This window comes from Streptomyces sp. NPDC006259, assembly GCF_042870975.1.
In the GTDB taxonomy this organism is placed as follows: Bacteria; Actinomycetota; Actinomycetes; order Streptomycetales; family Streptomycetaceae; genus Streptomyces.
In genome coordinates this window covers 57,672-113,091 of sequence record NZ_JBIAHY010000012.1, presented here as the reverse complement: position 1 = coordinate 113,091, position 55,420 = coordinate 57,672, and the positions used below count along the sequence as shown (strand labels likewise).

The window sequence follows — 55,420 nt, the reverse complement described above, 5'->3', positions numbered from 1 at the left end:
CCGTGGAGTTCGGCGAGATCGGTGGGGTGGCCTTCGTAGGGGCGGGCCATGAGGAAGCCGGGCGGGGCGGCGTCCGCGTAGTCACCGAGGAGCTTCATCAGGACATCGAGGAGGACGGATTTGCCGTTCTTGCCGGAGCCGAAGAGGAAGGGCAGGACCTGGCCGCCGACGTCGCCGGTGACGGAGTAGCCCAGCAGCAGCTGCAGGTAGGTGATCATCTGTTGGTCTTCGGGGTCGGCGCCGAAGGTGTCAGTCAGGAAGCGCTGCCAGCGCGGGGTGGGCAAGGGCTGCGGTCCGACGGTGGTGGAGCGGGAGTGAAAGTCCTTGTTCGGGTCGGGGGTTTTGACCAGTCCGGTGCGCAGGTCGACGATGCCGTCTGGGGTGCATAGCGCGTAGGGGTCGGCGTCCAGGAGGGCGGCGTTAAGGACCATGCCGGGGGCTGACTTGGCCTGGGCGAGCATGGCGTTGATGCCGGTGGTGGACAGGGCGCGGCGGCGGTGGGATTGCAGGGCCTGGGTGGTGAACAGTCCGCGGGGGTCGTGGGCGGCGATGGCTTCGGCGAGGTCGCCGGCCGCCCATAGGACGGTGTCGTCCTCGTCGATCTGCCAGCGGGTGGTGTCCCACCGGTACCAGCCGATGCCGGGCACGTGGCGGTAGTCGTTGGCGTACAGCTTGACGAACAGTTTGGCGTTGCCGCGGTCGGTGAGGGTGTCGGGCAGTAGTCCGGCGGGAGTTGCCTCGCCGGCGGCTGCGCGGGAGGCGTCCGCCTGCGCGGGCAGGGCGACGGTGGTGGACGGGGTGGGTCCTGGCTGGGCGCGGATCTGGGCGGCGACGGCTTCGGCGTCGAACTCGAAGAGGGTCTCGGTCTCGTGGCCGGGTGAGGTCATCGCGGGCCCCTTCGCAGGTGGAGGGGGTTTCGGCGGCCGGCGGTCAGACCACTGTTGATGATCTGCGCTGCGCGGCGCTCCTGTCCGGGGCGCGCCGCGGTCGCGGCGTCGGTGAGGGCGTGCTCGGCTTCTTGCTCGGTGAGGCGCCCGGCGGCGACGAGTCCGCCGAGGGTGTAGGCGGCACGGTTGAGGGCGTCGGAGAAGCCAGCGCCTTCACTGACCTGACCGCAGGCCTCGACGGGGGCCAGGACGGATGCCAGCATGCGCTCAGTGCTGTGTTGGCCGCCGCCTGCTGCCAGCACGGCCTGTAGGGCACGGGGCGGGACCGGCCGGGGGGCGGGGATGCTGGGGGCGGGAAGGTGGCCGGTGCGCTCGAGTTCCTGGGCCAGCCAGATGGGCAGGGCTGCCGGCTCGCGGACACTGTCGAGCGGGGTGTAGGTGCCGTTGCGGGTGGTAGTGCCTGGGGCGATGATGTAGCCGCCGTGCGCGCGGACATCGACCTGCCAGGCCAGCGCGGTTCCTTGACTGGAGCCGGCCGAGCAGCGCCAGCGACGGTTGTCCTCCGCTCGGTACCAGACGTGCAGGCCGCCCGAAGGGGTACGGACCCTCAGCGTGGTGTCGTCTTCGGCAGGGCTGCTCTGGCCGCGCAGGGCGGCCAGGACGGCAAGGGTGTGGAATCCGTTGGCCAGGCCGGTCAGATCAACGTGGTCACCGATCGGGATGCCGGGCAGGATCCGGTCCCGGGTGGGCGGCTGTGTGGAGTGGGCGTCGATGTCGATGACGACCAGGCCGGCCGGGCCGCAGGCAATTCCAACCCCGAACTCCGGGTGGGCGCCCCACCACGCCGAGATGCGGCGCTGGTCGAGAGTGGCGGCGTAGAAGCCGTGGCACCAGCGGCCTGCCGACAGACACGGGCACTCGGCGGGCCGGTGGGGCGTCGTTCTGCATCGGGTGCAGTTGGCGGCCGGCGTCTTGCGGCCTGCAGCAAGGGGGTGCACGGGCCAGCCGCGGCGTGCGCACCAGCTGGCGGTGGCCAAGGAGGCAGCGACTGAAGGCTCAGGGGCGCTCTGCCATGAGTCGCTGTCAGAAAAGCGCAGCTCAGTAGGCATTCACACCCCCTATCAGCGACCGAAGCGACTCAACGACGGACACAGCGTAGCGAACGTGGCCCGAGAGGTCTTGCAGCACAGGCAAACGAACACAGATGCCGTGTCGATGACGCGACCGGCTGGGCTAAGCAGCGACTCAACGCAACGGCCAGCGACTGAGACCCATTCGGTCGCTGCCTGAACGATCTAAGAAAACAGCAGGTGACAAGCCATCACACACCCAAAACAGCGACTGAAGCGACTGAAGCTTCCTATATATGACACACACGCACACACAAGAACGGACTCATATACCCCACATCTGAGTCGCTTCAGTCGCTGCCGCCCCCCCACCACTGGCCTGACCTGCATGTTCACTCGGACCAAGAGCAGCGACCGGAGAGACGCTGGGTAGCTGAGCTTCAGTCGCTGCCTCTGTAAGCCCCACAGCGACCGAAGCGACTGAAGCGACCCAACGACTGACATCAAGCACACAACCACGGCTGGAGGGTCACGGTGCAGTCCGGAGGTCCTGGTCGTGCTGGACGCCGGATACGACGCCCAGCGCATCGCCCATCTGCTGGGTGACCTGCCCGTCGAGATCCTCGGCCGACTCCGTTTCGACCGGGTGGTGCGGCGTCCGGCACCCTCCCGCAAGGAGTTCAGCCTGGCCAACCCAAAGGGAGGCCGGCCGCCCAAGCACGGCGGCGAGTTCGTCTTCGGCGCCTCCGCAACCTGGGGCGCCGAGCAGGCCGTGACGGCCACGGACACCCGCCTCTATGGGAAGGCGACCGCGCGAGCGTGGGATCGGCTGCACCCGCGGCTGACCCGCCCGGGCTGCATGGTTCGATCACGACGGGCCGCTGCCCATCAGTCTCCGGCCGGGGTGAGGAAGCCGGCGACCGCCCTGCCCGAGGCCTGCGGGAGCGTCGTGCTGCGCACGACGTAGCGCAGGCGCCCGTCGGTGTCGTACCGGCCCAGTAGCAGCGTGCGCGGAGCCGCCGGAGAGCCGGTGAACGCCCCAACGATGGCGTCTTCGGTGCGCCGGGCCTTGTACTTCCTCCAAGCCCTCACGGTTGGACTGCCCCAGGTTGAACGAATGTGTCCGTGAGGCGTGGGACGATCTTGTGACGAACCGGTCAGGGGCGATCAGTCCCCAGGAGCTCCGTCTACAGGATGGTGTGTGACAGGCCGACAGTTCACTGGATCAGGTCTGTGTGTGGATGTTCGGGGGAGGCCGGACAGACGTAGATCTGCATGTTGTCCGTGCTGCCTACTTCTACCCTCGTCGGCTGCGAGGGGTACCGGCCCGGGCGGCGAGCGCCAGCGAGGGCGGTAGCCTGCTCTTCCTGCGGCGCCCAGCTGCGACCTTCACCGCCGTTCCACTCTCGGGAAGCAATCGTCAGCAGCGGGACCATCCGCACCTCGCACACAGCGCAGTACCTGGAGTTCGGGTCGGTGCGGCCCCAAGGGGGCCAGCCACCGACCTTCCAGCCGGGTGCGTTGCCCAGGTGAATAGAATAGAAGTCGCGCGGATACTGCGCGTAGGAGCTGTCCACGTCGGCACCGGCTGCCTGCCACCTGTTCCAGTCCTCCAGCATCCGCTGCAGCTCCGGGCTCAGATCCAGGCTATTGGGGTACTCGGTGATCGCTTCTGGCGCCAGCACGCACGGCTCTGGCACGTAACCCGGATAGTCCGCCTCGTACGGTTCCGGTGGTGTGGCGAGGATGTCGCCGACCTCCGCGGCCGACCGCCAGAACAGTGCGGTCGACGGCTTGTAGTCCGGTTCGTGTTCGTACGGGCACCAGAGAACCTGAAGCAGATCGGCCTGCCCGGGCGGCCGCAACAGGGGTATGACACGCAGGAACAGCTGAGCCACGGGCAACAGCGGGACCGGGCATTCAGCGGGCCAAGGACGGCTGGCGTCGAGCCGTTCAGCGAGTCGTGCGGCAGCGCGTTCCTTGAGCGCTTCCTCTTCGAGCGTGTAAGCGGGAGGCCGGTCATCAGGGCGCCACCGGGACTGCAAGCGTCTCTGGAGCCGCACTTCGGTCAGTGACTCACGGAATCCAGTGTCCACGTGCAGATGCACGTCCTCGCAGTGCGGCCATGGCTCCCCTGCCGGCCACAGCAATGGCCCGCCGACCGAGCTGTCCCTGACCGAAGGCGACCCCGGACGTGGATGCAACCGGATGGCAGGTCGCGCCAACGGGGCCAACTCGGGGAAGATCTCGGTCACCTGGACGGGCCGCGGCGGAGTAGTACGTACGAAAACCATGCCGGTGATCCTGCCACCAGCCACCGACAGTGCCCTGCCGCCTCAGCCCGCGTCACTGCTCAACCGGCCACAACGCCCACCAACCCCGGCCACTGACAACAAGCCTGCCTCTGTGGCAACTATCGTGCTTCGGCTCAACGAATAAGGTTTATAGCAGGCTCTGAATTCTGGGTGTCAGGACTCAAAATCTATCGACCGCGCGTGCGCGAAATCCGCTCGGAGGCCGTCGGCGCGGGTGCCTCACTCCGTGAAATACGACTCGTTGATGGCCTCCACGATCGGATGCAGGTCTTCCTCTGTCGCACCGGCCTCCTGGAGCTGGAGGATCTGCGCTGCGCTCCGCCCGCTTGAGGTCGTCCAGGACCCTGTTGCGGCGCGGGCCAGCGGCTGCTGACCGGGGCGGGAGCGCGGCCGGTGCGGTCCGGTCCGCGGTCTCGTCGTCGGGCTGCTCACGACATTGGAGCAGCCGAGTGTGTGCACCGACGGCCGTCTGAAGGGAGACGTACTACCTGCCCTTGGCCAGCTTGCCCCGACCGAGGTTTCCATTCTCCGCCGGCCAGCGGCGGCGAAAATACCGTCGGCTCAGGCCGTGGACCGCAGCGCAGTCGACTGCGGAATGATCGGATCGCCCTCTTGGGCCGCACTTCTTGCTGGCCCGGCACAGGAGGCGGCGGCCTCTGTGGCAGCAGCACTGGACGGCGGCGCTAGGGCAGGGCTCATGTACGTGAGGTCAATGAGCACCGATCTCAGGATCGGTGCTCATTGACCTCACGTACATGAGTTTTGGTTCTCCGAGCAGTTCAGGTCGCGCGGCGCAGGGGACGACGACGTCCTCGCCCGTGCTTTTCGCGCTCAGCCGGTAGTAGCTGATGTGTGCGAGGCGCTCGGATTCCTCGAGCCATCCGGCTTCCACGACCTGGCGTCGGGTGCGGGAGAAGACGGTCGGAGACATGCCGACGAGCTTGGCGAGGTTGGCGCCGAGGCCTTGGGTCATCAGAGAGCCTCGGTTCCCGTGTCATGCAGGATCAGACCTCGCTCCCCTATAGCTATGGACCTCTGTGTGATTGAGAGGTCGTTTTCGCCCGTTGTTTCATCCCGATATAGGTGCATGGTGGCTTCCTTCGGGTGCGCCAGGAAATGGTGTTCTCACCGGTAAGACGGCGGTCCATGAGGTCGGTCATGGCGATATGGATCACGGCTTCGGAGCGGGTGGGCAGGGTTTCATAGTCACGGGCCATCGATTGTGCTGGCCGCGGCACCTGTGCCGACTGTGCCGGCCGCCTCCCGCAGTGCGTCCACCAGGCCGCGCAGCGCGGGCTGCTCCGGTGCGGTGCGGCGGGCCGCGGCGGAGATGACGCGCACCGGCTCGGGATTGCGGACCTCGCGCACGACCACGCCTGGGTGCGGGGTACGCAGCCCCAACCGAGGCATCAGACCGATGCCGAGGCCGGCCGCCACGAAGCCCTGCGCGGTCGCGTAGTCCTCGGTCTGGATTACGAAGTCGGGACTGAAGCCCGCCGCCGCACAGGAGTCGAGCACCGGTTCGAGACAGGGTCCTGGCGGCTCGCTGCCCACCCACTGTTCGCCGGCGAGCTCGTTCAGGTTGATCACCTGCCGCTCGGCGAGCGGGTGGTCGGCGGGCAGTACGGCGGCATACGGGTCGTCCAGGAGATGGACGAGACGGATGGAGCCGTCGCCGGTCCTGTCCCGGGCCTGTACGACCACGGCCAGGTCGGCCCGCCCCTTGACCACCTCGTGGAACGGGTCCTCGGCGTCGGCGAGTTCGAGGTCGATCCGTACGCCGGGGTGTTCGAGCCGGAGCCGGGCCAGCGCGGGCGCGACCAGCGTGGACCCCGCCGTGGCGAAGTAGCGGACCGAGAGGCGGCCGGTCCGCCCGGCCCGCAGATCGGCCAGGGCCGTCTCCGCCTGGGAGACGGCCGCGCTGATCAGACCCGCGTGCTCGGTGAGCAGCAGACCCGCAGCGGTGGGCCTGACCCCCCGGCCGACCCGCTCCAGGAGCGCCGTACCCGCCTGTTTCTCCAGAGCCGCCACCTGCTGGCTGACGGCGGAAGGGGTGTAACCGAGATGGGCTGCGGCAGCCGTCACCGTGCCGCTGGTGACCACTGCGCGCAGGACCTGGAGGCGCCTCACATCAAGCATGCAGTGCAGCTTAACAAAAGGTGTAGAACCATTTGCTTGTCCTCAAAGCTTGGCTGGGGCACCTTCATAACAGGAATGCCGGACCAAGCCAGCCACGGACTAGACACAGATACGGAGACACCATCGTGAACAGTGGCAGCACGCAGAGTCTGAGAGGTGCGGCGCGAGTGGCCGTGCTCGCGCTGCTGTGGGGATCGACCTTCTTGTGGATCGAACTGGCGCTACGGGGGTTGTCCCCGCTCCAGGTCACACTCGCCCGCTGTGTGCTGGGTGCAGTCGTGCTCACCGGCGCGCTGTACGCCACCGGGCGGCGCCTGCCGACCGGCCGCACGGTCTGGCGGCACATCGCCGTCGCCGCCTTCTTCTGCAACGCCCTGCCGTTCGCCCTTTTCAGCATCGGCCAGCAGACCGTCGACTCGGGCCTGGCTGGCGTACTGAACGCGACGACCCCGTTCTTCTCCCTCGCCCTCGGGCTCGCCCTGGGCACCGAGCGCGGTCTGCGCCCGGTCCGGCTGGCCGGGCTGCTGCTCGGCTTCGGCGGGGTCGTGGTCATCTTCGCGCCCTGGGAGCGGTCGGGCTCGCTCGGCTGGGGCGCCCTCGCGATCCTCGGCGCCGCGGCCAGCTACGCCGTCGCCTTCGTCTACATGGGCCGCAACCTGGTCGGCCGGGGCATCCCGACCCTCTCCCTCTCCGCCGCCCAGCTGGTCGCGGCGACCGGGCTGACCGCCATGGCCGTGCCGGTCGGCGGCCTGGACGCGATCCACCTCAGCACGACGGCCCTGGTCGCGGTCCTGGTCCTCGGGGTCTTCAGCACCGGCGTCACCTTCCACCTCACCTACCGGATCATCGCGGCCGAGGGAGCCACCCAGGCCGCCGTGGTCGGCTACCTGCTGCCCGTGGTCTCCGTGGCGCTCGGCGCGGTCTTCCTGGGTGAGAGCGTCGGCCTCCGGGTCGCGGCCGGCATGGTCGTCGTCCTCGTCGGCGTCGGCCTGACCCGCCGCAAGGGCGCCCTGAAGCCGGCGCCGGCCGTTGAGGAGCCCGGATCCGCATCCCTAGGCTCCAATCCATGCGCACAGTGTTCGTGTTCCCCGCAGGTGAGCGAGCTGAGACCATCGCCGCACTTGATCGACACCTGAACCAGCAGCGCCATCCCTGGAGCCTGGACGGCAACCTCTACATCGACATCGACGATGAGCAGAACGGCTGCCTCTTCTCTGACTGGGAGCCCGACGACGTGACGGTCCTCGACGGGGCCGTCGGATTTCATCCCACCTGGGCGGTGCAGATTGACGGCACCGCAGAGGTTCACCAGCTGGTCGCGCTGCTACTCGAGCATGGAGGCGTGGCGATCGACGACTCCTCCGCCCACCCCTGGACCGTGCCGGAAATCCAGTCCGGAGCAGTGATCGACGGCGTGCGCTTCTTCGACTTCCGCGCCTACCACGAACTCAACCGGGAGCCGAAACGCTCCTGACCCAACGCGCACCCTCGTGCCGAACCGGTAGTTCGGAGAAGGGCCGCTATGCGGTAGCTGCAACACCCGCGAGGGCAAGGCCACGCCGCACTACTTCCTCCAGCTCGAAGGCGGCGCGCTGCACCTCCTGGAGTGCCGCGGCTGCCTCGAGCAACGGACCCTGCCGCGCCGGTTCCACCTGGACGTGGTCCGCGCGCTGGAGCAGACCGAGCGGCACGGGCACTGCCGCAGGCAGCCGTACGCCCGCGAGGTGGAGCACACGCACGGTGTGCACCGGTTCCAGCTGGAGTGCAGCGGCTGGCACGCGGTCAGCAACTGGACGAAGGACGTCACGGCGTCCGAGGTGGCCGCGCTCGTGCGGGCCTTCGTCGCCGCGTCCCTCGCCGCGCAGGAAGGCCGGCCTTCTCCCGGCACGGCCACGAGCGCGGGGTGACCGCCGCGCGGCGCTGTCGTTGAGCACGGCATGGCGTGCATGAACATCCACCCCCCGCGGATACGCGAGTGAGCCCGGACCACCTCGGTCCGGTGTGACTGAGAGCTTCAGTTGGCGAGTGTGCCGTACGCCGTCCAGATCAGGGTTGCTGGTCAGCACGCCGTGTGGGTGGGTGCCCCGGGCACGCGAGGTGATCCGCCGGATCGTCGATCTCGGCGGCCAGGCCACCTACGCCTCGGTGCAGCAGCACCTCGCCGGCGGTGGAGCGACGCCTCGGCCCGGCCAACTCCAGCAGTGCCTGGTCGATGGTATAGATGCGGGTCCGCTCGTCCCGCTGGAGGAGTTTCGCCTTCGCACCGACGCCGACGACCGCGCCCAGGTGCTGCGCGCCGACATCCGCACGGCGGGCGTAACGTACGCCGAACTCACCCTAGAACTCGCGCTCGCCTTCCACCACGCCGTCCTTGAGGCCCACGACGAATCCTGGAGCAGCAGCTGGCCGACGCCGACCATGTCTCCCGGCGATCCAGCGTCCGCGATGACGTCCTGGGCGATGCGCTGCTGGACCGGACACAGCGCATCGCCGACCTGGAGACGCGGCTCAACCAGCTGGAAGCCGACCGCATTGCGGAACAGAAGCGGGCAACGGGATCCGAACACTCCGCCCGCGGATACGCGGCCGGCGCCGTCGACTACATGGCCGTACACGAAGAAGGTACGCGGCCGGGCTTGCTTGCCCCGACACCGGCCGTGGTCTCGGCCTGTCTGCCGGACGGTCTGGCAGGAGGCAGCGGCCATTTCACCCTCTGCACGGCCGAGGCACATCAGTCCACCGAGTACGCCTTCTCGCCCACCATGAGGGGCGCGTCGGTGGGGCCCTTGATGTAGGGGCCGCGCCAGATCAGGCGGTGCTCCTGTGCGCTGGGGTACCACTGTCGGACCTTGTGCATCCGGACCGTCCATCGGTGGTGGTAGACCCGGCTCGTCTCGCCGTCCTCCACCGAACGCTGTGCGGGCACCTGGTTGGCGAGGCGGATGACCCGGACATCGGGGTCCGCCGGCTGTGCCCCAGGCCGGCTCCGGGGGGGGGGGGGGGGGGCTGTCCTCGCCGAGTTCCCGCGGGGCGCCCGAGGACTGTGACGCCCTGGTCGGCGAGCCGCCAGAAAGCGAACGCGTAGCGGGCGGAAAAGTCGTCGAAGGCGTCCTTGATCCGTCCGCCATCCCACTGCCCTTCCTCCGGCGGCAGTGTTCGGTACTGGGCGACCTTGTTCAGGATGGTATTGAGCCTGCGGTGCTCTTCGGAAATCTTGGTGTGCCGCTCGCTGCTCCCGGCGGAGAGGGCGTCGCCCCGGTTCTCCACGACGACCGGTTCCGGCAATACCAGTAGCCCCGTCGGCATGGGATGTCCCTGTCCTTGTCGAGGGTGCTGACGTCAGCGGGCTCCAGTGGCCCAGCGGCGGCTGCAGATGCCCGCGAGCAGCCCGACACCATCACCCTTGACGTCAACGGCGCGGGACCATCCCCGGAGGTGCGCGGAGCAGAAGCTGCCCTCGGTGGTGGAGCTGTCGGCGGAGGGACCATCCCCGCGGGTGCGGGAAGCAGGAACGCCCGGCGAGACAGCTCGCGCATCGCCCGGGGACCATCCCCGCGGGTGCGGGGAGCAGCACATTCCCCCCACCGGAGCGGACCGGGAGGTGGGACCATCCTCGCGGGTGCGGGGAGCAGAGCTTCATCTGGACCGTGCGCGGGCCGGTGTAGGGACCATCCCCGCGGGTGCGGGGAGCAGGAATCACGTCCGGCTCGCGCGGCGGATGGGCAGGGACCATCCCCGCGGGTGCGGGGAGCAGAGCACCTCGGACTTGTGCGCGCTGTGCTGGCTGGGACCATCCCCGCGGGTGCGGGGAGCAGCGCGGTGCGCCGGTCGGCGGCCACCCATCCGCAGGACCATCCCCGCGGGTGCGGGGAGCAGTTGAGCGCGCCGAGTTCCTGGCCGAGGCACTCGGGACCATCCCCGCGGGTGCGGGGAGCAGCCGGACGGAACCCTGTCCTGGGCTGATGGCGGGGGACCATCCCCGCGGGTGCGGGGAGCAGTCGGTGTCTCGTGCGGCAACACGCTCGTTCTCGGGACCATCCCCGCGGGTGCGGGGAGCAGCTGGCACCGTGTCAGTGCCCGCGGCTACCGTCGGGACCATCCCCGCGGGTGCGGGGAGCAGGCTGGGGTACCCGGTGCGCCGGAAGATCCGGCGGGACCATCCCCGCGGGTGCGGGGAGCAGATCATCCCGCCCAGGCCCTGGCGGTTCACGTCGGGACCATCCCCGCGGGTGCGGGGAGCAGGCGGCGGACAGATATCGAGCCTGCACCTGGCCGGGACCATCCCCGCGGGTGCGGGGAGCAGAGGAAGATCATGGCGTTGGATCCCGGCACCCCGGGACCATCCCCGCGGGTGCGGGGAGCAGGTGGGCGGAAGTCGGTGATCTGTTCGGACGCAGGGACCATCCCCGCGGGTGCGGGGAGCAGACAGGAACGGCAAGGGAGACCGCCAGCCCGGCGGGACCATCCCCGCGGGTGCGGGGAGCAGGAAATCTTCGGCGTCGCCGGCCGCGGCAGCGCGGGACCATCCCCGCGGGTGCGGGGAGCAGTGGGTGCGGGGGACCGTGGGGGTGTGGCCATGGGGACCATCCCCGCGGGTGCGGGGAGCAGGGGGCCCTCAGCGGAGAGCAGCCGCATGTGGAGGGACCATCCCCGTGGGTGCGGGGAGCAGACCAGGCCGCCCAGGGAGGTTGCTTTGGGGTGGGGACCATCCCCGCGGGTGCGGGGAGCAGAGGGCTTCGGCCGGTTCGCGCACGCCTTCCCGGGGACCATCCCCGCGGGTGCGGGGTGCGGGGTGCGGGGTGCGGGGTGCGGGGTGCGGGGTGCGGGATGCGGGGAGCAGGGGTGCGGGGAGCAGCAGTCCATCGGTTCGTCGGGACCATCCCCGCGGGTGCGGGGAGCAGGGCCGAAGGGCTCTCAGATCCTCGCATGGACCGGGACCATCCCCGCGGGTGCGGGGAGCAGACTGCGCCACCAGGGGTTTTACGTCAGGCCGTGCAGGTTTTGGAGTACTTTCGTTGAAACCGGCATTGCTCCCAAATTGCCTTTGTTGCTCATCGGTCTCTTCCGAAGCGTCGGCGTTTCGCAGCCTTGCTCCATCCGGAGGGGGCGGGTGCGGTGAGGCTGGTGTCCGTGGATGGTTTCGGGACGGGACGGTGGATCAGGGTGACGCCTTCATGGTCGATGGGACGCCATGCGTGATCGTGAGTGCGGAAGGTGAAGCCCTGTTCGTTGTTGGTGGTGTGGGCCAGCAGGGCGCGTCCCTGGTTGGCATATTGACGGACTTCGTCCCAGAGGGCGTCGCGGATCCGCGCTGACGGGTTGCCGATGAATACGCCTGCCGATATTTCCAGCAGCCAGCGTGTCAGGAAGCCCCGCAGTCCCGGAGGGCAGTTGGTGAGGACGATGACGGTCACCAGCTCACCCGCTCATAGCCGTGCCTGTCGGCATCGTGGTTGAGGCCGGAAGGAACTTCGCGGCCGCCGTCGCTCTGGAGCGTTACCACGTCCTGATCACTGCCAGAGTCGAAGGAGTCGTCTCCTTCTCGCAGGAGCAGACGCTTGATGTCGTCGACGCAGCGGTGGAGCAGGCCGGTGTCATTGATGCGGTCCCGCAGGGCGCGGCGTGTCCGGGCGCCGACGTCTTCCTCGTCCTGAGCCGCAATGTCGAATGCCAGCGGGATGCCGATCTCGGTCTTGTAGAGGTCGGCTATGTCGAGCACGAAGGAGAGTTCGTGGCCGAGTGCACGAAGCCGAGTGCCGGACTGCACCCCAATGAGGCGACGACGGCGTGGGCTATTCCGTACATGCACTGGGCGGCTGCGGTGATGGCCTGGTTGACCGGGTCGCCACTGGTGAAGTCGCCGGGAACGTACTGGCGGCCGTGCCACGGGATGCCGGTACGGGCGGCTTGTGCCCGGTAGCAGGCTTTGACGCGGCGTCCTTCTCGGCCCAGGAGTTCGTGACGGTTCAGGCCGGCAGGGTCCTCGTCGGGAAATCGCATCCGGTACATCGCCCGGGCCACGGCGAGCCGGCTGCGCGTGTTGGCCCATTGCCGGGCCTGCGCTTCCATGAGCGCGGAGGAGCGGCTGAGCGCGCGGCCTGCGGCGTAGAAGCGCACGCCGTGTTCACCGACCCAGCACACGACCGCACCGGTCTCTGCCAGGACGCTCATTGCCTGGTGGGTGACGCGTGTACCGGGGCCGAGAAGGAGGGTGCCGATGGTCGCGGAGGGGATGTGGGTGGTGCCCTCCGCGTCCTGTGCCGTGATGGCGTTGGCGTCCCGGTGGACGGTGCACCGTTCCAGGTAGATGAAGCTGATGCGCTCGGAGGTGCGGGTGAGCTGCCGTGGGGTCAGAGCTGTGCGCTGGGAGACCGTGCTCACGGCGCCTGCTGCGGGGTAGGGGCGAGGGGTGCGAGGGTGATGAGGCCGCAGCCGTAGGCCTTCGCGCGGCCGATGCCGTGGCTGAGGGTACGGCGCAGGGCGTCGGGGTCGGTGACTTCGAGCCGGCCGTCGAAGGTCACGGTGACCAGGGTGACCGGCTTGCCCCGCCGGTTGCTGCCTTCGCTGCGGGACTTGTCGAAGGCGAGGTTGTGCTGTTGGCCGACGGACAGTTCGTAGCGGTCGCCGTGATGCTCGTGTTTGCCCTGATGAGTGGTACCGCTCGGCAGCAGACGCTGGTCCTCGGGCTTTTCCAGGATGCGGAAGCCGCAGGTGTCCTGGCGTTGCAGCAGCCACCCCATCTGGTGGACCGGCGTGAGGTGAGCGGTGATCTTGCGGGGTTCGCTGTCGTTGCGGCGGATCGTGTGCACGGGGTTGGCGGTCAGTCTGAAAGCCCAGCGGTCGCCTGCGGCCAACCTGTCCAGGAGGGGACCGTAGGGCTTGGTCTGCCAGCCGGGCGCCTGCGGGCTGGCCACGGCCGGCCAGCCGGCCTGCTCGACCAGGTGGGTCAGGTCAGGGCGGTCGGGGCTGACGACGTAGAGCAGCACCTCGGCACGTGCCTGGTGGTCCAAGCGCCACAGTACCCGCGGTCCGTCCGGGCTCGGTGTGTCGCTGGGCAACAAGCCGGGGAACGAAGACATGACCGCCGCGTGCATGGCCTGCGGCGACGACAACAGGCGGCGGGCACCGGGCCGCGCGGTGTTGACGCGGAAGCGGGAGAGGAACATCAGCTGCTCTCATCCTCCAGAGCATCGAAGGGATCGTGCCGCACCGCACTCGCCGCCGCAGCCCGCGGCTGAGGGACGGGCACCGTGGTGGTGACGACGGTGCGCAGGGCGTGGCGGCGGTGCGCGGCGGCGAAGCTGAGCGGCTGGTCGCGCAGGGAGTCGGCGGCACTGCGCTCGTCGGCTGCCGCCTCACGCAGCACGCTCAGCCCTTCCGGGCGCTGGTCGCGCAGCCTTCTGCGATACCAGGCGGATGCCTGCCAGGGCACGTTCTCCAGCACGGTTTCCAGCCGGGCGTTCTGGTGGAGGCCCAGCTCGAGGGGTGCGGCCGGCGGACAGGAACGCCGGCCCAGAAACGGCGGATACACCGGTGTCCGCACTGCGGCGTCCAGGCCGGCGAGCAGCTCGTGGTCGCCCTCGAGCGCGGCGACGAAGACGGCGTCCGCGAGGTAGAACCGCTCCGACAGCGGCATCGACTTGCCGGTGACGCCATGGTGGGCGGTCTGGAAGTCCCGTATCCGTGTGCCGGGCTGGTCGATCCGGACACCGAACCGCAGGGCGGCCAGCGGCACCAGGCGCGCGTCGTCGCCGCGCTGGATGCCGGCGGCGCCGGCAAGAAGTCCGATGACACCGCTCTTGGTGGGTGCGGACTCGGTGGTGCGGCGGGTGAAGCGGGACGAGGCACCCCAGGACTGCATGGGTCCGGCCAGGCGCAGGACGAGCACACTGCTCATGCCGGCTTGTCCAGCCGTTCGGTGACCGCCTGGCCGACGGCGGTAACGAGGTCGCCCAGGGCGCCGACTTCGGTGCCGACGCCTGCGAGCTTGAGGGTGTTGGGGCCGACCCGCAGTACCCAGGTGAGGGTGGAGTCCGCGTCGCCGTAGGCGCGTTCGATGTCGGGAATGTAGGCGGCGAGCCGGTCGCAGGCTTCGCGGACGTGGCCGCCCTGGTCTCCTCGGATGGGGTCCTCGAAGGCGGCGATGAAGCTGATCGGCCGGGTGGTGCGCAGCTTGACGACGACGGCGTCGGGCAGGGTGTGGTGCCCGAACGTGTTGATCTTCCCGGTGGGCAACGAGGCGACGAAGCTGTGCACGAACGCCTCAACGGCGCGGCGCACCGGCTCGGTGCGCGGCTCGTCCTCACGCAGGCCCTGGCCCAGATTGCCGGCAAGCTGATGCACGCCCAGGGCGGCGTACCGGTACAGGGTGGCCGAGTTGAAGTCGACGGTGCCGATCATGCTGGAGCCGGTCTCCTCGTCGGTGTTCTGGTCATCGACAGCGGTGTAGTAGTCCGACTCGATCTCCACCCGGTGCACGCTGATGGCGTGCGCGACCTGCACCGCCGCGTCTACGTTGTAGTCGGCGGCGTCAGCGACCATCCGGCCGAACAGAGCAATATCGACGGAATGCCGGCTGTCCGCGATCTCCTTGACCTGCTCCTTGTTCTTCTTCTCCTTCAAGAACGCCGCCATGTCGGCGGCGCCCTCAACGGCGAGGCGTGCCAGGCCGTCGAGCTGACGGGCACTGAGGAAGACCAGGTACTTCGCCTCCGGCGCCGCCACACCACCTGATTCCTTCGCCGCGTCGGCCTTGCGTTTGGGCACCTCGGTCTTCAGCCCGGCCGCCTTCACCATCTCGTCGGCAACCGCGAGCGCCGCCTCCTCGCCAAGAGACGGCTCAAGGGCGGTGATCCGTTCGGCGAGGACCTTCACGACCTTCTTGGTCCGCACACCCAGCTCGCTGGGCTCCAGGAGATGTTCGTCGCCGAAGTAGGTGCGCGTCGCCCGCTTCCATGCCTGGCTGGAGACCCGGGCCCGCGGTACACCCCCGTACAGGGCCGTTTTCGGTGCGCCTGTGTCGTCGCGGTTGATATTGCTGGGCGGGACGGTCTGCAGAGCGTGCACGTCCAGGAAGATGCGGGTCACGAGGCGTCCTTGTCACTGTCGGGAGTGCGGGCACGATCATCGGCACTGTCTCTGCTGTTGCCGGGCTGCGCGGCCGGCGGCTGCCAGGAGTGGAAGGAGCGGCCCCACTCCCGGCGGACCAGGTCGCCTCCGCCGGGCGCCTGCCACGCGTAGAGCTGCCCGGCGAGCAGCCCGTAGTCGAGCGGAACGTCCTGGCGGCGCAGCAACACGATCAGGTCGCGCAGCCGCTGGGACAGGCTCGTCAGGTCAGGCGCGGTGCCGGCGCGCACCAGCCGTTTCCGTACCGGTTCATCGATGTCGCTCGCCGGCATCAGACGCCGCACGGCCGCACCCAGCCCTGCCGGCCGCTGCGGGGAGTGCGGACGGTGCATGCGGACACCGCGGGATTGCTGATGCAGTGCCCACAGGGTGAGGGCGGTGTGCAGCGCATTCTCCGCACGCACCAACTCCGCCTCCGCCAGCGGCCGGACTTCATCGAGGCGGGCGTGCAGGGAACCGGTGTCGACCAGCGTCCACAGGTCCGGAAGCGCCCCAGGCTCGCGGCCGGCACCGCGGCGCAGCCGGGCGAGTACGGCAACATCGCGGGGACGGTCCTTGAGGTACCCCTCCTGCCACCCGGTGATCTGCGCCGTAGCAAGATCGCCGACTCTCGAGCGGACAGTCGGCGGGGCGGAGACAGTGGTCATGCGGGCACCTCCGAGTCGGTCACAGAGGAATCTGCCGGGACGGGGCCGGCCGCCAGGTCCCGGCCGGCCGACGCATCCGGCCTGTCCGAAGGGAGCGGGCCGGTTCCGCCGGCAGAGCCGTCGCCGGGTTGCCCACCCATACCGTGGGGATCACCGAGCGCTTTGGACAGCCGCACACGGAACCACCGCTCGGCCAGGCCGGCATTCAGCCACTGCGCGCCCTTCTTGCCGGCAACGGTCCGCCCCTGCCACGCAGCATCACCGGCCTGCGAGACGAGGCGGTCACCGATCCGGCTGACGATCCGGTGCACCCGCTGCTGCCAGGCACGGCGTTCCTCGAACGGGTCGCCGGCATCCGCAAGGGCGGCCAGCCATGTCCGGTAGGGGTTCTCCAGCTCGGCGAAACCCAGGTCACGGGCTGCCGACCGCCGCCCGTCCCCCTCTGCGCCGGCCGCACGAGCCAGGTCAGTGGCAAGATCACCCAGTGCCCGCACGGCAAGGTCGGCATCCTCAGCCGCCCCGATCGCCTGCCGGGCACAGACGCGGTCCTGCCGGTGCAGCAGCACCACCGGCATCGCGACATGGTCGTCGACGACCTCATCGATCACCGACTGCTGCGTGCCATACCGGGCGCCGACGACCCGCGCCCTGATGAGAAAGCCCCGCGGCAGCTCACCCTCGGTGACCAGGCGGGCCACCCACTCCAGCACACCGGGCCGCAGATACGGGGCAGCCTCCCCGCCCGCCATGCCCTCGGCACGGTCAGCGATGAGCGAGGCGACCCCCCGCCAGGCGGACCGTGCCGGGTCATGCTCCCGGGGTAGATAGACCGGCGACTGACGCAGCTTCTTCTCCTGCGTTAGGCTGCGCCGCCACGCGGTCATCGGCTCGCGCCGGTGCATGTTCCGGGAGGCGAGCGGGTCACCGTAGCCCAGGACGACACCGGTGACGCCCTCCCCGTCGTGGTGGAGTCGCAGCCGACGCGTCTGCCACGTGTACAAATCCCGCACCCCCGTGGGGGTGCGCTCGCGGCCGCCAGGAGGACTCGGCTCACGCCGCCAGGCCGGCCGGTCACTCGAAGTCCACTCCAGGGCGTCGGTGTCGGCGGCCACCAAATTCAGCAGCAGCGTCTCCCGCAGCGTGTCACCCTCGGCGATCACTCCGCCCAGGGCCCCGGCCCAGCCGGTGCCCAGTGGATACACCTTGCCGCCCTTTACCCGGTCATCACCGACCGCACCGGACTTGATCCCGGAGGTGTCATAGGCGTGGGCATGCACGACCCAGCGGGCCGCCTCGGCGAAGCTGAGCCGCTCCACAGTGGGCATACGAGCAGTGAAGAAAGGCTCCCCGTTGGGCACATCGGCCACGATCCGGGCCAGAGAGAACACCTCGTCCTTCGCCGTTCGCAGCCCCGCCGTCTGGAAGAACGGCGTGACGGAGTGCAGCAGATCGAACCGCTCACGGTGGGCATCCAAATACGCGCCGACACCGGCGAAGCAGTCGGAATCCGCCCACAGCTCGCCCCACCGGTCGATGTCCTTAGGACCGTCCAGCATGTCGTGGGCGATGGCCAGGAGCAGCCGCACCAGGGCGAACTCCTGTGTGGGCAGATCCCCCACAACCCGCCGCACCTCGCCGGCCTGGGCAAATACCTGACGCAGCGACAACTCCGCCTCCGTACCGTCCAGCCTGAGTACTCCGATCCATGGTCGGCTCGTCAGGTCAAAGGACAGGGCTTCGGTGCTCATCGGCGGTTCGGTCACGCATCATCTCCAACCTTGACAAGGTGCAAACAGGGCAGCTCGTTGCGGTCGTGCCGCCCGACCTCACTCACGTATGTGCGGTTCGCTAGCACCACCAACAGGCCTGCGACCATGGATGTTTGACACTGCTCGATGACTGCCTCCACAGTATCGGCCTAAGCGAGCAACGATTCAAGGGGAGTTGAAAACGTCAGTGTTCGTGTGGATGCGGTGGGTCATCGTGATCGTCGGAGTCGTCGGTACCTTTTGGCTAGCTCTCTTACTGGGCCAGTGGCTGCCCTTCGGGGACCCTGACGACGATGCAGTGAGATGGGGGGTCGCAACGGCGCTGGCCAGTACAATTTCTGCGGTGGCCGGACGGCCCATGGTGCGATGGGCGGAGAGCAAGCCCGGTCCGGCGGGGAACGCGTGAGCCTCATGGTTTTGCATCAGCTGGCCGTCTAAACTTGCGTACCGGGTTGGCGTAGCCCCGCCTGGGCCCGATGGCACCCACGTCGCTCCCCATCCGCATGGGGTTGGTCCCGATTCCAGGGGCGTACCGCATTGCTCCCCGCGTCAGCAGGGATAACGGAACGTGGGATGCCATCGACTCAGTCACGGGTCACCTCCAGGCCGTCGGCGTGGCTGTAGTGGAGCGAGAATCCTGCCAGCCGGGTCTGACAATCCTCATCGAGCGCAAGAATCAACTGGTCGGAAAGCCACGGGCTGTCCTTGCCCTGCCAAGCCGGCACATACAGCTGCTCCAGCTCGGCAATGGCACGGTCCATGGTCTCGGCGTAGGAGAACTGCATCGGCAGCCGCAGCCCGCAACTCGCCGCCGTACGCGCCGCGAACCGCGTGGGCCTCTGGTCCTGCGGCAGGTCGAGCCCTCCGCGCTGCCGGCCCTTCGTATCCACGCCCAGCCACGGCAGCGTGGCCAGGCTGCCGTCGGAGCGCCGCTGCACGACGACGACCTCCAGGCTTTCCCGGCTGTCGCGGACCTGCGCCCGCCCGGTCCGGGTGTCGTCCGTATCCCCCACACCGGCTGCCACCCACCCGATCAGTGGCCGCCCCGGCTGCCCGACCTTCCCGAGACGGAACACCGCCGCCCGATCGGCCTGGCCGGCCCGGAACCGGTCGAACCGCGCCCGCGCCTCCTCCAGCGCCTCCTCCAGCGCCTCCGCCCAAGCCGGCGGCCCGGCCGGCGCGTCCGCGTACGCGCCCTGCACCAGCGGGCTGATGTCGGCAGGCAGCCGAACCGGGCGCTTCGCCCCGCCGTCGAGGTGGGGCAGCAGCACGGCCGCCGACCGCAGCAGCGCGTACGCTCCGTACACCGCGACCGACCCCCGCACCGGAACCGGCACCTGCGCCTCCCAGTCCACACCGGTCACCAGGCACTGCGCCTGCCGCAGCCGCCCGGGCCGTTCCCCCTGGTTCTCACCGCGCTGGTGGCGGTGCAGCCGGCCCATCCGCTGCAGCAGCAGGTCCACCGGGCACAAGTCACTGACCAGCAGGTCGAAGTCGACGTCCAGAGACTGCTCGGCCACCTGACTGGCCACCACAATGTGCCCGCCGGCAGGCCGGCCACTCGCCTTGCCGGGCGGACCGAACCGCCGGAGAAGATCACTGTCCTTGGCGGCCCGGTCGACATCGACGAAACACGAGTGCGTCACCGTCACCGCCTCGTCCCCGAACCGATCCCGCAGCACCCGCGCCGTGTCCAGCACCCGCCTGACCGTGTTGCGTACGACAAGAGCACACCCTCCGTCCGCCAGCTCCACAGCCAACCGGCCGACGAGGACATCCAGGCCGTCGGGCAGCCGCTCCACCCGGACCTCCCCAGCCCGGGCCGACGCCCGCGGGCACCGCACCACCGGCACACCGCCCGGAACCACCGCCGTCAGCAACGGATACACCCCGTCCGCCTGCACCACCCCGTCCTCCGGGACGGCGACCCCCGAGTACGCCGCGACCATCTCACCGCGGCGCACGGCAGGCAGCGTCGCGGACAGAACAATGACCGGAACACCGTAGGCACCCAACCAGGCCAGCACCCGGTCCATATAGACGCTCATGTAGGCGTCATAAGCGTGCGCCTCATCGATCACGACAACCTTGCCCGCCACCGCCAGATGACGCAGCGCCAGATGCCGACTCTTCAGCCCGGCAAACAACAGCTGATCGACAGTGCCGGCCACGAACGACGCCAGCATCGCCTTCTTACGGCCCCGCAACCACGAATGCGCCACCAGCTCACCCGCCGAAACCCGCCACTCCTTCCCCGCATGCGCCACCGGAACCACAGCATCCACATCAACAGCCGCGACCCGCCCACCTCCAGCCAGCAGGCCCGCAAAGTCCTCGTTCAAAGCAGCCTTCGAATGCGCCAGATGCACCGAACGCCGAGACTCACCGTCGCCCGGCAGCCGCTTCAGCCACTCCAGCAACCGCGGCCACATCGCATTGCCCGTCGCCATCGTCGGCAACGCGAAAAACACCCCGCCCGCACCCGAACGCCCAGCGAAAATCTCCGCCACCGCAAGCGCGGCCTCAGTCTTACCCTCCCCCATCGGAGCCTCAATGACCATCAGCCCCGGCATATCCATCTCACGCGCCAGCTCCACAGCCGCTTCCTGCACCGGACGCACCTTCGCCCCCACCGGAAGCCCGAACCGGGACGCGAACAACTCCTGCACATCCCCGACCGGTTCCTCCGCCCGCCACGGCGCCGGCAGATCCAGACCCCGCCACGCCGCCGCCAACCGTTCCTCACCCGTACGGTCAGCGCCCTCGGGGAAGTACGGGAAAAGCTCCGGATTACTGGCGATCCAGTCGGCCACGATGACCACCGCACTCAGCAGCACCTGCACCGGCTGCGGCAACATCACCGACCCCCACGACGAGAGCCTTTCCCGGACGCAGAACTCCTCAGCACACCCATCCAGCAACTCCGTCTGCACCCGCCGCCACACATCAGCGCTGCGGCCCGGCGTACGCAACAACTCCTCACGGTCATACAACGCCTTGATCTGACCGCTCTCCGGCGGCACCCCATGATGCCCACCGACAGCAACCGTGAACTGCCCGCACTGTTTCGCCCCCCAGCCGCACCGCTCCCCCAGCCACTCACCGAGCAGCACCTGACCAGCCAGCCCATGCGGCGCCAGCCGCCTATCCGCCCCCATCGCCGAACGAGAACGCATCTCCAAGCCAAGCCGCCGCATCACATCAGCGAGAGAGTCGACCTGACAGGAAAAGGCCGGCGTCGCCTTCCCGATGTCATGCACACCCGCCAGCCACACCACCAGCTTGCGCCCATCCACCTCACCACCCGGCAACGCCGCAGCAATCAGCCTCCGCACACCGTCGGGCAGCCACTCGTCCCACAACAGGCCGGCGACAGCAGCACTGTCCTCCGTATGCCGCCACAACGGCAGCCAACCGTCACTGCCACGATCATGCTTTGCCCACACCGCCCGCGCCGGCGACCGAAGCCGCGACAGCAGGCCAGAAAAGGACGTCCCCCCGCTCGTCATGCGATATGCCTACACGCAGGACACCGTCCACACGACCTGATTCACGAAAGTGGAGCTGATCTTCGAGATCATGATGAAACGGCGACCTGCCAGCATGCCCCAAGGCATACGCTGATCAATCGCCTGCGACAGCTGGTCCCCGCACGCGAAGAAATGATCCCTGGACGGTGGTGACCAGCCGGTACTCCCCGCGCCTGCGGGGATGGCCCCAGGTCCAATACCACAGCTCGCTCTGGATGTCGACTCTCCGCACGCGCGGAGAATGGCCTCCTGCGGTACGGCGGAGCCGCCCGCCCGACCAACTGCTCCCCGGACGCGCGGGGATGGTCCCTGGAACGGCGCCCGGGGCGAGACCTCGGCGGTCTGGACTGCTCCCCGCACGCGTGGATGGTCCCAACTTTCCGCAGGCATTGAGGGCGGGCTGGCTCTGCCTCCCGTACGCGCAGGGATGGTGCGCCGGCCGCGCCGACGATTGCCGTAACGGACTGCTCCCCGCACGGGCGCGTAAAGAAAATCCCGGCACCACCGGCCGGGCGATGGCGGCCAGGTTGCTCCCCGTTGTCCGATGTTCCCTGGCGTCGACTATTTGAGAGCTTTTGAGTGGTATGCCGGAGTCGGTGAAAGTGCTGAGAAACGAGCCCCGCCAAGGGGAAACTTGCAGGTGGCGAAGTCTGCTCCCCGCACCCGCGGGGATGGTCCCGACCCCGACGACCCGTCCATGAACGAGCCCGGTTGCTCCCCGCACCCGCGGGGATGGTCCCGAGATGTCCTGAAGGAGATAGCCAATGCCCAACTGCTCCCCGCACCCGCGGGGATGGTCCCAACGACACGTCGATCGAGGGTTACGGCGGCCGCTGCTCCCCGCACCCGCGGGGATGGTCCCGACTGTGGAGACGCCGTCCCACGGGACCGCGGCTGCTCCCCGCACCCGCGGGGATGGTCCCTCCGCGCCCAGGGCGGCGGCACCCTCCACCTCCTGCTCCCCACACCCGCGGGGATGGTCCCCAAGACGAACGCCGAGCCGACGGCCGCTACATCTGCTCCCCGCACCCGCGGGGATGGTCCCGTCACCGTCGACATGCACCACATGCCGCTCCACTGCTCCCCGCACCCGCGGGGATGGTCCCCGCTCGCCAAAGGGCGGAGAGAAGAAAAAGGACTGCTCCCCGCACCCGCGGGGATGGTCCCCAGTACGCCATCCGCTACGCGGAGAGCGTGGGCTGCTCCCCGCACCCGCGGGGATGGTCCCACCCCAAGTTGTTCGTCTACATCGGCGACCCCCTGCTCCCCGCACCCGCGGGGATGGTCCCTCGGCCGCCTCAGGACACGCCTGTCGGCGGTCCTGCTCCCCGCACCCGCGGGGATGGTCCCGCGGGCTCGTGGACGACGATCACGGTGCGGATCTACTCCCCGCACCCGCGGGGATGGTCCCGTCCTGACCGCCGTCCTCGAACAGCACGGCGACTGCTCCCCGCACCCGCGGGGATGGTCCCTGACGTCGCAGGCCGACGGAGGCACTCCCGGCCTGCTCCCCGCACCCGCGGGGATGGTCCCGTCCCGGCGGCGTTCCGCGCCGCGCAGACTCCGAGTCTGCTGATCTGCTCCCCGCACCCGCGGGGATGGTTCCGCCGCCCGTACGGCGGTCGGCTGCAACCGCGACTGCTCCCCGCACCCGCGGGGATGGTCCCGACGTCGGCTACCCGGGCGGCACCCGGTACACGCTGCTCCCCGCACGCGCGGGATGGACCCCGTGTGCTAACAGATGCGAAGCACCCGACCGGACTGCTCCGCGCGCCCGCGTGGATCGTTGGGCGCAGGCCCTCACATGGCTCGCCAAGGCAAGCTACTCCGATGGTGCCTGCAGCCACCTGGTCGTCGCCGTGGCGCCATCTTGGGTGACATGGATCGTCCCGCAGGTCCACGGCCACGGTTACACCGGAGTCCATGTCGAACCAGATCAGCTCCGGCAGGAACGCGGTCCGCGGCACAGCCGTGACGGCCGGCAACCAGTCCGACGTCAGTGCTTTGCGATTGAGGAGGGAGCGGCCCATCGCGGCCCGCCCCTCCTCCGCCACTCCGCTGAGTGTCATGTCAGGCGCAGACCTTCGGTCCGCCGTCGGGCGACGGCGGGACGGGCGGGCGGGCGGGGCCACGGCTGCCCAGGCACACCGTCTCCGTCGCCGTCCCCGCCGCCTGCCATCCGGATCAGATCTGCCTTCGTGAGTTCATCGTGCCGCGCCTGCGTAGGCGCGGGGTCTACTTCGGAAAAGCCAGCTCGTACAGAGCCCGGCTGTCCGGGCAGTAGTCGCGGTGGGTGCAGCGAGCACACACCCCGATGTGGATGTTGTAGACGCGCTTGGCCTCACGGCGCAGGCAATGGCGGCAGCTGCTCGGCTCCCACCGCAGCAGCTCTCCGTTGACCACGCTGACTCTCGCGCTCAGGGCGTCGGTGGCCGCCCCGCCACACCACACACAGCGAGTCCCAGCCAGGCGCTCGGCCGGGAGGTCGGCTGCCTTCGGCGTGGGCAGCAGCTCCGGCGCCCTTACGAAGCCGGGGTGCACGACTGGTCCGCGACGAGGGGGAGGTCGTAGACCTCGCGGCACGAGGAGCAGGCGAAGAGGCGGGCGCCGCTGCTGTCCCGGACGAGGCGGGCGGTATTGCTGTACGACTCGTGCCAGGCGCACCAGGCGATGCCGGCCACGGGCGGACTGGGCGGCGCTTTGTCGGCTGGCGTCTCGCTGGCGGAGTCGAGTTGAGGTGTTGTCATGCCGGTCTCTCCGAGGGCAGTCGGTAGCCGCCGGGTCCGAGCTCGGCGGCGAGTACGGTTGGGTCAGTGAGTTGGCCTGTCCCGTCGGGGCGGGTCAGCCAGAGTCGACCGCAGGCTTGCCAGCCGGTGGGCGGGCACGGCAGCTGCAAGCCGGCGGGGCGCACGCGAAGTGCCGCTGTGTCCGCGAGTTCCTCGGCGGCCGACAGAGGGCGATGAGGAACCAGGCCAGGTGCGCCCCAGGGTCGACGAGGAAGGGGCCGCGCATGTCGGGCCGGATCCGGCTGTGTGCTTGCATGCCGGTGGTGAGGTGTACTTCGGCGGCCAACCACGCCTTGCCCGAGGCGATCGGCGCGAGGCCCTCGAGGTCCCAAGCCTCGCGGACGAGGTCAGGGCGCGCGGAGCAGTCGGCGAGCCACGCGTCCCCTGCCTCGAACTTCTTGGCGGATCGCATCGGTTGGGCCATGACCTGACCGTATGCAGGGCGATTGCAGGCCTGTGCGCCGATTGCGCGCGGTTGCGTGCGCCCACTCTCGGGTTGAAGGGATTGCTACGTCAGGCCCACCAGCGAGGCCCTGGCGCGGCCGATCAGACGGCGGGCGATGGTGCCGTACTCGGCGGACTCCGACAGCCATTCCCATGCCCGCTCGTACAGCGTGACGTCGTCCTCGCCGGTCAGCCACAACTCTTCGCTGATCATCTCGACGATGACCAGTCGCCGGTCGTAGATCCAGAATCCGTGAGCCGGGGAGCGGCGCAGCTGTGCGCCGAAGGGGATGATGCCCAGCTCGATGCGTGCCTGGCCGACGAGGTTGTAGAGACGGTCCAGTTGCTCGGCCATGACGTCGGTGGGGCAGGGCCGGTGGTACAGGGCTGCCTCACACAGCACGAAGTGGAACGTCTTTTCCGGGTCGTAGAGGGCGTCCTGCCGGCGCATCCGTGCCTCGACGGCTGCCTCGGTCGTCGGCTCGATCCCGCGGAACTCGGCGAGGCCGTCGAGGACAACGCGCGCGTACTCCGGCGTCTGGATCAGACCCGGGATGCGGCTGGTCTCCAGGCCGCGGATTCGGGTGGTGGACCCGGTCAGCTTGACGCCGATCTCCTGGCGGCCACGGTGCCCGCCTGCCAGCTGCCGCCGCCAGGACCGGTTGCGCTCCTTCATGCCCAGCCCCGACAGAAGGCCGTGCAGCTCGGCCTCGACGTCGGGGCGCTCGAGCGCGGTGGCCCAGGCGGTGAGGTCGTCGCGGGTAGGTGTCTGCTGGCCGTTCTGTAGGCGGCTGACCTTTGACGTCTGCCAGCCGAGGCGGGCCGCGAGGTCCTTTCCGTCCAGGCCGGCCTCGACGCGGAGCTCACGCAGTCGCGCGCCGAGGGCCTCACGGGCGGTCTGGAAGTCGGTGGTGCTCACATGCTGGAAGCTACCCGCTCAGCGAACTCGGCGGCAGGGGAAGCGTGGTGCCACGCGGCGTCTCGGGCCTGGCAGGCAGCGAGGACCTCGGCCGGGTCCTGGGTGACGTAGACGCCCAGGGTGGTGTCGTCCTCGTCGAACGAGAGCCGGGCAAGGGTGCGTGAGTCGAACAGCCAGAAGTCGAAGTCGGGCAGGCGTAGCTGGTCGGCCTGGTCGCGAGTGAGGTAGCGGATGTCCTCGCCCGCAGCGACGTTCGTGGATGCCCGGGCGAGGAGGAACTGCTGGCCCTCCGTGAGGGGTTCGTCGACTAGGCGCACCCGGTCGAAGCGCTTGCCGTGCTCGCTCTGGTCCTTCACGTTCTGTCGCCAGGGGTTCGGCGGTTCGTCCGTGACGTCCTGGCCCTCGAGGTACCGCTGCCACAGCGGGGATGTGCGGTCGGAGGCGTAGCCGCGGCGGGTCTCTAGCCGCCAGGCGGTGTGCCGGAACTCGCGGAACAGATGACTGATGGAGACGAACGGTTGCAGGTCGGGCGCGGCAACCCGCGGCGCGTAGCGGACGAGGAGGTCTCGAGGTACCCGCACGAACGTCTCGGACGCTTTCACGTCACGCAGCTGGGCGAGGTGGCCGGGGTCCGTCTCGCGGTCGCCCTGGACGAGGACCTCGTCCGTGCCGTCGATGTCGTAAAGGGTGGGGCAGTCGCCATCGTCGCTCGTCGTACCGATGAACCGCAGCGTCATATCGTCCTCCGTTGACCTCTGGTTGAAGATCCCAGAATGCGTGCGTGCACGCGTGCTCGCCTGGAGATTGCGGCAGATTGCAGCGGCAGGAGGTGCGGGCCCGATTGCGCGCAAGCAGCAATAACGGAAGGCATCTTCCGCCAAGGGCGGTTTCTAAGCGATGTCCCGTAAATGATCTCTGGTGCGCTGGGTGACCTGCGTGTTCCTCAGTCACCCGGCGAGGATCAGGTTGTGCAGGCGAGCGATTCCGAGCATCGCGTGGTGCACACCGTCGCCCTTGAGGCGGCAGTCGCGCAGGATTTTCCAGGTCTTCATGCGAGCCAAGGCATGCTCGACGCGGGCCCGGACCTTGCGGTGGGCTGCGTTGTGTTCCTCTTTCCAGCAGGGGAGTTCGGTCTGGCTCTTCTCGCGGATCCGGTGGGAGCAGTTTCTGGAGCACCGGCGTCGGGAGGCCGGCGAGAAGGCCACGGCGCAAGGCGATCACGCGGCGGCCATTCACGCGCTGCGCGAACGGCAGGCGGCGCTGGAGAAGCCGGCCTTTGAGCTCATCCGTCAGGAAACCGGCATTCACCCCTTCATAGAAGACGGTGGCGCCGCCGAGTTCGCCATGGGCGTGCCGGTGTACGTGGGGATGAACCTGTACGGCGTCATCTGCCCCGTCGCCAGTCGGGTGGCTGCCATCCGGGACTGTCTCGCGCCACTGGTGGTGTTCGTGGCCTCCGAGCGGGAGCGGCGGCGCACCGCCGCGCACGCCCGTCCCGGACAGCGCATTGAAGTTCTGGATGGCGGTCTAGCTGCCGTGCCGCCTCCACGGCAGCCGACGGGGCAAGACCCTCTCCCGCTTCCCGGTGGCGAGGACGCATCTGGCCCGGATGCAGATCGCTACTCCCGGCGCGATCGGATGAACCCGTGACTGCCTGTTGTCGGGTTAAGCGGACAGGCCGCAAGAAGCGGAACGGATTTCTGGTGCCAGGGGATCGGCGATTGCGGCCAGGGCAACGGGCTGGGCGAGGTCACGCACTACGTCCCCTACCGGCTGCGCGGCCAGGACGTCGATCCGGGTCGCGATGTCGTGGCGCGCCCGCTCCTGCAGCGCCTGTAGATCCTGAGCGTGCAGCGCGGTCATGAACAGCAAGCGCACCGCGGCCTGGCGAGGCGGATCGAGGGGTCTGCACGCTCAAGGAAGCCTCCGGCACCACGCGGCCCAGGCGCCTGGGGTCCCGGGCGAAGTGCTCGTGGTCGCGCAATACGCGTACGCAGTCGGCATAGCGGGTGACCAGCCGGCACTCCATCCCTTCGTGCCATGTCACCGGCGCATGGTCGCGCAGCGCGGCAAGTACGGGGTAGGGGTCGGCGAGCGTGCCATCGTCCAGCGGGTCGTACCGCACCGGACAGGTGGGCGTCGTGGCCACAGGCCTTCTCCTTCGCACAGTGGGGACGGGACGGCCCCGGCCGCCGACGAGACGTCGACGGCCGGGACAGGATCGGCTGCGCAACGCGATGACTGGTCGTACGGCATGGCGTAACCCCCTCCTCTCGGCCCGCAGGTCTGCCGCCGTCTGCTGCGACACCACGAGAATGGGCTCAACTGTTCGACTGCGTCGACTGGTTGGAGGGGGTCCGGCAGGGGGTCCCGCCCCCAAGAAGGAGTCACCCGTCCTGCGCGCTCAGTGATTGGATACAGGCGTGGAAGAGACCTCCCGTCACCCACTGGCAGTGGCACGCCTCGCACTCGGCATGACGATGGAAAAGGGCTGCGCTCAGGCGTCGACGTGGCGCGGGTTCGTAAATGGCAGCGCGGCGTCAGGCCCAACGAGGAATCCCAGACCTACATCGCCGAAGCTCTCGGCTGGCCTGCGGACATCGTTTGCGCCGATGACTGGCCGAACTGGCTGCCACTCACCACCGACGGCATCCTTCCCCTCGGACCCCACAGCTCCGTGTCCGCCCTGAGAGAGGCACTGCGAACAGCGGTGGAACGCCGCACCTTCATCACGATCTCCGGCGCATTCCTGACCGCGCTGGCCGCGACCTGGGCCACAGCCCCCACCGCCGCCCTCACACAAACCCGCGACGGCGAGCCGGTCGGCGAGGAATTCATCGCCCTCATGGAAAGCACCACGCACGGCCTCGCCAGCCTCCCTACCCACGAACGCCAGCACACTCCCACGCTGCTGGACGCCTGCCTGGCCACGGTGACCGACCGACTCACGCACGGCCGCTACACCCCAACCGTCGGGCTGCGCCTGCACACCCTGGCCGCCTCCCTCTTCCAAACCATCGCCTGGCACCGCTTCGACCGGGGCCGACACTCCCACGCCAGCCAGTACTGGATCGGCGGCCTGCACAACGCGCACACCGCCGGCGACCACGACATGGGCGCTGGCCTCCTGGGTGACCTCGCCTACCAGGCCGCCTGGCGAGGCGACCACACCACCGCAGCCAGCATCCTAAACCACGCCCTCAGCCGCGCCCACAACCCTGCAGCCCGCTGCCTGCTCCAACTGCGCCTCGCCCGCACCCTCGCCGCGCAAGGCGGCATAGGCGAACCCCGGGCCGTCCTGCGCGCGCTCTCCGCGGCCGAACGGCACCTCAGCGACGCCGGTGACGACCGGCCCACCTGGTGCGCATGGGTGTCCGAAGCCGATCTCGCCGTGGACTCGGGCCAAGCACTCCTGGACCTCGGCGACACCGGCCGCGCCCACCAGCTCATCGCCGAAGGCGAATGCCTGCTGCCCACCACCCGCGACAAGACCCGCGGAGTGTTCCTCGCCTACCGCGCCGCCAGCTACCTCGACTCAAGGAACCCGAGCCCGCCGCAGCTGCCGCCACCCAATCCCTGCTCCTGGCCCGCCGTATCGGCGCACCCCGCTGCGTCACCCTCGTCAACGACCTCCTCCCCCGCTTCCAGCCTTACAGCAGCGCTCAGGGCGTCGCGGAACTCCGCCAACTCGCCGCCGCATGGCGGACATAGGTGGAGGCCAGAGTGCCGGGTGGGCATCCGCTCGCTATCGGCCACCGCCCACACGACAGTCAGCTCACGTCCGGAGGCATTCCCCCGTTGCTTCCTGCGCGGCCTCCCCCAGAGGCACGGGAATGGTTCCCTACTCCAAGGCCACATCGCAGATGCCCACGGGCTGCTCCCGTAGCGCCGGGTCGGCGAGGCCTTCTGTCGCCAGTCAATACGGTTTGCGCGAGATGCCGGAATCGGTGAAAGTGCCGAGAAACGACCCTCTCTCGGGAGGAACTCGCAGATGACGCAGTCTGCTCCCCGCACGCGCGGGGATGGTCGCAGCGCAGTCCCGTTCGCTCGGAACCTCACCGACTGCTCCCCGCACGCGCGGGGATGGTCGCGAGGCGCTGGCACTGGGGGCGACGTTGACGAACTGCTCCCCGCACGCGCGGGGATGGTCCCCCATGCATGAAGTGCCGTCTTGATGAGTACAACTGCTCCCCGCACGCGCGGGGATGGTCCCATGGGGATGTAGCCGTGCTGCACGCCGTTCTGCTGCTCCCCGCACGCGCGGGGATGGTCCCTCGGCGGCGGTGACGTACGAGGTGGCGGCCATCTGCTCCCCGCACGCGCGGGGATGGTCCCTCGTACGGCGTACGGCCCTTCGCGCCGCGGGCCTGCTCCCCGCACGCGCGGGGATGGTCCCGGGCGTCCGGCTACGGAGTCGAGGCCGGCCGTCTGCTCCCCGCACGCGCGGGGATGGTCCTGTCGGGCTCTGGAAAATTGGGGTTCGAGGCGCCTGCTCTCCGCGCCCGCGCGGGTCACGACGTCCAGATCCGCCGTCGTCTGCTCCCTGCAGGCGCGGGGAGGGTCTGACCATCGAAGTCCTGCGGCGCCTCCTGCTCTCCGTGCGGGGATGGCCCCTTGGTCTCGGCATCGAATGAGCCTGGCCGACGGCGATGGCACGGTGGCCATGCGGGAGCGCTGGCACCGCGTACCGCACGACCTCCTCCGCAGCTCGGTCCAGGCAGGAAACAACGGTTGACGGGTCAGAGGCCTGCGCAAATCTTCCGTGACTGGGCGATGTCCTTATTGACCTGGGCGTCGAACTCGAAGACCTGCTGATGGCGTTGGGAAGCGCGGCGCAGCGCGTCCGCGAGGGGCTTGTACGTTGGGTCGGCCGTGGCCGCTGCCTCGGACAGAACCACGGCTCCGTTCCACCGGTAGAGCGCCACCTGGCCCTCGTCGCCCTTGACCGCGTACTTGGAGGCGTCGAAGCCGGCGAGGGCGGCGCACGCGCCCCGTGCGTCGGCCGCCGGACCCGCGCTGATGCTTGGGTCCTCGCCCGAGCCGGTCAGCGCCCAGGCGGTGCCCACGCCTGCGCCGCCCACCAGCAGACCGACGAGCAGAGCGGCCACCAGCGGCCCCTTGCTGCTGGCGGGCGGGATGATCGGCGCGGGCGAGGCTGGCGGAACGGGGGCTTGAGAGGGCTGCTGAGGCTGCATGTGCACGACCATAGAGTAGGCGTCGGACAGTACGCGCGGGCATGGTCCCAACGCCGTGACGGCCCAGCTCCACTCGGCTGGCTGGCTCCCCGCGCCCGCAGGGATGGGGCTGCGTCTCGGCCGGCGCCGACTGCTCCCCGCGGCGCGGGGACGGTCCCCGGTCGTGGAGGTCGCCGACCCGCAGGACGGCTACTCCCCCACGCGCGGGATGGTCCTGCCCCGAACAGGAAAGAGCCCCACCTATGGTGGTGCTCCTCGCGCCTGCGGGGATGGTCCCCATCTCGCACGCGAAGGTCCCGCGAGACGGCGGTCGACGACGATGACCCGCTCCTGCCCCGAGCTTGTCGAACTCCTCGGGCAGCGCCGGGGTCTGGGAAAACGTCATAGTCGTTAATTCCGTCGTGGGTCGGGGCTGACGCCGATAGGTTCGGCGGGTGATCAATATGTCGGTGCGGGGCGACCGCGGGAACGTCGTGGCCCGGGCCCAAGGTGGTGTGGAGTGGACCGCTGCATTCGCGGATCTGGACCCGGCGGAGTTTCCGATGCTCTGGGCCCTGGACCCGTATGGCGACGCGGTCTTCAACCACCGGCAGGTGCCACTACTGCTGGCGGAACTCGACCGGCTCCCGGCCGCTTGCGGGGGTGACTGGGTTGGGCAGGCCCGCAAGTTGTGCCAGGTCGTCCAGCAGCGAGTGCACCGGTACCTGTGGTTCGTCGGGGACTGACCGCGGTCAGTCGGCCGTCAACTCCCTGAGGACGGTCACGTTGACCGAGGGCCTGCCAGCCACTGGTTCCCTTCTGGACCGAGTGGGCTTCGTCCGCGCGGACGACCTCGCCGACGGGTTGCTGTCGTCGATGTGTCCCAGGATCGAGAGCAGGTCGCAGTCGGCGAAGCGCACGGCCGTGGCCGCAAGTCCAAGGGTCTGGTCGGCTTTGTCGTTGCCCAGGACGGTGGCCAGCTTGACCGCGCGGGCCATCTTGGCGCGCATGAGGATTGCGCCGACGGGGCCGGCTTCCTTGAGCCAGCGCCCGGCCCCGGGGCCGATGCCCACGAACGCGATCTCCGCTTCCCGCGCCGCCAGCTACCTCAACCTGAAAGAACCCGAGCCCGCCGCAGCTGCCGCCGCCCAGTCCCTGCTCCTGGCCCGCCGTATCGGCGCACCCCGCTGCGTCACCCTCGTCAACGACCTCCTCCCCCGCTTCCAGCCTTACAGCAGCGCTCAGGGCGTCGCGGAACTCCGCCAACTCGCCGCCGCATAGCGGACGTAACAGGAGGCGAGAGTGCCGGGTCGGCATCCGCTCGGAATCGCCCACCGCCCACTCTCGGCCAGCTTCTTCTGGTCAGCCTGCTGAAACGACAGTCAGCTCACGTCCGGAGGCATTCCCCGCTGCTCCCTGCGCGGGCTCCCCCAGAGGCACGGGAATGGAGCCCTACTCCAAGGCCACGTCGCAGATGCCCACGGGCTGCTCCCGTAGCGCCGGGTCGGCGAGGCCTTCTGCCGTCAAGGGCGGTTTGCGTGAGATGCCGGAATCAGTGAAAGTGCTGAGAAACGCCCCTCTCTCGGGAGAAACTCGCAGGTGACGCAGTCTGCTCCCCGCACGCGTGGGGATGGTCCCGCTTTGCTGAGGCGCTCGCCGATCCCGGCCGCCTGCTCCCCGCACGCGTGGGGATGGTCCCACCTGGTTGAGGAGGCGCATCCCGATGGGGATCTGCTCCCCGCACGCGTGGGGATGGTCCCGGTGTACCGGATGCCGGACGGGACGCCGGCGTCTGCTCCCCGCACGCGTGGGGATGGTCCCGAGGTCGCGATGATGGAGACCAACGGCCCTATCTGCTCCCCGCACGCGTGGGGATGGTCCCAAGACCGGCGGCCGGAAGTCCGTGACCCCGTTCTGCTCCCCGCACGCGTGGGGATGGTCCCTTCCTGATCGGCTGCGCGCCGCCCAGGACGCTCTGCTCCCCGCACGCGTGGGGATGGTCCCGCATCCCGCGCCCACGAGGCCAGGCCGGTGCCTGCTCCCTGCGCCGGCGGGGATGGTCCCAAAAGCGACGAAAGTCCAGGCCCCGCCCTGCACTGCTCCTCGCGCCCGCGGGGGTGGTCCCAGCAGCGCCCACCACGAGCCGACCGGGCGCTGCTTTCCGCACGCGCGGGGATGGCCCCACGACCGCCACCGCCTGCTGGCCGCTGCCCTTCTTGGGCGCAGCTTCCAGCGCGGACTGCAGCGCGACCCGGGCCAGGTCGAGGTCGTAACTCGCCGGCGTTATACCTGCCCCCAGGTGGTCTATCCGAGGACCAGGTGGTGGGTGCTGGACAGGCGCTGTGCCTGGTCGACCAACTGGTGGCTGAACAGCCGCCTCGCGGACGTCTCGCCGTACTGGTCGATGTGGTCGAAGACGACCTGGTGGTCTCTCATTCCCCGCACCCGCCAGTCGCGGACCTGCTCGCGGGTCAGTTTCTCGAGGACCAACTCCTGGTCGTCGTCGACGGCTGCGGACTCCGGCTCCGGGGCGGGGACGACTGCGGCCGGGCGTGGTGCGGGCATCACGACCGGGGCCACCGGCGCGGCCGGGACGACGTCGGCCAGTTGCACGGCCGCAGCTTTGGCACGGGCGTGAGCTGCGGCGGACTGGCGGGCGCGGACCTGCTCCCACTCGTACGCCTTCGCCCACGCCCTGGCCGTCACGTCCTGGTGCAACTGCTGCTCGATGGCCGCACGGCGCTCGCTCTCGGAGGCGCCGGGCATCGCGACGTCGACTGCGGCAGCGACCGCGTGGCGCTGGCCACGGCGGTCGATCTGCCGGTCCTCGCAGCGCGGGCAGTCCCGGCCGGAGTCGAGCAGAGCGCCTTCGTCGCACCGGGGCTCCGCGCACAACTGACGCTGCGGCAGACCCCGGCCGATCAGCCAGCCCACCGGGTCCTTGATCGGCGCGGCCAGACGCATCTGGTCCTCCAGGCGCCGGGTAAGGCGATCGGCGAGGACCTGCGGCGCATTCGTACGGCCGGCGAACCCGACCACCCGGGCCAGCTCGCTACGGACGGCGGCTTCCACCAGGCGGCGGGCGGCCGGACGCTCCAGGCGCGCCCACACCAGGTCGACCGGGGCCAGGACGGCCCGCAAATCTTCCGGCGGCAGAGGCACCCTTCCCCGCTGCTGCCTGCCCTGGCCCGGACCGTCAACGACCAGCACCGGAGCACTGGCCACCGGCCCGCGGCCGCTCTTCACGCCCGGGGACTTCTCCTGTTGTTCCCCGCGGAGCGGGCCGCCGTCCTCGCGCACGCACGCGCGGCCCGGCAGATCACCGGACCCCTCACGGCCTTCGCCGGAGAAGCCACGAGAGAGCGCGAGAGACCCACCAGGAGTAACCACAGAAGCGTGAAGAGCGTGGTGCTGTGCAGTTGGGGCGAGGTCTGCCGATTCCGCTTTCTCGCCCTGCCCGGGGCCCTCCACCCCAGTAGTCACAAGTGTCTCGCCGGTCACGCCGGGCTCAAGATCTCCGGATGCAGTACCGGCGAGGTCTGAAAACACGGCGTTCGCGACCCGGCGGGCCTCCCGCACGGCCGCACCGTGAGCCTCAGCAACCGGCACCAGGCGCACCCGCGACTTCGCGTTCAGACCCGAGCCGGTCTCCTGCCGCACCACGTCCGCGACACCGTGCTCCTCGAGCCGCTTGAGGACCTTCGCTCCGGCCGCCGCCGTGCAGCCCAGCAGCCGCGCGACCGTCGCCGCCGGACGCCCCCGGCTGGTGTCCACGGATCCGGGGCACAGCTGCAGCCAGCCCGCCGAACCCGTCGTCAGCACCATCAGCAGCAGCCCGAGCCGATCCGTCGCCGCACCACGGCCCGTACGCCCGGCAAGCAGCCCGGCCGGGACCGGAGCCTTGTCCTTCGGCGCCCACCCCGGGCCGAACAGCACCTCGCACAGGCTGAGTAGCACCGCCAACTCCGAGCGGGACAGCGCCAGGGCGTGCCGCCGGTCACCGGCCTTCTGCGCCCGGTACATCGGGATCACCCAGCACTCCAGGCCCGTCGCGTGCCCAAAGGCGTTCGTCGCGACGTTCGAGCCGAGGAACCCGGCAGCGCGCAGCTCGGGCAGCACGGTGTGCGCGACCGTCGACTGGGAGACCCCCAGCCACCGACCGAGCTCCGCCGCCCAGATCGACGCCTGGTAGTCGTCGCGGACCTTCGCCTTCGCCGTCAGCACCACCGACGCCAGCCGCGCGCCGTCCGATGCACTGGCCAGCGCAGGAGACGACACCAGCGCACGCACCGCGGCGAGCAGCCGGGCCCGCATCGTCTTCGACAGCTGGAGCGGGTTGCCCAGCTCCAGCGGGACGACCGGACCGGCCTGAGCCGGGACCGACCGCAGCCGACGTCGCGACGCCCCGCCGGCGAACTCCGTGCGGGGACGCGGGAGCGCAGCGGCCGACGCCGCCACGGCGCTCACCGGCCCGCCCGGACGAACGAGAAAGAGATCATTCCGGCAGCCTTGTGCGGACTGCCTGTGGACAGAGGCCAGGAAGTGGCGAGACCCCCGATCTCTCCCGCCTGGTGGGCAGGAACTTCGGATCGCGTCCCGTCACACGGAACGGCCCCCTGGGACATGGCGGTGGCCGACGCCGTCAGGAGGGCATGGGTCCCCCTCTCGGTATAGGGGTGCCGGACCGGGGTCCGTGTGACACTCCGATGGGAAGAATCTTCGTGACTAATGCCGTGAACAGGGCAAACAGGCTCAGCGAATTCCGTCACGCGGGAAGCCTGGGGGGCTCGAACCGGTGTGAATCGGGCACGGTCGAGCTGACAAGGGGACACCAGGTCGTGCACTATGGCGGGACACCAACCTTCATATGGATCGCCCCGACCCCAACCAGGCCCCTGCCAAGGGACCCGACCACGGCCGAGCGCTCTGTATGGACGGAGCCCCGAGCCCGACGGCCTGCCAAAGCTGTCGGAACCCGGGGTGACGCTGGTGGCTCAACAGAGGCCCCCTGCCAAAGGGGCTCCTGGAGAGCCGGGGTGGCCCGCTTGCCAAAGCGGACCGGGTGCCCGCCTGCCAAGGCGGGGTTTTGCTAGGTGAAGATCAGCTCGATGAGCTGGAGTTCAGAACCGGCGCCAACCGGGACTGGGCGGCCGACCTGATGGTCGGCGAGACGGGCCGCGCGGGGCCACAGTGGATTGCAGTCCACCTCATTGGCGCGCGCGGCCGATGGCCGCTAGGTCATCCCGACCCCCCCTTCGGAGGCCGGCGTCGTGCTGCCCGCATCCAGCTCAGCGACATCAGGGAAACGCTCCGCGAGCCGCTTGAGCAAGTGAATGTAGACCGCGCGATGGGGCCGCCGGGGGTGGGTCTGGCCTAGCTCCCAGCGGGCTACGGCCAAGCGCTTCACGCCCACGGCGTCCGCGACTTCCTGCTGGGTGAGCCCCGCAGCGAGGCGCAGCTGCTGCCGCACGTGCGGAGGCGGCAGGACGTCGTCCAGGAGGGCGTTGACCCGGTGCAAGGGATCCACGTCGGGCATGACCCAGCCTCTCATGATCATTGAATCCCTGAAAGATACACCACGGGATCGATCTTAGGTGTCGTACCGATACGCCGATAGGGTCGTGTGCATGCTGGCCCTCTTCGACCTGGACGGCACGCTGGTCGACCGCCAGTCGGCGTTCAGCGACACGGTGACCGCCCTCTGCCATACACACGCCTTCGGCCCGGACGTCGAACAGTGGCTGCTCACCGAGCTGGCTGACCGCGCGAACGGCAGCGACTTCGCCCGGCTGCGCGCAGCCTTCGACCTGCACGAACCAGCCACGCAGCTGTGGCAGGAGTACGTCGACCTGATGGCGGCCGCGGTCACCTGCCGACCGGTCGTCCTCGAGGGCCTGGCCCGCCTCCGCACTGCGGCGTGGACGATCGGCATCGTCACCAACGGCGCCTCGGACATCCAGCGCGCCAAACTGGCCTCTACCGGGCTCATCGACTTGGTCGACGGCGTTGCGGTCTCCGGGGACCTGGAGATCCGCAAACCGGACCGGCGCCTCTTCGAACTCGCGGCTGCCCGTTGTGGCCTGAGCCTTGCTGACGGCGGCTGGATGATCGGTGACAATCCCGCCGGGGACGTCGGCGGCGCCCACCAGGCCGGCCTTCGAGCCATCTGGCTTCGCGGCCGACCCTGGCCCGACGGCCTCACCGCCGCAAATCACACCGTCGAAGACGTCACCGACGCCATCGCCATCCTGCTCGACACGATTCCGGAGTAACACCGTGGACCAGCCAGTCGTCGGCATCCTCCACCCCGGCAGCATGGGCGCCGCCATCGCCGCCTGCGCCGCGACCAACGCGGCCGCAGTCGTCTGGTGCTCAGCAGGGCGCAGCACAGCGTCCACGGAGCGCGCCGAACAGTTCGACCTGACGCCAGTGGCCACGCTGAGCGAGCTGCTGGAGCGCAGCGACATCGTCATCAGCCTCTGCCCGCCGGCCGCTGCCGAGGACCTGGCCCACGAAGTCGCCGGGCACCGCTTCGACGGGGTGTATCTGGAGGCGAACGCCATCAACCCCGAGAGGGCGATGAGGATCGCGGGACTGCTCGAACCGGCCGCGACCGTCGTGGACGGTGGCGTCGTCGGCTCTCCGCCCGTACGCGGCAAGACGCCGGTCCTGTACCTGTCCGGCCGGACCGCAGCGACCGAGCGGATCGAGGCGCTCTTCGCGGGCACTGCCGTGCAGACGAAGGTGCTGGGCACGGAGGTCGGCAAGGCGTCCGCACTGAAGCTGTCGTACGCCACATTCCAGAAGACGTCGCGGGTCCTGGTGGCGCTCGCGGTCGGCATGGCGCGTGAGCACGGCGTCGACCAGGAGCTCATCGAGGCCGCCTCCCGGCGCACCGACTCATACCTGTCCGAGCCGCAGTACGTCGCCAAGACCGCAGCCCGGGCCTGGCGTTGGGGCCCTGAACTGGAGGAAGCCGCTGACGCGCTCGCGGCCGCCAGCCTTCCACCGGAGATGCTGCGCGCGGCTGCGTCCACGCTGGCACGGTGGAACGACGTCAGGGACGACCGAGAGCTCACGCTCACCGACGCCCTGGACTGGCTCGCCCAGCCGTAGCCTGCGTTCATGCCGTTGCTGCTCCCGCCCGCTGCGTCAGCAACTGGTCGATGAGCCGCGCCGCGTCCTGCGGAGACGTCGCCGTGGTGTCCACGGTCAGGTCCCAGGCCAGGCCCGGGTGCGCGTCCAGGTCTTCGCGGGTTGCATCCCACGCCGCTAGGCGCGCCGCGGTGTCGCTGTCACCGCGGCCGGCAGACCTCTGCGCGGTCACCTCGCGTGGGCACCACAGCAGCACTACCGACCAGTCGGCCGGATAGCCGTCGACCAGGGCGCGGATGCCGTCGATCTGGCCCAGATGCACGACCGGCACCCCGGCCGCGAACGCGGCGTCCAGGGCCGGCCGGTCGAGGACGTACGTGTTTCCGTACCGGCTGTTCGCGTAGACGACATCGCCGGCGGCCTTCAGCTCCCGCAACTGTGCGGTTGTGCCTATCCGGTAGCCGATGCTCCTGCCAGAACCGATCTTCAGCCGTGCGAACTGGCCGTACCGGGGATGGAGTTCCGCGAGGGCCCGGGTGACCGTGTCCTTCCCGGCTGCTGGCGGTCCGTACAGGATTACGCCCGGCTTCTTGCGACTCATCCGTGCACCGCCCTGAGGGCGTGCCGCGCCTGGTCGGCCAGCGAAATCGCTGTGCCCAGCCTGTTGTCGACGACCAGGTGCGGGACGACTGGGCGGAGCTCCAGGTTGACGGTCGCCATGTACTCATCCCAGCGTTGGAGCTTCCAGGCATCGCGTGCCGCCGATCGGAAGCCGATGTACTCCCGCATGGACTCCGCATCGCACTGCACCCAGACCGGCGATACGTCCACGCCCAGGGCGCTGCACTTGTTGATCAGCCGGTTCATCCACGCCTCGGAGGTCATCTCCCCGATGAACGGCGCAGTCAGCACGGTGCTGATCCCGCAGTTGATGTTGGCGTAGGCGGCCTGCATCAGGCAGTCGTACTCCACCGGCCGCACGTGCTCGCGATACAGATCGGTATGCCGGTCGTTCGCGTCGCCTCCGAGTGCGACCAGCAACTGCTCCACGAGCGGCCGGGTCAGCGGGTCCTTGTCCAACAGCGGCCAGCCGGTGAGCTGCGTAAGGAAGCGTGCGAACTCCGTCTTCCCGCTGCCGGCGAACCCACCGACCAGCACCACCGAGGGGCGGTGCGGGTCACCACCGGTGTGACGACGCTTCCAGGCATCCAGGATCCGCTGCTGCAGCCCGAGAGGATCCGACTCAACAGTGCCCGCCCCGATCTGCAACAGGGCGCGCTCCACGGCCAGGACGTGCGAGCCGTTGCGCTGGTCGTTCATCGGAGTCAGCTTGAACTGGGTGTCCTCGCCCGGCAGTGCGTTGCGGAATCCGAGCTCCGGGTCGGTGGCCCGGTACAGCAGACAGTAAGCACGGCGGTAGTGCGGTCCCGGGTAGACCTCCCCCTGCTCGTGCTGCCACAGAGTCTGCGGATTCGCCGCTGGGATCCCCTTGAGTTTGGCCTCCTCAGCAAGCGCTCGTAGCCGCTCACCAGCCTGCTCAAGCGTCAGGCCGTGAGCCTCCCGCTGCTCCCGCAGCCGCTCGGGCCTCCACCCCAGGTGCTTCCCCACGCCGCTTGCCTCCGTAGTCGCCATGGTCCCGGACCCTATGGCCGGAGCCCGAAATCCCGTGTGTACGGGGATGTTGAAAACGTGTGAACGAGCCCGTGCACAGGCTTCGACAAGCGGCTGTGATTTCGCACCACCGCTCCGGCCGGTGTGATGGCCCCCACAAGACGAGCTGTCAGTTGGGGGTCGCAGTGAGTGAGTTGGAACGCTCAGGCATCGAACGAGTAGTCCAGGACGTACGCGGCGCTGTCGAGCGTCATTTCGTTCACTTCGACTGCACGGCCGTCGGCGTCGAAAGCCGTGCGGCAGAGCTTGATCACAGGGCGCCCCAGGGGCATCTCGAGGCTCTCGGCTTCTTCGGCCGTGGGAAGGCGGCAGCGGATCTCCTCTCGGAAATGGGCCGGTGCGTGGCCGATCTCCGAGAGTCGGGCGTAGGTGCCGCCCTCCCCGGTGTCGACGCGGGTGATGGCGGTGCCGTCGACCAGCTCGAACGGCAAGTACGAGGTGGCGAGCATCACGGGCCGCTCGTCCAGGACGAAGCGCCGCGAGCGGGCACACACAGTTCCGGCGTCTTCGAGATCGAGCATGCGCGCGATGTGATCTGGCGCCACGACGGTGTCGACGCGAACATCGATCGTTACGGGCCTTTCCTCGTCAGCGGACCAGATCGACCTGCCCGCGTCCCACTGCACGCGCGCCAGACGCTGGATGCCGTGGCGGCGGATCGGGCGGAACGAAAGGACGCGGGCGCCAGCCCCCTTCTTGGTCTCGACCAGCCCCTCGACCCGAAGGATCTTCAGTGCCTGGCGAGCGGTCAGTACGGCGACGCCGTACTGCTCGGCCAGAGCCGACTCGCCAGGCAGGCGGTCTCCAGGGCCATACCGGCCCGACTCGATCGCTGCCTTCAAGTCGTCGGCAATCCGCTGATACTTCGGCCGCTGCGGGCCAGCCTCGCTCGCCATTCGTCTCCCTACCTCGTTAGCGATCCTACGGCTGCTGGCTATCGAGGCATCGGATGGACGCCTTGATCCGCGCGGAAGAGCGCGCGGCGAGACTACCTCGTTAACGAAAGTCCTTGACATCGCTAACGAGGATGAGTGTACTGGAGTATAGCCAAGCTCGTTAACGAGGTTGGCTGCCAGCAAAACAGCAGGTGTCGCCTCTTCGGAGGCGGCGGCAGTGGGGTGAGCCGAGCTCCCCCGGCAGGCCTGTACTGAATAGCTCCACCTGATCCACCTCGAACGGCGCTGCTGCGCTGTCTGTCCGCCAGGACCAACCTGCCGAAAGGCCGGCCTGGCGCGGCAGAGAAGGCAGCACCCGCACCCGATCCCACGTCAGGAGGATTCGATGCCCCGCAAGCGTCCCGGCCGCGTCCGGACCAAGAACACGAACCGCCGTGAGGCGCTCAAGCTCAGCAGCATGGCTCCGGAGGACTTCAACGTTCGACCCGGCGAGACGAAGTCGATCGCCTGCCCCGACTGCCGCACCTGGCGCCGGATCATGGGTGACAAGGTCCTCAAGATCCGCGAGCACTGCATCTCCGACAAGGTCGCGGCGGGCGAGAAGCACATCACCTGCCCCGGCAGCGACCAGCTCGTGGTCATCGACATCGACGTCCGACGCTGGCAGGCCCGGCAGAACCGGCTGCTGCGCGACGCGATGCCGCAGGAGAACCGGCGCGCCGCCCAGCAGTTCTACAAGCCGCTCCCGGCCCCGGCCGCTCCGGTCTCCCGGATCAAGGCGGAGGTCACGCTGGAGTCGGCCCGCCAGTCCTACCTCGCGCACCGCAAGGGCTGCACGCGGTGCGTCGGCGGTCAGCACTGCACGGACGGCGGCCTCCTGGCCCGCCGCTACGTTCTCGCGCTCAACCAGGAGCCCGCCCGCCGCGCGGCTCGCGCTGAGCAGGAGCGCCAGGCGCGGCGCACCGAGCGGAAGCAGTCGGCGCCGGCCGTCCGTAAGGCGCAGTGGGCCAAGCACGGCGGCGAGGCAGTCGAGAAGGCGAACAACCGCTGCACGGCCCGGACTTCGGGATCGCTCTCCGAGTTCCGCGGCCCCGATCTCCCGATGCTGCCGCAGGACGTGGAGGCGCACGACCGGCGGCAGGCCGAACTGGGCAGGCAGTACGCCCGCAAGGCCCCGGTGACGTCGGCGGCCTGACCCCGCTCACCGGCACGAACGACCACGGCCCCGGCCACCCCGCTTCAAGAGGGGGCGGCCGGGGCCGTGGCTGCTCGTACAGCAGTCGACTCCCCAAATGGGGAGTGATCGCGACAGCCCTTGGGATTGCGGCCCGTGGGGCTGTCCAGGACCTGAATCGGAGGACCTGATGCAGCACAGCATGACACGCACCGTCCCCGCCCCGGCGAACGGCCCGGAGCGCGAGAGGACCGACGCTTTCCACCGGCTGGTCCGCCACCTGGTGGCCGACGGCGACGCGCGGGCGGCGAAGGCCGGCCGCCGCGCCCGCCGCACCCTCGCGGAGATGGGGGCGGTCCGGTGAACGCCGTCACCAGCCTGACCGACGCGGAGCGCGCTGAGCTCTCGCGCAAGAACCAGGAGCAGAACAAGCGGTCGGAGAACAACCGCCGCTGACCGACCCCCCGGCATTGCCCGTCGTCCCCGCGCCCCCACGGGCGGGGCCGGCGGAGAGCGTCGGGAGCGCACCCCCGCTCCGGCCATCCGGCCGCAGACACGCGAACAGCCCCGGGGATTGCGCCCCCGGGGCTGCCGAACGGACCTTTTGGGAGGCCCTGATGAACCGCTCCATCGTACGCACCCCCTACTACGGCGCCGTCGCCACGAGTGACACCGAGGCCCCCCGCGCGCTCTGCGCCGACGAGGACCCCGAGCTCTTCTTCCCGATCGGCGACACCGGCCCGGCGCTGCTCCAGGAGGAGGAAGCGAAGGCTGTCTGCCGTCGGTGCCCGCTGATGGAGTCCTGCCTCCAGGGCGCGCTGGAGCGCGGCGAGAACTACGGCGTGTTCGGCGGACTGTCCGCGAAGGAGCGCCGCTCCCTCAAGCGCCGCGCGGCCCGCAACCGCACCGCCTGACGGGAGTGGCGGGCAACTTCCGGCCCGCCCCGCAGCGCCGCCGCACAACGGCTGTCCGCACGACGGGCTGCCGGCCTTTTCGCACGTCTCCAGCCCGGGACAATCCCGGGATCGCTTCCTCCCCTGCAGGAGAGCCCCATGGAAAGCAGCCACCAGCTCGACACCGCGACGACTCCCACCGGCGCCTCCCGGATGCCGGACTCGCAGTGCAAGCACACCCCGAAGTGCCCGACGGCCGCCAGCTCCGACCGTGAGGCCGCGCAGGTCGTGGCCGCGCACCCGGAGCAGGGCTGGAGCCTGTTGTGCAACGCCCTGGTGCTGTTTGAGGACACCGGGGAGCTGCTGCCCGACGGCCAGATCATCGCCCCTCACCGGCCCCTCGCCACGGTCTGACGGCTGTCTGATCCGCCCGCACCGGCCGCCGAACTCCGGCGGCCGGGACGGGCGGTCACTGAGAGCCGGACAGCCCGGACGCCCGGCCCCCCGCCGGTGCACGCGATACGAGGAGAGCCCATGGCACAGCAGCCGCAGACGCAGGCCGTTCAGCCGAAGACCACCTACATCAAGGGCGACCTGGTCCTGTTCCGCGACGTCGAACGGTTCTGGCTCGGTCTGCCGGGCCACACGTTCGTCGGCCGGGTGGAGCGGTCCTGGCGGCACGCCGACACCCGCAAGGTCCTCTACGACCTGACCGAGCTGAGCGGCAACCGCGCCCGCGCCGGGATCGACCCCGACTACATGCGGCCGCTCCCGGCGGCCGACGCGATGCACGACATCGACACCGCGCCGCTGAGCGAGCCGGACACGGGGGCGATGACCCCGGCCGCCGTCGCCTGGCTGCGCCAGCACCTCACGCAGGACAGCAGCACGCTGCCCGCCCCGCGCTGACCACCTGCTCCACGCAGACGGCCCTCCGAGTCCCCGGCATTTGAGCTGCCGGGGCCCCGGAGGGCCTGGTCACGACCCTACCGACCGACGCCAACCCGCGGTGACCTCTTGCACGGAGGCGCCGGAACGTAAGAGAGGACATCCCGTGGCCACCAAGCCCGCCACCCGCCGCCGACGCCAGCCCGCGGCGAACACGAAGCCCCGCAACGGGCGCGCCAAGGCGACGCCGCCGCCGGCCTCCATTCCCGCCCAGGCCGCTGCCCCCGAGACCACCGTGCCGCTGGTATACCCGGAGGCCGACCCGGTCCTGGCCGACGCCGCCGACCGCGCCGCCGACCTCCGGGACCTGGCCGCCGACGATGTCGCCCAGATCCTCGCCGACGGCGAGGCCCGCGCCACCGAGCTGCTGGACGGCGCCCGCACCGAGGCGGCCTCGATCACCGAGGCCGCCACCACAGAGCAGTCCCGCCTCCTGGCCGTCGCCGCCACGGACGCCGACCGGGTCCGCACGGAAGCCGCCACCACGGCGGCTGCCGACGCCGACCAGGTTCGCGCCGACGCCGAAGCGACGGCGGAGCAGCTGCTCGCCGACGCGCGCCACCAGGCGCAGGAGGTCACCACCACGGCGGCCGCGCAGGCCGACACGGTGCAGGCGGAGGCCGCGCAGGTCCTCGCCGACGCGGAGATGAAGCGCACCGAGCTGCTGGCGGCGGCGGAGCGCACCGCTGCCGAGACCCGTACCCGCGCCGCCACCGACGCCGAACAGCTCCTGGAGCGGGCGCGTGGCGAGGCCGACCGGCTGCGCGAGAGCGCGGACGACCAGGCGGCGCAGGTGCGGGCCGGGGCGGAGAAGATGGCCGCCGGCCTTCGTGCCGACGCCGACCGCGCCCTGGACGACGCCCGCACCTCCGCTGAGGAGCTGCGGGCGGCGGTCGACAAGGACGTCGCCCGGCTGCGGGAGCAGGCCGAAGCCGACGCGAAGAGGGCCCGGGAGGCGGCGGCCAAGGCCACGGCCGACCAGGCCGCCGTCGCCCAGGCCCGAGCCGAGGCGGACCGGGTCCTCGAGGCGGCGACGCAGCGCACCGTGCAGCGGGCGCGGCGCCGGGAGATCCGGACCGAGTCCCGTGCCGCGCGGCGCAAGGCCCGCAACGACGCCCGGCCCGCCGGCGGTGTCCCGCCGCTGTCCGGGCAGGAGTTGGTGCTGGTCGTCGGGATCGTCCTGGCGGCCGCGGTCGTCTCCACCCTCGGTCTGCTCTCCTCCTACACCGCGCTGGAGACCAAGGCCGCCGGGTGGGGCTGGGAGTGGCCGTGGCTGCTCCCCGTCGGCATCGACGTCGCCATCCCGGCGTTCACCGGCGCCAACCTGGTCCTGATCCGCATGGGCATGGAGCTGCGCTGGATCCGCTGGGTGCCCCGGGCGCTGACGGCGGTGACCGTGTACCTGAACTGGAACGCCTCGGACTCCGCCTCCGGCCGCCTCGGACACGCCGCCCTCACCCTGCTCTGGGTCGTGTTCTCGGAGATCGCCTCCCACGTCTACGCGACGCGGATCGGCGCGGTCACCGGCAAGGTGCGGATGGAGACGGTCCGCCGCTCCCGCTGGATCCTCGCCCCGATCCCCACCGCCCGCCTTCGCCGCCGGATGATCCTGTGGGAGATCACCTCCTACGAGGAGGCGCTCACCCGCCTCCAGGAGCAGACGTACCTGCGAGCGCAGCTCAAGGAGAAGTACGGGTGGCGGTGGCGGAGCAAGGCACCGCTGGAGCAGCGGATGGCGCTCAAGCTCGGCTCCGCGCCCGCCGCGCTCGCCGACACGCTCACCCCCGAGGACGCTCACACCATCGAGCGGGTGGAGGAGAGCGCGCGCGCTCACCCCGACGTGAGCGCGCTCGCCTCGGGCGAGACGCACGGCGAGCGCGAGCGCCCGGCGCTCACCTCCGGCGCTCACGAGGGTGAGCGCGACACAGAGGACGACGACGCTCAGCGAGCGGACGGCGCGCTCACGCGCAGCGAGAGTGACGCGCTCACCGAGCGCCGCCACGCTCGTATCCGTCTGCTCTACACCGAGCTCGGGCGCCGCCCCCAGTGGACCGAGATCCGCGACGCGCTCACCGACGCGGGCCTGTCCGATGAGCCGGTCTCCCGCCCGACCGCTCAGCGTCTGCGCGCTCAGGTCGAAGAGGCCGCCCCGGGCGCGTAGGTGAGCGCCCGGTGAGCGCCGACGCGCTCACCCCCTGGCAGAACCCTGCCGCTCATGGTCGCCCCCGGCCCGCGCCCACGCTTCCGAGCGTGAGCGCGGACCGGTGACGGCCACGGCCGGCAGGCCGCTCGCCCGCGCCCGCCCCGAGCGGGGCGCCGGCGAGGCACGACCGAGTACCGCCCCAACCCCCGCGCGACAGCCTCGGGGATCGCGGATTCTCCCCTTCCCCAACCCCGAGACCTGGAGGTCTTCTCGCATGAACAGCAACGACCCGAACTACTCGCCTCTGCGCGACGTCGCGCAGAGCCCGGAGGCAACTGCCCGGTACCTGGCCGACGTTCAGCGGGTCCTGCTGGACATCGGCAAGAACCTGGAGACCCTCGCGATCGAGACCCGCGTGCACCTGCGCGGCACGAACGTGGAGGGCGACCGCTGGTACCACGCCAGGCTGCGCGCGATGCCCGTGGAAAAGGCCCTCGGGAACGTGCTCAAGAACCTGAACAACCTGACCGAGGGCCTGGAAAAGAGCGCCTATAAGCGCCGTGCCCACGACGAGACCGTGGTGAATACGGTGAAGGGCAGGAAGGAAAAGGAGATCGAAAGGCAGCGGAAGAAGAACCCGCCGACGATCCAGGCCGCACCCAATCCGCCGCAGCAGGGTGCGCAGAACCAGAATTCCGGCTATGGTGGTCCCACGTCGATTTACGACCTCGGTAAGAGGGAGTCGGCGTGACGCGCCCCCTCAGCAGCGTCGAACGCTCGATCCAAGGGCGGAACGGCTGGCTGCAGGAGGAAGAGCGCAAGGCGATCGAAAGTCGCGGGGAAATCGGCCGGATGGAATTCTGGCTCCGCGTTACTCGGTCCGAAATCACCAGGGAAGTCAAAGCCGGTCGCGGTGATGTCATTACCGCGTTCACGCTGGTCTGCCGCCTCTTCAAGCTGGTCTTGGAGAAGCGGCAGGCGGGCGACCCGCGGCTGTTCGACCACCTCATGCAGTACGCGGACACCGTCCTGAAGCAGCACGGCCCGCGTAGCTGAGCGTCACCCATGAAGGCCCCGCCGGACTCCGGCGGGGCCTCGCGCGCGTAAAGCGTGCACACGTGCACGTGCACGCGCGTGCACGCGAGACCCCACTGTCTGTCAAGTCCCCAGGAGGGGAGGTGCCCTGTGTCTGACGAGTCCGACGACACCGGCGGCGGAACCCTGGTCCACGGTCCGTGGAGCGGTGATTCCACGTACACGCTGCCGCCGATCCCGGATTTCATCGACACCATTCCGCCGCCGGAAGACATTCCGGAGGCTCCCCCGGAGACCCCGGAGGAGACGACGATGGAACTTCCCGCGATTCCGGCTGCTCCGGACCCGTCTACGGCGCTGCGTTCCGAAGGAATTGCCGCGCCGGAACCCGGTGAAGGCGAAGGCGAATACGAGGAAGGCGAATACGAGCAGCCTCGTTCCCTCGCTGACCGTCTCGGTGACTGGTTGGAATTCCGGCTGGAAATGGCGCGGTACAATCAGGAAAGCGAAGCGCCTTTCCGTGAGGCTGAAATAGCACGGAAGGCGGCGCTGCTGGAGGGCCGCACCGCGCAGGAAGTCGCGATGATGGAGCAGAACGGAAAGCTCCACGCCGCGATGATGAAAGCGAAGGGCGACAAGGCGGCGGCGCGCGGAAAGGCGGATGCCGACCGCTCGAAGTCGTCCTCCTCCGGCCTGGGAGCGGACAAGGGCCGCTCGAAGGCCGGCGGCGGGGGCGGGTCCTCGCGTGGCGGTGGCGGCAGCGGGCCGTCCCGCAACAACTCGGGTGCGGGGCCGAAGGGGTCCGGCGGCTCGCGCGGCTCCAACTCCGGCGGTCCTGGCGGCCGTTCGGGGTCCGGCACCGGAGGCGGCAAGGGCGGCACGAAGGGCTCTCAGACGGGCTCTGGCGGCCGTGCAGCCGGTTCCGGGCGCAGCGGTTCGTCCGGGGGCTCGAAAGGCTCTCAGACGGGCTCTGGCAGCTCCGGGCGGGGCGGCAACTCGAAGGGTGACGGCGGAAGTCAGACGTCCGGCGCCCGTGCCGAGCGGGCCCGCGGCCGCCAGGAGCGCGCCGGGGCTCGGCAGGCCGGGCGGCAGGAACGGCGCAGCGCCGGGCACGCCGCCGCTGTCGCGGACCGGTCCAAGGACCGCGACCAGGGCCGCGCCCAGCGGCAGCAGGCGTGGGAGGACCGCCGGGCCAAGCGCCAGGAGCGGGACGCGGCACGGAAGGCGAAGCGGGAAGCCGCGGCGTCGGCCGACCCGGGCCGCACCACGCTGGGCAAGGCCGTCACGGAGGAAGCCCAGCGCCGCTTCGACAAGCGCCGCGCCGACGCGAAGGACGGCAAGGCCGGCGCGGAGAAGGTGAGCCTGACCAAGGACAAGGACTCCAAGGCCAAGGGCACCGACGGCAAGGGCGAGAAGGACGCCAAGGAGGGCACTGACGGGGCCTCCAGCGACACAAAGGACGCCCCGGCGTCCGATGAGCCGGGCAAGGACCCCAAAGCCGGTGACGGGCCGTCTGACGACTCGAAGAAGCGGCGCCGGTTCCGGCGTCGGCGTACCGGCAGCGGAACCGGTAGGGCCGGTCGGCGGGGCCGCACTGGGCGTGCCGGTCGTGCCGGGCGGCGACGCGGCTGGGCATGGGACGGGATGAAGGATCCCGACCCGACGGTGGAGTGGGCCGACGGCCGCCCGAACCGTCCCAACCCGAAGCCGGGCACCAGCGAGGACATCCCGGACGCGGTGATCGTCGACGACGAAGCCGACCCGTTCGGCTGGTATGCCGCCCGCCGTCCCGGCCTGCCCCGCGCGCCCAGGCAACCGCGCGTCAGGCGAGGCGTCATCAAGCGCCCTGGCACCAGTCGGCCGGACCCGACCGACGCACCCGATCAAAGCGATCAGACCGCCGTCGGCCGACCGGCCACCAGCAGCCGACCCACCAGCACCGAAGGGAGCAGCGTGAGCAGCGCGGAGGTCAGCAGGCCGTCCGGGCAGGGCAACTTGGCGGCCCAGCACCGGACAGACATCACGTTCGACGACTACCTGATGGAGATGGCGAACATCGCCATCCAGGCCGCCTCCGACCAGGAGCGGGCCGAAGCCCTCGCGGAGGCCCTGGACAAGGTCGCCGACGCCCTGCGGGACATGGCCACCGACCTGATCGGCGACCACAACGTCACCACCGAGGTCACCGAGCTGATCTCGGACCTGGCCGACTCCGCGGCCCGCATGAAGCAGCAGGCCGAACGGTGCGCGACTGAGTGCGGGCTGGCCCTGGAGGCCGCCAAGCTCGCGGCCGCGATGGTCGCCCGCGTGTACGGCGAGGACATGGCCGCGAAGGAAGACGCGGGCCTGAAGTACGTGTCCGCAGCCGCCCACCACGACTAAGCAGAGGGAGGAAACCCGCTGATGAGCAGCGATCTCGCACCCCGCCCCAGCGCCGCGGCACCCGCCGTGGCCGACGGCGACAACCGCTACAAGGCCGTCCAAGCCAAGCTCGACACCCTCGGGCGCGCGCTCGATGACGCCGGGCTCGGCCTGGAGGAGCTCGTGCGCAGCATCAAGAGGAACGCCAAGCGTGCCGAGGACGCGGCCCGCGACGTCGACAACGCCGACCTCGACCCGAAGTTCGTGGAGCTGACCAGCAACGTCGCTGTCACCCTCGGGGGCGCCGGAGTGCAGGTCAAGAAGCTGCACGACACCGCGCAGGAGACCGCCGACCTCACCTACGAGACCAAGCGCACCCACTCGAAGCTGTACGGCGCGCTGGACGACATCCGCTCCAACCGGCGCGAGAAGACGCCCCGGCCCGGGTTCTTCAACCGCTGACCCGCTCCCCCACCCACCCCCTCACACGGGCGGCCCCGCACCACGCGGGGCCGCCCGTGCTCATTCGCCGAAGGAGAAGCCGGTGACCACGCCGCGCAGCGTCGCGCTCGAACGCCTCGCCTACACCCTCGCCGCGCCCGTGCTGGCCGTGGCCCCGAACTTCTACCCCGACAGCCCCGTCAACCAGGTCGTGCAGCTCGCCGGCGCGGCCGGGATCGGCGGCTGGTTCCTCGCAGCCAAGAGCGATGAGCCCGGCGCCGGACGCAAGATCCTGCGCTGGTCCCCGCTGGTCCTGGCCGCCGCCGTCGACGTCGCCGCCGGGCACACCGGCGGCTTCGGCCCGTACTGGCTGGACGGGCTGCTCGCCGCCGGATGGGCGGCGGCCGGCTACCTGGTGATGCCGTTCTCCCGGCACACCCGCCGCCGCCACCGCCCCGCCCTCGCCGCACCCGTCCCGCAGCCGGCGCCCGCCGAAGTCCTCGAGGCGCCGGCGGTGCCGGACGACGCCGACCTGCTCACCCGCGAGGCCCGGATGCTGTGGGAGCAGGCCGGAATGCCCGGCCGCACCCACATCGTCAAGGCCACCCGGCACCCCGGCCAGCAGCACGACATGACGATCCTGCTGCGCGCCTCGGAGACCGGACGGCCGATCACCGGCCTGTCGGAGGCCGCGGTCGCCGCACCGTTCGGCGTGCACTCCAGCGACGTCAAGCTCGCGGAGGTCGCCATCCAGCCCGGCCGCCAGGGCGGCCCCGGCTGGATGGAAGCCCACATCACCCCCGACGCCAACGCCCGGCGCCGCACCAAGCCGACCGACCAGGAACGTTGGATGGACAAGGTCGGCGGGCCCAAGGGCGGCGCCCCCGGATCCGAACTGGTCCACAAGACCCGCGACGACGAACGCGGCGTCACCTTCTACCGGGCGAAGATGACCGACTCCACCGAGACCCCGCGCATCGACCTCGCCAAGGTCTGCCGCGCGCTGAAGCTGCCCGAGGACGACTCCTGCGTGTTCGTCCTCATCGACGGCTCGGAGTTCCTGATCAGCGCGTTCGACGAGCCGCCGCTGTCGCAGATCTTCTCCGCCACCCGCGAGCTGCTCACCCCGGACGCCAAGGGCATGTACGTGTGCGGGTTCACCATCACCGGCCAGCCGGTGAAGACCATGGTGTACCAGCACGACAAGAACGCCCCGGCCCACGGCCTGACCCTCGGGGTCAGCCGGTCCGGCAAGACGCAGTTCTTCGCGATCCACATGGCCGCGCAGTCCCTGGACGGCCAGGTGGTCTGGCTGGGCACCGTCCGCAAGGACGAGAAGACCACCGTGCTCGGTCGGTACATCGACCGGCAGGGCTCGAACGCGCTGTGGATGGCCCGCTCGCTGCGGGCGGCGAAGGCGCTGTGCGAGATCCGCGCCGACATGCCGTGGCCGCACGACGGCCAGCCGCACGACTACAAGCCGGGCGACCCGCGCTGCCCGTACCGGCAGCTGAACGTGTACGGGGATGAGTTCATGACCGCGGCGCAGGACGCGGACTTCGGCGAGTTCATCCAGAAGGACGGCGAGGACCTCACGGTCACCGGCCTGAAGTACGGCATCGGCTTCAACCCGGCTGGACAGTCGCCGTTCGCGCACAACGGGTTCTCCACGGAGATGAAGGACAACCTGCGGCAGAACTCGAGGCCGGTCATCTTCAACATGGGTTCGCCCGGCGCCACCCGCAAGGCGGCGGAGGGCACCATGGAGAACGCCTACGACGTGCCGACCATCCCGGCCCGCTACTCCCGCACCGAGGGTTCCGCGATCGAGCGGGCCATGCGCGGCGAGGCCGACCCGGAGAACGGCGTCTCCACGGGTGGCGTCGCGGTCATCGTCCTCGACAACGGCCGCGCCGTCCTGATGCGGTCGCTGTACGCGGACTTCGACACCGACCTGTCCGAGCTGTTCCCCGACGAGGTCAACCGGCTCACCGACCACGAGATCAGCGAGCTGGAGAAGCGCGGCCTGTGGTTCGACTGGAACGAGCCCGTGCGGCCCGGCGAGTTCTGGCCCGAGCCCGACGAGGACGACGAGGGCGAGGGTCGCTCCCGCCGGCGCGGCGGCGGAGGAGGCGGCAAGGGCGGCGGCGGCCGCGGCGGCAAGGGCGGCGGCCGCCGCTCCGAGCAGGTCGCCTCTCCCCGCCAGGCCCTGGAGGCCATCAAGAGCCTCACCGACGCCTGATCGCACCCACCCATTCCCGGGGCCGGCCTGCCCGAGCGCGGCCGGCCCCACCCCACCTGTTGTGAAGGAGCACTACCACCGTGGCCCTGTCCATCTCCGCCGCCGTGCTGCTGGGCATCATCGTCGTCGTCCTGGTCAAGGGCGGCTACGTCCGCGTCGGCTCCGCGCTGGCCTGCACGCTGTTCGGCTTCACCCTCGCCGCGACCGGCCTGGCCCCGACCATCAACAGCGGCCTGGTCTCGCTCGCCGGACTGATCTCCAGCTTCTGACTACGCCTCGGTCCACGGCGGGTCGGGCGTGTAGTTGAGCCCCTCGCAGAAGCGGCAGTCCCACTCCGCGGGGACCTCCCACTTGTCGACCCAGAAGCCGACCTGCTTGCCGACGAAGAAGTTGTCCCCGCCGCACCACCCGCACTCGAAGACGAACTCCACCCGATTCCCTCCACCGCGCCTGTCGGATCGAGGATGCCCGGGGCGCCGGTGCGGTGACTACCCTCCCGTCAGCCCCAACTCACCTGCTGCACAACGCCGAAGGGCGCCGCCGGACACGACTCCGGCGACGCCCTCCGCCGTTGCGCGCGGCCACTCCCCCACGCGCCCTCCCGGCCATCACGGCCAGGAGGGCGCGCCCCTTCCCGCGTGATCGGAGAACCCCGATGGACCCTCTGAACACCACCCAGTCCGGCATGCCCGAGTCCGAGGCTGCGGCCGAAGCCCGCCGCCTGCTCGACGAATGGGCGAGCAAGCCCGTACGCCACCACCCCACCTCGTTCCGCGACGACACTGAGACGCCGGCCTTCGGCACCGCCCCGCCCGTGAAGCAGGAGGACCACCGGATCGTCCCGGCCTGGGCGGCCGGGATCGCGGTGGCCTCCATCGGCGTGGGCGCCGGGGTCACCGGCATCGGCTGCGGTGCCTGGCTCGTGCTCCAGGGCCTGTCCTCCGTCACGTTGAACGGCGTCCTCATGGTCACCCTGCCCTTCGCGGGCCTGGCGATGGTCGCCACCGCCATCGGCGGCGCGATCAGCAAGGCCCGCGCGGCCGTCACCAAGAACGTCTTCGAGGGTCCGGTCACCCACCACACCGAGATCCACAACAACAGCACCACGCGCGGCGCGTTCTTCGCCCGCACCCGCAACGAGATCCGCTGACCGGCTCCGGCCAGCCCGCACCGCCCACACACCGATCCCTCCGCCGAAGGAGCAGCTACGCCATGCCCAACAACGACAAGCCGGTCAACGGCCAGGACAACCCGTCCTTCCTCGACATGCTCAACCAGTTGCCGCCCGTGCCGCCGGCCCCCGAACTGGACGGCAAGCCCGGCACCCGGCGGCTCGCGCGGCTGCGCGCCGCGTGGAAGGAGTCGTGGGAGGAGGGCGGCTTCCTCTACCAGCGGTGGGAAGAGGTCTTCCAGGCCCGGCACGCCAGCTGGCACGAGGTCGCCAACTGGATCAAGGCCGCCGCGCTGTTCGGCGGGCTCAGCCTCATCGTGATGATGCTGGACGCCGCCGGCGACATCGCCTCCGCCACGCTCAAGGGCCTGTCCGCCGTCCCGGCGTCCGGAGCCGGTGACGGCAGCGGCCTGTGGGGCACGGTCGACCACCCCGTCCGCGTGTTCCTCGCCGACCAGGCCGCGCACCTGTCCGTCGCCCCGGCCGCCCTATACGCGTCTTGGCAGCTGACCGGGCTGGTCGGTCTGGTCGGTGGGTTCTTCGGCAACGCCGGAGCTCGCATCGCCTGGCTGCTGTTCGGGATCGGCAGCCTCGCCATGATCTGGTCCGCCGCCCCGGCCGGGGGCCGCGCCGCCGCCACCGGGCTCGCCGCCCTCATGTGGGCGCTGGCCAGCATGTTCGCCCTGCGCGGCCTGACGCTTCGGCCCGTCGTCCACAATCACCCGCCGCAGTTCCAGCCCCAGTTCAGCCCCACGCTCCACCTCCACGCCTGGCTTCCTGCCCCTACCCCGGCGGGCGACGACTTCGGCGACGAACCCGACAACGTCCACCCGCTCCAGCGCTGACCAGCGCCGCCCCCGTCCACACCACCACCGCGCACCGAAGGGAACCTGATGAAGCCGCAGATGGAGGAGACCGAGTTTTGGGCCGGCACCTTCCACGGGAGCCACGACGGCCTCCCCGCCAAGGTCACCGCGACCCGCGACGACACCCGCCCCAAGCCGTACATCTGGACGTGCACGTGCGGCGCGTCCCGCTCCTTCCCCACCGAGCACGACCTGTTCCCCACCGCCTGGCGGCACACCCACCCGACCCGCTTCGACCCGCTGCGGTCGTGGGTCGCCCGCTGCTTCCGCACCGCCCGCTGACCTGACGCTCAGCCTGACCCTCGCCCGCCCCGCCCCCGGGGTCGGCGAGGACCGGACAGGCCGCCCGGCCGAACGCACCACCCCACCCCGAGCGAGAAGGAGACCCCGTTTTGGCTGCGAAAGCCCCGGCCGTCATAGGAGTGCTCACCGAGCCCCCGGCGCCGACCTGGTGGAAGGTCAATCGCCACAAGGTCTTCGGCGTCACCGGACTGCTGATCGGCTACCTGCTCGGCACCCACCTGCACGGCGCCCCGGCGCAGCAGCCGGAGACGCCCCGGCCGGGCCACACCACGCCCGCGCCAGCGGCGCCCGGTGAGCACTCCATGCACACGGCCCACGGCCTCGCCGCATAACCCAGCCGCACCACCACTGCACCCCGCCGACACCAGCACGACGTCGGCGGGGTGCAGCGCTGTTCACCGACGACTGGAGGAACTGCTCGTGCTCATTCCCCACCCGCGCCGCCGGATTGGCCGGCCTCGCCCGCAGCGTCCCGGCCCCCGCTACCCGCACCGCCCCGGCCGGCTGCCCGGCGCCTGGAGCAGGTGATGCCGCGCCCGAGGAAGAAGCGCCGCCGCCGTGAGGTGGCCCGGGTGCCGCGCAGTGACGCGGCGCTGCCCGAGTACGACCGCAGCACGGTGCCCGAGGGCTTGGTCACCAGGCGGCAGTTACGGGAGATGGGGCTGAGCCCCGGCGGCAACGAGGGACCGGTCGCGATCCTGCGTTGCAGGCTGTGCGCGACCCGCCCGCAGTGGTCCTGCCGTCACCCCACCCGTGGCTACCTGCTCCGCGTCGACCTGGCGGTGCCCAAGCGGGTGCCGACGCTCGCTCAGGAGTGGGCCCTCGATCAGGCGATGGCAGCTCGGCAGACCTGTGGCCAGTGCGGGAGGCGGTTCTACATCTGCCTCTCGAAGAAACTCGGCTGCTGCCTGGAGGGCTTCGACGGCACGCCCGTCGACCCCAGCAGCCTCATGACCCTCCCGGCCCCGGCCGTTCACCGGCTGGCCGCGTGAGCCAGCCCCGTCCCGACCGTCCAGGCCGGGACGGGGCCCGCACAACCGGGCGGCCGCAGCACCGGCAAAGGCCGGCCGCCCGCTCCTTCACCCCTTCGAGCTCAGGAGAGATCCAGCATGCAGCATCGTCCCGCCGTCTTCGCCGCCCTTCTCGGACTCACCCGCGCCGGGAGCGCGATCGGCGACTTCTGGGTGCAGTCGGACTTCTGCGCCCGCGTGAAGGGCGCCTCCGACGACCACCCGGTCACCTACGTCGACCCGGCCACCGAGGAGAAGACGACCCACGGCACGGCCGACGGCCGTAAGGCGTGCCTGAAGCACTGCCTGACCTACACGGTCACGCAGGCGATCGTCGCCGGGGTCGGCGCCCGCGCGCTCGGCAT

The 55,420-nt window shown here is 70.1% G+C and carries 55 protein-coding genes, 5 pseudogenes and 4 CRISPR repeat arrays (2 of these 64 only partly in view); of the genes and pseudogenes, 29 read left to right on the top strand and 31 right to left on the bottom strand.

The window, feature by feature from the left end:
* Both ACFYO5_RS36100 and ACFYO5_RS36095 read right to left on the bottom strand, forming a co-directional pair.
* A protein-coding gene (locus ACFYO5_RS36100) for a phage/plasmid primase, P4 family (protein WP_388717464.1) crosses the window boundary here: on the bottom strand, nt 1-887 show its 5' portion. It extends 655 nt beyond the left edge of the window; the window shows 887 of its 1,542 coding nt (coding positions 1-887); it begins with the start codon at nt 885-887; its stop codon lies off the left edge, out of view.
* Entirely contained in the window at nt 884-1,996 is a 1,113-nt protein-coding gene (locus ACFYO5_RS36095; protein WP_388717461.1) for a bifunctional DNA primase/polymerase, read from the bottom strand. Before ACFYO5_RS36095 ends, ACFYO5_RS36100 begins: the two co-directional genes overlap by 4 nt.
* Before the next feature lie 502 nt (nt 1,997-2,498).
* Here ACFYO5_RS36095 and ACFYO5_RS36090 point away from each other — a divergent pair.
* A pseudogene (locus ACFYO5_RS36090) lies at nt 2,499-2,847 on the top strand (transposase); the annotation flags it as partial.
* Here ACFYO5_RS36090 and ACFYO5_RS36085 read toward each other — a convergent pair.
* The 5 genes and pseudogenes from ACFYO5_RS36085 to ACFYO5_RS36065 form a co-directional block, all read right to left on the bottom strand.
* Nucleotides 2,846-3,049 carry a hypothetical protein gene (locus tag ACFYO5_RS36085; protein WP_388717458.1) on the bottom strand — a complete coding sequence of 68 codons (204 nt, stop codon included), beginning with the start codon at nt 3,047-3,049 and terminating at the stop codon, nt 2,846-2,848. The pseudogene ACFYO5_RS36090 and the gene ACFYO5_RS36085 overlap by 2 nt on opposite strands.
* 125 nt (nt 3,050-3,174) lie before the next feature.
* Nucleotides 3,175-4,251, bottom strand: a complete 1,077-nt coding sequence (locus tag ACFYO5_RS36080; RefSeq protein WP_388717455.1) for a hypothetical protein — start codon at nt 4,249-4,251, stop codon at nt 3,175-3,177.
* A gap of 730 nt (nt 4,252-4,981) precedes the next feature.
* Nucleotides 4,982-5,245, bottom strand: coding sequence for a hypothetical protein (locus tag ACFYO5_RS36075; protein WP_388717452.1), 264 nt, complete (start codon nt 5,243-5,245; stop codon nt 4,982-4,984).
* A 52-nt stretch (nt 5,246-5,297) separates the two neighbouring features.
* Nucleotides 5,298-5,489: pseudogene (locus tag ACFYO5_RS36070) on the bottom strand (IS5/IS1182 family transposase); the annotation flags it as partial.
* Complete coding sequence (locus tag ACFYO5_RS36065) at nt 5,479-6,411, bottom strand: LysR family transcriptional regulator (protein ID WP_388717449.1); 933 nt, start codon at nt 6,409-6,411, stop codon at nt 5,479-5,481. The gene ACFYO5_RS36065 and the pseudogene ACFYO5_RS36070, both read right to left, overlap by 11 nt.
* 167 nt (nt 6,412-6,578) lie before the next feature.
* Between ACFYO5_RS36065 and ACFYO5_RS36060 the strand changes: the two genes are divergently transcribed.
* The 4 genes and pseudogenes from ACFYO5_RS36060 to ACFYO5_RS36045 form a co-directional block, all read left to right on the top strand.
* A complete protein-coding gene (locus tag ACFYO5_RS36060; RefSeq protein ID WP_388717446.1) occupies nt 6,579-7,547 on the top strand; it encodes a DMT family transporter in 969 nt (322 codons plus the stop codon).
* Nucleotides 7,478-7,885 (top strand): hypothetical protein, encoded by a 408-nt coding sequence (locus ACFYO5_RS36055; protein ID WP_388717443.1) that lies wholly within the window; start codon nt 7,478-7,480, stop codon nt 7,883-7,885. Before ACFYO5_RS36060 ends, ACFYO5_RS36055 begins: the two co-directional genes overlap by 70 nt.
* Before the next feature lie 184 nt (nt 7,886-8,069).
* Entirely contained in the window at nt 8,070-8,318 is a 249-nt protein-coding gene (locus ACFYO5_RS36050; RefSeq protein ID WP_388717441.1) for a hypothetical protein, read from the top strand.
* A gap of 480 nt (nt 8,319-8,798) precedes the next feature.
* Nucleotides 8,799-8,963: pseudogene (locus ACFYO5_RS36045) on the top strand (response regulator); the annotation flags it as partial.
* Between the two features lie 179 nt (nt 8,964-9,142).
* On the opposite strand, the gene ACFYO5_RS36040 reads toward ACFYO5_RS36045, so the two are convergent.
* The 15 genes and pseudogenes from ACFYO5_RS36040 to ACFYO5_RS35970 all read right to left on the bottom strand — a co-directional run.
* The gene (locus ACFYO5_RS36040; RefSeq protein ID WP_388717438.1) at nt 9,143-9,337 is read right to left on the bottom strand and encodes a hypothetical protein; all 195 of its coding nucleotides are present in this window, start codon (nt 9,335-9,337) and stop codon (nt 9,143-9,145) included.
* A 493-nt stretch (nt 9,338-9,830) separates the two neighbouring features.
* Nucleotides 9,831-11,202: direct repeats of the CRISPR family, unit length 29 nt; unit sequence GGGACCATCCCCGCGGGTGCGGGGAGCAG.
* Between the two features lie 260 nt (nt 11,203-11,462).
* Nucleotides 11,463-11,825, bottom strand: coding sequence for a type I-E CRISPR-associated endoribonuclease Cas2e (gene cas2e / locus ACFYO5_RS36035; RefSeq protein WP_388717435.1), 363 nt, complete (start codon nt 11,823-11,825; stop codon nt 11,463-11,465).
* Nucleotides 11,822-12,792: pseudogene (cas1e, locus tag ACFYO5_RS36030) on the bottom strand (type I-E CRISPR-associated endonuclease Cas1e). The gene cas2e and the pseudogene cas1e overlap by 4 nt, the downstream one beginning before the upstream one ends.
* Nucleotides 12,789-13,577 carry a type I-E CRISPR-associated protein Cas6/Cse3/CasE gene (cas6e, locus tag ACFYO5_RS36025; protein ID WP_388717432.1) on the bottom strand — a complete coding sequence of 263 codons (789 nt, stop codon included), beginning with the start codon at nt 13,575-13,577 and terminating at the stop codon, nt 12,789-12,791. Before cas6e ends, cas1e begins: the two are co-directional and overlap by 4 nt.
* The gene (cas5e, locus tag ACFYO5_RS36020; protein WP_388717429.1) at nt 13,577-14,308 is read right to left on the bottom strand and encodes a type I-E CRISPR-associated protein Cas5/CasD; all 732 of its coding nucleotides are present in this window, start codon (nt 14,306-14,308) and stop codon (nt 13,577-13,579) included. Before cas5e ends, cas6e begins: the two co-directional genes overlap by 1 nt.
* Nucleotides 14,305-15,498: a type I-E CRISPR-associated protein Cas7/Cse4/CasC gene (cas7e, locus tag ACFYO5_RS36015; protein WP_388717426.1), complete on the bottom strand. Its 1,194-nt coding sequence runs from the start codon at nt 15,496-15,498 to the stop codon at nt 14,305-14,307. Before cas7e ends, cas5e begins: the two co-directional genes overlap by 4 nt.
* Entirely contained in the window at nt 15,495-16,184 is a 690-nt protein-coding gene (gene casB, locus ACFYO5_RS36010; protein WP_388717422.1) for a type I-E CRISPR-associated protein Cse2/CasB, read from the bottom strand. The genes cas7e and casB overlap by 4 nt, the downstream gene beginning before the upstream one ends.
* Nucleotides 16,181-17,932, bottom strand: coding sequence for a type I-E CRISPR-associated protein Cse1/CasA (casA, locus tag ACFYO5_RS36005; protein WP_388717688.1), 1,752 nt, complete (start codon nt 17,930-17,932; stop codon nt 16,181-16,183). Before casA ends, casB begins: the two co-directional genes overlap by 4 nt.
* Before the next feature lie 605 nt (nt 17,933-18,537).
* On the bottom strand, nt 18,538-21,462 hold the full coding sequence (gene cas3 / locus ACFYO5_RS36000) for a CRISPR-associated helicase Cas3' (RefSeq protein ID WP_388717419.1): 2,925 nt from the start codon (nt 21,460-21,462) through the stop codon (nt 18,538-18,540).
* A gap of 671 nt (nt 21,463-22,133) precedes the next feature.
* Nucleotides 22,134-23,212: direct repeats of the CRISPR family, unit length 28 nt; unit sequence TGCTCCCCGCACCCGCGGGGATGGTCCC.
* A 506-nt stretch (nt 23,213-23,718) separates the two neighbouring features.
* Nucleotides 23,719-23,886 carry a hypothetical protein gene (locus ACFYO5_RS35995; protein WP_388717416.1) on the bottom strand — a complete coding sequence of 56 codons (168 nt, stop codon included), beginning with the start codon at nt 23,884-23,886 and terminating at the stop codon, nt 23,719-23,721.
* 119 nt (nt 23,887-24,005) lie between these two features.
* The gene (locus ACFYO5_RS35990; protein ID WP_388717414.1) at nt 24,006-24,230 is read right to left on the bottom strand and encodes a hypothetical protein; all 225 of its coding nucleotides are present in this window, start codon (nt 24,228-24,230) and stop codon (nt 24,006-24,008) included.
* A 94-nt stretch (nt 24,231-24,324) separates the two neighbouring features.
* Entirely contained in the window at nt 24,325-24,693 is a 369-nt protein-coding gene (locus tag ACFYO5_RS35985) for a hypothetical protein (protein ID WP_388717412.1), read from the bottom strand.
* 84 nt (nt 24,694-24,777) lie between these two features.
* The gene (locus ACFYO5_RS35980) at nt 24,778-25,632 is read right to left on the bottom strand and encodes a helix-turn-helix domain-containing protein (protein ID WP_388717410.1); all 855 of its coding nucleotides are present in this window, start codon (nt 25,630-25,632) and stop codon (nt 24,778-24,780) included.
* Entirely contained in the window at nt 25,629-26,369 is a 741-nt protein-coding gene (locus ACFYO5_RS35975; protein WP_388717407.1) for a DUF6879 family protein, read from the bottom strand. Before ACFYO5_RS35975 ends, ACFYO5_RS35980 begins: the two co-directional genes overlap by 4 nt.
* A 210-nt stretch (nt 26,370-26,579) precedes the next feature.
* Nucleotides 26,580-26,780 (bottom strand): annotated as a pseudogene (locus tag ACFYO5_RS35970) (transposase); the annotation flags it as partial.
* Here ACFYO5_RS35970 and ACFYO5_RS35965 point away from each other — a divergent pair.
* On the top strand, nt 26,683-27,282 hold the full coding sequence (locus ACFYO5_RS35965; RefSeq protein ID WP_388717705.1) for a hypothetical protein: 600 nt from the start codon (nt 26,683-26,685) through the stop codon (nt 27,280-27,282). The pseudogene ACFYO5_RS35970 and the gene ACFYO5_RS35965 overlap by 98 nt on opposite strands.
* Before the next feature lie 15 nt (nt 27,283-27,297).
* Here the strand turns inward: ACFYO5_RS35965 and ACFYO5_RS35960 are convergent, their stop codons facing one another.
* Nucleotides 27,298-27,495, bottom strand: coding sequence for a hypothetical protein (locus ACFYO5_RS35960; RefSeq protein ID WP_388717405.1), 198 nt, complete (start codon nt 27,493-27,495; stop codon nt 27,298-27,300).
* An 814-nt stretch (nt 27,496-28,309) separates the two neighbouring features.
* Here ACFYO5_RS35960 and ACFYO5_RS35955 point away from each other — a divergent pair.
* Nucleotides 28,310-29,518 carry a hypothetical protein gene (locus ACFYO5_RS35955; protein ID WP_388717402.1) on the top strand — a complete coding sequence of 403 codons (1,209 nt, stop codon included), beginning with the start codon at nt 28,310-28,312 and terminating at the stop codon, nt 29,516-29,518.
* A gap of 115 nt (nt 29,519-29,633) precedes the next feature.
* Nucleotides 29,634-30,150: a CRISPR direct-repeat array (repeat unit 27 nt; unit sequence CTGCTCCCCGCACGCGCGGGGATGGTC).
* A 221-nt stretch (nt 30,151-30,371) separates the two neighbouring features.
* On the opposite strand, the gene ACFYO5_RS35950 is transcribed toward ACFYO5_RS35955, so the two are convergent.
* The gene (locus ACFYO5_RS35950) at nt 30,372-30,833 is read right to left on the bottom strand and encodes a hypothetical protein (protein WP_388717399.1); all 462 of its coding nucleotides are present in this window, start codon (nt 30,831-30,833) and stop codon (nt 30,372-30,374) included.
* 437 nt (nt 30,834-31,270) lie between these two features.
* Here ACFYO5_RS35950 and ACFYO5_RS35945 point away from each other — a divergent pair, with 437 nt between their 5' ends.
* Entirely contained in the window at nt 31,271-31,552 is a 282-nt protein-coding gene (locus ACFYO5_RS35945; protein ID WP_388717686.1) for a hypothetical protein, read from the top strand.
* A gap of 6 nt (nt 31,553-31,558) precedes the next feature.
* Here the strand turns inward: ACFYO5_RS35945 and ACFYO5_RS35940 are convergent, their stop codons facing one another.
* On the bottom strand, nt 31,559-31,879 hold the full coding sequence (locus ACFYO5_RS35940) for a hypothetical protein (protein ID WP_388717396.1): 321 nt from the start codon (nt 31,877-31,879) through the stop codon (nt 31,559-31,561).
* Between ACFYO5_RS35940 and ACFYO5_RS35935 the strand changes: the two genes are divergently transcribed.
* Entirely contained in the window at nt 31,872-32,087 is a 216-nt protein-coding gene (locus tag ACFYO5_RS35935; RefSeq protein ID WP_388717393.1) for a hypothetical protein, read from the top strand. The genes ACFYO5_RS35940 and ACFYO5_RS35935 overlap by 8 nt on opposite strands.
* A 327-nt stretch (nt 32,088-32,414) precedes the next feature.
* A CRISPR array of direct repeats spans nt 32,415-32,989; the repeat unit is 29 nt; unit sequence CTGCTCCCCGCACGCGTGGGGATGGTCCC.
* Between the two features lie 121 nt (nt 32,990-33,110).
* On the opposite strand, the gene ACFYO5_RS35930 is transcribed toward ACFYO5_RS35935, so the two are convergent.
* Nucleotides 33,111-35,273: a hypothetical protein gene (locus ACFYO5_RS35930; RefSeq protein WP_388717391.1), complete on the bottom strand. Its 2,163-nt coding sequence runs from the start codon at nt 35,271-35,273 to the stop codon at nt 33,111-33,113.
* Between the two features lie 766 nt (nt 35,274-36,039).
* Nucleotides 36,040-36,342 carry a helix-turn-helix transcriptional regulator gene (locus tag ACFYO5_RS35925; protein ID WP_388717388.1) on the bottom strand — a complete coding sequence of 101 codons (303 nt, stop codon included), beginning with the start codon at nt 36,340-36,342 and terminating at the stop codon, nt 36,040-36,042.
* Between the two features lie 91 nt (nt 36,343-36,433).
* Between ACFYO5_RS35925 and ACFYO5_RS35920 the strand changes: the two genes are divergently transcribed.
* Together ACFYO5_RS35920 and ACFYO5_RS35915 are read left to right on the top strand one after the other, a co-directional pair.
* Nucleotides 36,434-37,078, top strand: coding sequence for an HAD family hydrolase (locus tag ACFYO5_RS35920; protein WP_388717386.1), 645 nt, complete (start codon nt 36,434-36,436; stop codon nt 37,076-37,078).
* A 4-nt stretch (nt 37,079-37,082) separates the two neighbouring features.
* The gene (locus ACFYO5_RS35915; protein WP_388717383.1) at nt 37,083-37,922 is read left to right on the top strand and encodes a DUF1932 domain-containing protein; all 840 of its coding nucleotides are present in this window, start codon (nt 37,083-37,085) and stop codon (nt 37,920-37,922) included.
* 7 nt (nt 37,923-37,929) lie between these two features.
* Here the strand turns inward: ACFYO5_RS35915 and ACFYO5_RS35910 are convergent, their stop codons facing one another.
* From ACFYO5_RS35910 to ACFYO5_RS35900, 3 genes are all read right to left on the bottom strand, one after another.
* A complete protein-coding gene (locus ACFYO5_RS35910; protein ID WP_388717380.1) occupies nt 37,930-38,502 on the bottom strand; it encodes a guanylate kinase in 573 nt (190 codons plus the stop codon).
* The gene (locus ACFYO5_RS35905) at nt 38,499-39,533 is read right to left on the bottom strand and encodes an AAA family ATPase (RefSeq protein WP_388717377.1); all 1,035 of its coding nucleotides are present in this window, start codon (nt 39,531-39,533) and stop codon (nt 38,499-38,501) included. The genes ACFYO5_RS35910 and ACFYO5_RS35905 overlap by 4 nt, the downstream gene beginning before the upstream one ends.
* A 182-nt stretch (nt 39,534-39,715) precedes the next feature.
* The gene (locus ACFYO5_RS35900) at nt 39,716-40,468 is read right to left on the bottom strand and encodes a GntR family transcriptional regulator (RefSeq protein WP_388717374.1); all 753 of its coding nucleotides are present in this window, start codon (nt 40,466-40,468) and stop codon (nt 39,716-39,718) included.
* Between the two features lie 385 nt (nt 40,469-40,853).
* On the opposite strand from ACFYO5_RS35900, the gene ACFYO5_RS35895 reads away from it, so the two are divergent.
* From ACFYO5_RS35895 to ACFYO5_RS35840, 12 genes are all read left to right on the top strand, one after another.
* Nucleotides 40,854-41,663 carry a hypothetical protein gene (locus ACFYO5_RS35895; RefSeq protein ID WP_388717371.1) on the top strand — a complete coding sequence of 270 codons (810 nt, stop codon included), beginning with the start codon at nt 40,854-40,856 and terminating at the stop codon, nt 41,661-41,663.
* 181 nt (nt 41,664-41,844) lie between these two features.
* Nucleotides 41,845-42,006: a hypothetical protein gene (locus ACFYO5_RS35890; RefSeq protein ID WP_388717368.1), complete on the top strand. Its 162-nt coding sequence runs from the start codon at nt 41,845-41,847 to the stop codon at nt 42,004-42,006.
* Between the two features lie 253 nt (nt 42,007-42,259).
* A complete protein-coding gene (locus ACFYO5_RS35885; protein WP_388717365.1) occupies nt 42,260-42,556 on the top strand; it encodes a WhiB family transcriptional regulator in 297 nt (98 codons plus the stop codon).
* Between the two features lie 192 nt (nt 42,557-42,748).
* Nucleotides 42,749-42,949, top strand: a complete 201-nt coding sequence (locus ACFYO5_RS35880; RefSeq protein WP_388717684.1) for a DUF5999 family protein — start codon at nt 42,749-42,751, stop codon at nt 42,947-42,949.
* A 120-nt stretch (nt 42,950-43,069) separates the two neighbouring features.
* Nucleotides 43,070-43,444, top strand: a complete 375-nt coding sequence (locus tag ACFYO5_RS35875) for a hypothetical protein (RefSeq protein ID WP_388717361.1) — start codon at nt 43,070-43,072, stop codon at nt 43,442-43,444.
* 145 nt (nt 43,445-43,589) lie between these two features.
* Nucleotides 43,590-45,644, top strand: coding sequence for a DUF2637 domain-containing protein (locus ACFYO5_RS35870; protein ID WP_388717358.1), 2,055 nt, complete (start codon nt 43,590-43,592; stop codon nt 45,642-45,644).
* Nucleotides 45,645-45,900: 256 nt separating this feature from the next.
* Nucleotides 45,901-46,377, top strand: a complete 477-nt coding sequence (locus ACFYO5_RS35865) for a hypothetical protein (protein ID WP_388717354.1) — start codon at nt 45,901-45,903, stop codon at nt 46,375-46,377.
* Nucleotides 46,374-46,682, top strand: coding sequence for a hypothetical protein (locus ACFYO5_RS35860; protein ID WP_334496442.1), 309 nt, complete (start codon nt 46,374-46,376; stop codon nt 46,680-46,682). The genes ACFYO5_RS35865 and ACFYO5_RS35860 overlap by 4 nt, the downstream gene beginning before the upstream one ends.
* Nucleotides 46,683-47,243: 561 nt before the next feature.
* Nucleotides 47,244-49,043, top strand: coding sequence for an ATP/GTP-binding protein (locus ACFYO5_RS35855; RefSeq protein ID WP_388717350.1), 1,800 nt, complete (start codon nt 47,244-47,246; stop codon nt 49,041-49,043).
* A 21-nt stretch (nt 49,044-49,064) separates the two neighbouring features.
* Nucleotides 49,065-49,484: a conjugal transfer protein TraB gene (locus ACFYO5_RS35850; protein WP_388717347.1), complete on the top strand. Its 420-nt coding sequence runs from the start codon at nt 49,065-49,067 to the stop codon at nt 49,482-49,484.
* An 82-nt stretch (nt 49,485-49,566) separates the two neighbouring features.
* Entirely contained in the window at nt 49,567-51,705 is a 2,139-nt protein-coding gene (locus ACFYO5_RS35845; RefSeq protein WP_388717344.1) for a chromosome segregation protein ParM, read from the top strand.
* A gap of 80 nt (nt 51,706-51,785) precedes the next feature.
* Complete coding sequence (locus tag ACFYO5_RS35840) at nt 51,786-51,974, top strand: hypothetical protein (protein ID WP_319770365.1); 189 nt, start codon at nt 51,786-51,788, stop codon at nt 51,972-51,974.
* Here the strand turns inward: ACFYO5_RS35840 and ACFYO5_RS35835 are convergent, their stop codons facing one another.
* Nucleotides 51,975-52,136 carry a hypothetical protein gene (locus tag ACFYO5_RS35835; protein WP_365103581.1) on the bottom strand — a complete coding sequence of 54 codons (162 nt, stop codon included), beginning with the start codon at nt 52,134-52,136 and terminating at the stop codon, nt 51,975-51,977.
* A gap of 224 nt (nt 52,137-52,360) precedes the next feature.
* Between ACFYO5_RS35835 and ACFYO5_RS35830 the strand changes: the two genes are divergently transcribed.
* The 6 genes from ACFYO5_RS35830 to ACFYO5_RS35805 form a co-directional block, all read left to right on the top strand.
* Nucleotides 52,361-52,855, top strand: a complete 495-nt coding sequence (locus ACFYO5_RS35830) for a hypothetical protein (protein WP_388717340.1) — start codon at nt 52,361-52,363, stop codon at nt 52,853-52,855.
* A 62-nt stretch (nt 52,856-52,917) separates the two neighbouring features.
* A complete protein-coding gene (locus tag ACFYO5_RS35825; RefSeq protein ID WP_388717337.1) occupies nt 52,918-53,721 on the top strand; it encodes a hypothetical protein in 804 nt (267 codons plus the stop codon).
* Nucleotides 53,722-53,769: 48 nt separating this feature from the next.
* The gene (locus ACFYO5_RS35820; protein ID WP_388717334.1) at nt 53,770-54,024 is read left to right on the top strand and encodes a hypothetical protein; all 255 of its coding nucleotides are present in this window, start codon (nt 53,770-53,772) and stop codon (nt 54,022-54,024) included.
* A gap of 110 nt (nt 54,025-54,134) precedes the next feature.
* Nucleotides 54,135-54,377, top strand: coding sequence for a hypothetical protein (locus ACFYO5_RS35815; RefSeq protein ID WP_388717331.1), 243 nt, complete (start codon nt 54,135-54,137; stop codon nt 54,375-54,377).
* 195 nt (nt 54,378-54,572) lie between these two features.
* Nucleotides 54,573-55,037 carry an RRQRL motif-containing zinc-binding protein gene (locus ACFYO5_RS35810; protein ID WP_388717327.1) on the top strand — a complete coding sequence of 155 codons (465 nt, stop codon included), beginning with the start codon at nt 54,573-54,575 and terminating at the stop codon, nt 55,035-55,037.
* A 117-nt stretch (nt 55,038-55,154) separates the two neighbouring features.
* A protein-coding gene (locus tag ACFYO5_RS35805; RefSeq protein ID WP_388717324.1) for a hypothetical protein crosses the window boundary here: on the top strand, nt 55,155-55,420 show its 5' portion. The gene runs 244 nt beyond the window's last position; 266 of the gene's 510 nt are visible here — the first part of the coding sequence; it begins with the start codon at nt 55,155-55,157; the stop codon falls past the right edge of the window.

Coding starts and splice junctions, on each gene's coding strand:
- ACFYO5_RS35990 (WP_388717414.1), bottom strand. CDS start 24,230: ATGACAACACCTCAACTCGACTCCGCCAGCGAGACGCCAGCCGACAAA.
- casA (WP_388717688.1), bottom strand. CDS start 17,932: ATGAGCACCGAAGCCCTGTCCTTTGACCTGACGAGCCGACCATGGATC.
- ACFYO5_RS35985 (WP_388717412.1), bottom strand. CDS start 24,693: ATGGCCCAACCGATGCGATCCGCCAAGAAGTTCGAGGCAGGGGACGCG.
- ACFYO5_RS35910 (WP_388717380.1), bottom strand. CDS start 38,502: ATGAGTCGCAAGAAGCCGGGCGTAATCCTGTACGGACCGCCAGCAGCC.
- ACFYO5_RS36095 (WP_388717461.1), bottom strand. CDS start 1,996: ATGCCTACTGAGCTGCGCTTTTCTGACAGCGACTCATGGCAGAGCGCC.
- ACFYO5_RS35890 (WP_388717368.1), top strand. CDS start 41,845: ATGACACGCACCGTCCCCGCCCCGGCGAACGGCCCGGAGCGCGAGAGG.
- ACFYO5_RS35975 (WP_388717407.1), bottom strand. CDS start 26,369: ATGACGCTGCGGTTCATCGGTACGACGAGCGACGATGGCGACTGCCCC.
- ACFYO5_RS35965 (WP_388717705.1), top strand. CDS start 26,683: ATGCGAGCCAAGGCATGCTCGACGCGGGCCCGGACCTTGCGGTGGGCT.
- ACFYO5_RS35885 (WP_388717365.1), top strand. CDS start 42,260: ATGAACCGCTCCATCGTACGCACCCCCTACTACGGCGCCGTCGCCACG.
- ACFYO5_RS35945 (WP_388717686.1), top strand. CDS start 31,271: ATGTCGGTGCGGGGCGACCGCGGGAACGTCGTGGCCCGGGCCCAAGGT.
- ACFYO5_RS36075 (WP_388717452.1), bottom strand. CDS start 5,245: ATGACCCAAGGCCTCGGCGCCAACCTCGCCAAGCTCGTCGGCATGTCT.
- ACFYO5_RS35905 (WP_388717377.1), bottom strand. CDS start 39,533: ATGGCGACTACGGAGGCAAGCGGCGTGGGGAAGCACCTGGGGTGGAGG.
- cas6e (WP_388717432.1), bottom strand. CDS start 13,577: ATGTTCCTCTCCCGCTTCCGCGTCAACACCGCGCGGCCCGGTGCCCGC.
- ACFYO5_RS35925 (WP_388717388.1), bottom strand. CDS start 36,342: ATGCCCGACGTGGATCCCTTGCACCGGGTCAACGCCCTCCTGGACGAC.
- ACFYO5_RS35830 (WP_388717340.1), top strand. CDS start 52,361: ATGGACCCTCTGAACACCACCCAGTCCGGCATGCCCGAGTCCGAGGCT.
- casB (WP_388717422.1), bottom strand. CDS start 16,184: ATGACCACTGTCTCCGCCCCGCCGACTGTCCGCTCGAGAGTCGGCGAT.
- ACFYO5_RS35895 (WP_388717371.1), top strand. CDS start 40,854: ATGCCCCGCAAGCGTCCCGGCCGCGTCCGGACCAAGAACACGAACCGC.
- ACFYO5_RS35880 (WP_388717684.1), top strand. CDS start 42,749: ATGCCGGACTCGCAGTGCAAGCACACCCCGAAGTGCCCGACGGCCGCC.
- ACFYO5_RS35935 (WP_388717393.1), top strand. CDS start 31,872: ATGCCCACGAACGCGATCTCCGCTTCCCGCGCCGCCAGCTACCTCAAC.
- ACFYO5_RS35920 (WP_388717386.1), top strand. CDS start 36,434: ATGCTGGCCCTCTTCGACCTGGACGGCACGCTGGTCGACCGCCAGTCG.
- ACFYO5_RS36065 (WP_388717449.1), bottom strand. CDS start 6,411: ATGCTTGATGTGAGGCGCCTCCAGGTCCTGCGCGCAGTGGTCACCAGC.
- ACFYO5_RS36080 (WP_388717455.1), bottom strand. CDS start 4,251: ATGGTTTTCGTACGTACTACTCCGCCGCGGCCCGTCCAGGTGACCGAG.
- cas5e (WP_388717429.1), bottom strand. CDS start 14,308: ATGAGCAGTGTGCTCGTCCTGCGCCTGGCCGGACCCATGCAGTCCTGG.
- ACFYO5_RS35960 (WP_388717405.1), bottom strand. CDS start 27,495: ATGACCGCGCTGCACGCTCAGGATCTACAGGCGCTGCAGGAGCGGGCG.
- ACFYO5_RS36055 (WP_388717443.1), top strand. CDS start 7,478: ATGCGCACAGTGTTCGTGTTCCCCGCAGGTGAGCGAGCTGAGACCATC.
- ACFYO5_RS35900 (WP_388717374.1), bottom strand. CDS start 40,468: ATGGCGAGCGAGGCTGGCCCGCAGCGGCCGAAGTATCAGCGGATTGCC.
- ACFYO5_RS35810 (WP_388717327.1), top strand. CDS start 54,573: ATGCCGCGCCCGAGGAAGAAGCGCCGCCGCCGTGAGGTGGCCCGGGTG.
- cas3 (WP_388717419.1), bottom strand. CDS start 21,462: ATGACGAGCGGGGGGACGTCCTTTTCTGGCCTGCTGTCGCGGCTTCGG.
- ACFYO5_RS35875 (WP_388717361.1), top strand. CDS start 43,070: ATGGCACAGCAGCCGCAGACGCAGGCCGTTCAGCCGAAGACCACCTAC.
- ACFYO5_RS35820 (WP_388717334.1), top strand. CDS start 53,770: ATGAAGCCGCAGATGGAGGAGACCGAGTTTTGGGCCGGCACCTTCCAC.
- ACFYO5_RS35825 (WP_388717337.1), top strand. CDS start 52,918: ATGCCCAACAACGACAAGCCGGTCAACGGCCAGGACAACCCGTCCTTC.
- ACFYO5_RS35865 (WP_388717354.1), top strand. CDS start 45,901: ATGAACAGCAACGACCCGAACTACTCGCCTCTGCGCGACGTCGCGCAG.
- ACFYO5_RS35855 (WP_388717350.1), top strand. CDS start 47,244: ATGATGGAGCAGAACGGAAAGCTCCACGCCGCGATGATGAAAGCGAAG.
- ACFYO5_RS35850 (WP_388717347.1), top strand. CDS start 49,065: ATGAGCAGCGATCTCGCACCCCGCCCCAGCGCCGCGGCACCCGCCGTG.